The sequence below is a fragment of the Rhodanobacter sp. DHG33 genome (assembly GCF_014843005.1).
Lineage (GTDB): Bacteria > Pseudomonadota > Gammaproteobacteria > Xanthomonadales > Rhodanobacteraceae > Rhodanobacter_A.
In genome coordinates this window covers 111,916-169,166 of the sequence record NZ_JACYXM010000001.1, presented here as the reverse complement: position 1 = coordinate 169,166, position 57,251 = coordinate 111,916, and the positions used below count along the sequence as shown (strand labels likewise).

Here is a 57,251-nt window from a genome sequence, read left to right as displayed (position 1 = left end):
GGCGTGTCCGGGCATCGCCGTCGATCTCGCCACGCACGATGCCGTGGCGTTCTGAAGACTGCGGCAGGAGGCCTGCTCGTTTAGACTGGCAGGCCTGAATCAGTCGAGGTCCCGCCATGTCGTCCCGCCAGATCATCGCCACCACCCACGCGCCCGCCGCGATCGGGCCGTACTCGCAAGCCGTACGCGCCGGCAATACCGTGTACTTCTCGGGTCAGATCCCGCTCGATCCGGCCACCGGCAACCTGGTCGGCGGCGACATCACGGCGCAGGCCCGGCGCGTGTTCGACAACCTGACGGCGGTGGCGCAGGCAGCCGGCGGTTCGCTGGAGCAGGTCGTGCGTGTTGGCATCTACGTCACCGACCTGGCGAATTTCGCCGAGGTGAACGCTGTGATGGCGGAATACTTCCAGCAGCCGTATCCGGCACGCTCCACCATCGAAGTGTCGGCCTTGCCCAAGGGCGCGCAGGTGGAAGTGGACGCGATCATGGTGCTGGCCTGATACGACCCGGCCCGCGATGAGCGTCGCCGCTGCAACGGATGCGGGCGCGCAGTCCGTATCCAAGCTGCCGGGTGTCGGGCCGGCGCTCGAGGCCTTGCTGCACAAGCTGGGGTTGGAGCGTGTGCAGGATCTGTGGTTCCACCTGCCGCTGCGATACGAGGATCGCACCAGCGTCACTCCCATCGCCGCTCTTCGCACGGGCCAAAGCGCGCAGGTGGTGGGCACGGTCGAGGCGGTCGAGCGGGGGTTCCGCTATCGCCCGCAGCTGAAGGTCGCGATCAGCGACGATTCGCGGCAGACGCTGCAGTTGCGCTTCTTCCACTTTAATCGCGCGCAGGCCGAGCAGTTGGCCGTGGGTGCGCGCCTGCTGTGTTTCGGCGAAGTGCGCCATGCGGGGCAGGGCCTCGAGATGGTGCATCCGCAGTACCGCCGGCTGGCTGCAGGCGAGGACGTGGCGCTGGAGGACCGGTTGAGCCCGGTCTATCCGACCACCGAAGGATTGGGACAGAAGCGGCTGGCTGGCGTGGTCGCCAAGGCGCTGGCGCTGCTGCCGCCGGAGTCGGCCCTGGAATTGATTCCGCACGACCTGTGCGCGTCGCATGGCCTTGCGTCGTTGCGCGACGCGCTGCTCACCGTGCACCGTCCTCCGCCCGATGCGCGGCTGGATCTGCTGTTGCACGGCAGGCATCCCGCGCAGCAGCGCCTGGCGTTCGAGGAGCTGCTCACCCAGCACCTGAGCCTGAAGCGTATGCGTGCCGCCGTGCAGCGGCGCAAGGCGCCGCGGCTGGCTGCGGCTGGCGTGTTGCGCGAGCGATTGCTCGCCTCGTTGCCGTTCGCGCTCACTGGCGCCCAGGGTCGCGTGGATGCGGAAGTGCGGCGCGACCTCGCACAGGCGAGTCCGATGCTGCGGCTGGTGCAGGGCGACGTGGGTTCGGGCAAGACCGTGGTCGCCGCCTTGGCGGCGCTGGCCGCCGTGGAGTCGGGGCGCCAGGTGGCGCTGATGGCGCCTACCGAGTTGTTGGCCGAGCAGCACCTGCGCAACTTCCGCCACTGGCTGACGCCCCTGGGCGTGGAAGTGGAATGGCTGGCCGGCAAGCAGCAGGGCAGGGCGCGCGAGGCGGCGATGCGCCGCGTGGCCGAAGGCGCACCGGTTACCGTAGGCACGCATGCCTTGATGCAGGAAGGCGTGGGCTTTGCCCGGCTGGGCCTGGTGATCGTGGACGAGCAGCACCGCTTCGGCGTACAGCAGCGCCTGGCGCTGCACGACAAGGGCGCCGACCACGGACGCGGCGAGGTGCCGCACCAGCTGGTGCTGACCGCCACGCCGATTCCGCGCACGCTGGCAATGAGCGCCTATGCCGATCTCGACGTCTCCGCCATCGACGAGCTGCCGCCTGGCCGCACGCCGGTGCAGACGGTGGCGGTATCCAACGCGCGCCGCGCCGAGGTTATCGAGCGCATCCGCGTGGCCTGTGCCGAAGGGCGGCAGGCGTACTGGGTCTGCACCTTGATCGAGGAGTCCGAGCAGTTGCGCGCGCAGGCCGCCGAGGTGGCGCATGCGGAGCTCTCCGCGGCACTGGCCGACTGCAAGGTGGGCTTGATCCACGGTCGCCTGAAATCCAAGGACAAACAGGCGGTGATGGATGCCTTCAAGGCCGGCGAACTCGCCGTGCTGGTCGCGACCACGGTGATCGAGGTGGGCGTGGACGTGCCCAATGCCAGCCTGATGGTGATCGAGAATTCGGAGCGGCTCGGCCTGGCCCAATTGCATCAGCTGCGCGGACGCGTGGGCCGCGGCGCGGTGGCCTCGAATTGCGTGTTGCTGTACCAGCCGCCCCTGGGGCAGTTAGCACGCGAGCGCCTGGCGGTGATGCGCGAAACCAACGACGGCTTCCGCATTGCCGAGAAGGATCTGGAATTGCGCGGCCCGGGCGAAGTGCTGGGTACGCGGCAGACCGGCCAGCTCAGTTTCCGCATCGCCGATCTTTCGCGCGACGCGCACCTGCTGCCTGCCGTGCAGCAGGTGGGCGAGCGACTGCTGGCGGAACATCCGCGCGCGGCGGAGCTGCTCATCGCGCGTTGGATCGGCGGCGCGGCACGCTACGCGCGAGCGTGATTTTTGCGATCATTCCTGACCGCGAAATCGCCTGCAGCGATTTCTGGCGTCGCGCCGGCGATGGCCCGAAGGCTGGCCGCCAAGAATGGTGGTCGCTGGATCAGACGGGTGCCCATGTTTGATCCCTGGCTGTACTTTTCAATTCTTGTGATGATCCGTCCATGAGCAAACCGCAACTTCTGATCGATACCGACCCTGGCGTGGACGATGCGCTGGCCATCCTGATGGCGCATGCCCATGCCGACATCGCCGCGCTGAGCGTGGCCGCCGGCAACGTGGGCCTGGGCCATACCGTGCGCAATGCGCGCACCTTGCGCGACCTGCTGGGCGCCACGTTTCCGGTGTTTCCCGGATGCGCCACGCCCTTGGTGCGTGCGCCGGACGAGGACGCCGCCTTAGTGCATGGCACGGATGGCCTCGGCGACGTGGGTTTCCCCGAGCCCGAGGCGGCGGCCGAGAGCGAGGCTGCGGCCCTGGCGTTGCTGCGGCTCACGCGCGAGCGACCCGGCGAGTTGACCCTGGTGGCGCTGGCGCCGCTGACCAACCTCGCGCTGGCGCTCAAGCTCGATCCCGCGCTGCCGCAGCGCGTTAAGCGGCTGGTGGTGATGGGCGGTGCGGTGACCGGTCACGGCAACACCGGCAACGTACCCGCCGAGTTCAACGTGGGTTTCGACCCCGAAGCCGCGCATGTGGTGTTCGAGGCCTTCCCGGCGTTCGACCTGGTCGATTGGGAGGCCACGTTGCGCCACGGCTTCGACGATGCCGAGTTCGATGGCTGGATCGCCGCCGGCGACCAGCGCGCGAAGTTCTTCGAGCAGGTGTTCCGCACCGCGCGCGAATACAACGCCACGCATGACCGCAACGGTGTGGTCGCCGCCGACGCGCTGGCGATGGCGGTGGCGATCGATCCGGCCATCGTCGTGCGCAGCGAGTTGCGGGCGGTGGCCGTCGAGCTGGACGGCCGCCTCACCCGTGGCGCCACGGTGGTGGACTGGGCGAAACGACTGGGCCGGCCGGCGCAGGCGCGCATCGTGCTGGAGGTGGACCAGGCGCGATTTGCGGCGATGGTGCGCAAGGCGCTGGGCGCGGCTTGACGCAACGCCGCACGGCTGGCTACACTTATCCTCTTATCACGCTGCAACAGAGCCCGTCATGAAGCCCGATATCCATCCGAATTACCGCGCGGTGGTGTTCCAGGATCTGTCGTCCGACTTCGCGTTCCTGACGCGTTCGACGATTGCCGCCAAGGACACCGTCAAGTGGGAAGATGGCAACGAGTACCCGCTGATCAAGGTGGATATCTCCAGCCATTCGCACCCGTTCTACACCGGCAAGCAGAAGACGCTGGACGTCGGCGGTCGCGTCGACAAGTTCCGCAAGCGCTACGCGCAGAAGTAAGCGCGTTTCGCCGCCGCATGGCGGCGGACTGAACATCCGCGCACGGGGCAGGCAGCAGCCTGCCCCGTGCGTTTTTGCGGCCGTCATCCTCATGACACATCGCCGATGCGATGCAAAGCGCGCCGGCGATTTTTTGCGGCCGCCGTACGACCATCCGCGAACGCATGGCTATGGGCCGTTGTGCGATAATGTGTGGATTGCATCGAGACATTCCCCGGTCGCGGTGCCCTGTTCCCCTCGCCCCGATGCCGCTACGCGACCCGTTGGCGACGACCCACGCTAAGGAGGTTCCCTGTGTCCGATCCCAAGACTGTCAAGCTGGTGGATGAGTCGACCCAGCGCAGCAGCACCATGCCGTTGGTTTCCGGCACTCTCGGCCCCGCCTGCATCGACATCAGCACGCTGTACAAGGACACCGGCCACTTCACCTACGACGTGGGCTACGGCTCGACCGCCAGCACCAAGAGCGCGATCACCTACATCGATGGCGACCAGGGCGTGCTGCTGTATCGCGGCTACCCGATCGAGCAGCTGGCCGAGAAGTCCAGCTTCCTCGAGGTGGCCTACCTGCTGCTCAATGGCGAGCTGCCGAAGCAGGAGGAGTTCGCTTCCTTCGAGAACGACATCACGCATCACACGATGATGCCCGAGTCGCACAAGCGCTTCTTCGAGGGCTTCCATCACGATGCGCATCCGATGGCCATGCTGGCCGCGTCGGTCGCCTCGCTGTCCGCCTTCTACCACGATGACCTGGACGTCGATAACGCGGAAGACCGCAAGCTGGCCGCGATCCGCCTGATCGCCAAGATGCCGACGATCGCCGCTGCCTGCCACCGCTACTCGATCGACCGGTCGTTCCGCTACCCGCGCAACAACCTGGAATACGTCGACCGCTTCCTGCACATGATGTTCGAGGTGCCGAGCGAGCCGCTGCAGCTGAGCCCGGTGGCCGCCAAGGCGCTGGACCTGCTGTTCATCCTGCATGCCGACCACGAGCAGAACGCCTCGACCTCGACCGTGCGCCTGGTCGGCTCCACCGGCGCCAACCCGTACGCTTCCGTCGCCGCGGGCATCACCGCGCTGTGGGGCCCCGCGCATGGCGGCGCCAACGAGGCGGTGCTGAAGATGCTGGAAGAGATCGGCACGCCGGACAAGGTGGAAACCGCGGTCAAGCGCGCCAAGGACAAGAACGACAACTTCCGCCTGATGGGCTTCGGCCACCGCGTGTACAAGAACTTCGACCCGCGCGCGAAGATCATCCGCGAGATGTGCCACAAGGTGCTCGCCGAGCTGGGCGTCAACGATCCGCTGCTGGACGTGGCGATGAAGCTGGAAGAAGCGGCGCTGAAGGACGACTACTTCGTCGAGCGCAAGCTGTATCCGAACGTGGATTTCTATTCCGGCATCATCTACAAGGCCCTGGGCATCCCCACCGAAATGTTCACCGTGATGTTCGCCATCGCGCGCACCGCCGGCTGGATCTCGCATTGGATCGAACAGCACGAAACCCCCGGTTCGCGCATCGGTCGTCCGCGCCAGATCTACACCGGCCACGACGTACGCGACTACGTGGCCTCCGCCAAGCGCTGATCCGCGCCTGGCAAGTCCATACGAAACGCCCCGGCATGCCGGGGCGTTTTTTTGTGCGGGTGATCGTGGGCACTCATGAAAAGTGCGGTCATGGGCGGCCGTCCGTCTGGTTCTCGCGACCAGGGCCGGGCGTGTGCCTAGGTGCGGCGGGTTGCGTTCGCCAGCATGCGTTCCAGCTCGTCCGTATCGTCGTTCTCGGCCAGCAGTTCCTCCACGGCGGCCAGCGCGGCGCGGCGCATCGGTTTCTCGTCGATGCGGTCCAGCGGCGCCTGGCGCAGGGCGTCGTGCGGCAGCACGATGAGGTCGAACGGCAGCGTGTCGGCGGCGAACAGCAGTACCGGGAACTCGCCCTGTTCGTCGCGGCTGAGGCGCAGGCGGCGGGTCTGCGTTTCGAACGGCACGCCGTGCTCGTGCAGGTGGCGGTGCACGGCATCGGGATCGTCGCTGAATACGTGCAGGCAGACCGCCGAATGCGCATCGGCAGTGCCGTCGAGCACGGAGCCGACCAGGCGCGGCTCGAAGCGAGCGAGGAAGCGCATTGCTTCCACCGCGGCCTCGCGCCGGTCCTGCAGCAGCCGGGGCTGGCTGTCGGCGTGAAAAAGGCGCTGGTGTTCGCGCAGCGCCTGCTCGATTTCCTGGTTGCGCGGCAGTGCCTGCGTATCGAGGATGCCCAGGCGTTCGGCGGCCTTGAGCTTGGCGCGATGGAAGTCGCGGATGCCGTGTTCGCTCATCAGGCGGGCGGCTTCCTGGGCCACGCGCAGCCGATTGCGTTGCTGGCGGTCGCTTGCATGAATGCGGTGATGTTCGCCACGTGCCATGAGGGGTTCCTCCGCCGCTTGCGCTACTAGACTAGCGCAAGCGGCAGGATCGGGGAAACCGCGGCGCGGATCAGAAGATGTTGTAGGGGTTCTGCTGGTCCTGCTGCTGCTGAGTGGCCTGGCTGCGCAGCCGGTCGACGTCTTCGACCTTGAAGAACTCGTTCATGGCGTTCGGGTCGTCCGACGTGGTGGGCAGGCCGCTGTCGCGATTGATCGGCACGGTGGCGATGCCGGGCGGCATGGGCAACGAGTTCTCCGGCTGCCCCTTCAGGGCGTCGCCCATGTAGTCCATCCAGATCGGCAGCGCCGCCTTGGCGCCGAATTCGTCGTGTCCCAGTGGCCCGTAGTTGTCGAAGCCCACCCACACCGCGGTGGAGACGTCGCCGTTGAAGCCGATGAACCAGGCGTCGCGGAAATCGTTGCTGGTGCCGGTCTTGCCGGCGAGGTCCGGGCGATTCATGGTCTTGGCGGCGAAACCGGTGCCGCGCAGGATCACGTCCTTCATCAGCGAAGTGATCAGGAAGTCGGTGCGCGGGCCGAGCACATGCGGTGCCAGTACAGGTGCGTGTGCGCCGTTGCCGGCGTCGGCGGGCAGCGTTTCCACGCCGGAATCGTCGCTGCTGGCGGCGCTTGCGGGAGCCGCAACGCTGGCATTGCTGGCGAGCTGGTTGGCCGGGTGCTTGCCCATGTCCGCTGGCGGCGGTCCCGGCGGGGTGTTCTGCAGCAGGCGCTCCTGGCATTCGCGGCAGGCGCGCGCGGGGTTGGCGATGTAGATCGGCTTGCCGTTGCGGTCGTCGATCTCGCTGACGAAGTACGGCGTCACCAGATAGCCGCCGTTGGCGAATACCGCGTAGCCGCGCGCCATGTTGAGCGGCGACGCCGAGGCGGTGCCCAGCGCCATCGAGAGATTGGCCGGCAGCGCATCCAGCGGGAAGCCGAAGCGCGTGATGAACTCGCGCGCATAGCGGATGCCGATGGCGTTGAGCAGGCGGATGGAGACGAGGTTCTTCGACTGCACCAGCGCCTCGCGCAGGCGCATGGGGCCGGCGAACTTGTCGTCGTCGTTGCTCGGCGTCCACAGGCCGCCGGGGCGCGAGGGGTCGGGCAGCGCCAGCGGCGCGTCGTTGATGATCGAGGCGGGCGTGAAACCGTGGTCGAAGGCCGCCGAATAGAGATAGGGCTTGAAGCTCGAGCCTGGCTGGCGCGCTGCCATCACCGCACGGTTGAACTTGCTGCGGTTGAAATTGAAGCCGCCCACCAGCGCCTCGACGGCGCCGTCCTCCGGCCGGATCGCGGCCAGCGCGCCCTGCACGGCGGGAATCTGCGCCAGCTGCCAGGCGCCCTTGTCGTCCTGCGACACGCGCACGATGTCGCCACGCTTGAGCACATCGTCCACCCGCGTCGGCGCGGGCCCGGTGCGGCTGTCGTTGATGTGCGGCCGCGCCCATGCCACGGCGGGGAGATCGAGATTCACGTTCTGGCCAGAGGCGAGGAAAATCGTGGCGGCGCTGTTGGAGCTGGCAACGACCAGGCCGGGCACGAGGCCCGAGACATCGCCGTAGCCGGTCAGTGCGTGCACGTAATCCTGCTCGCCGGCATCGGCGGCCAGCTCCTGGTGCGCTTCGGGGCCGCGCCAGCCGTGGCGACGGTCGTAGTCGATCAGGCCCTTGCGTACGGCCTCCGTCGCCTCCTTCTGGTTCGCGCTCTGGATGGTGGTCTTCACCACATAGCCTTCGGTGAGCGCGTCGTTGCCGAGGCGATCGAGGGCCTGGCGGCGGACCATTTCGGCGAGGTAGGGGGCGTCCACCTGGATGGGGGTGTCGTGCGGCGCGGCATCGTTCGTTTCGGCAACCGCTGCCTTGTACTGGTCGTCCGTGATGTAGCGATGGCGCAGCATTTCGCCCAGCACCCAATTGCGGCGCGCCAGCAGGCGCGCCTGGCTGTTCAGCGGGTTAACCACCGAGGGCGATTGGAAGGTGGAGGCGATCGCGGCGCACTGCGCGATGCTGAGCTGATCCAGCGTCTTGCCGTAGTAGTAAGAAGCAGCCGCGGCCACGCCATAGGAGCGGTGGCCGAGGAACATCTTGTTGAGGTACAGCTCCAGGATCTGGTCCTTGCTCAGCTCCTGCTCGATGCGCAGCGCGGTGAACATCTCGATCAGCTTGCGCGAATAGAGCTTCTGCGGGCTGAGGAAGAAGTTGCGCGCCACCTGCTGGGTGATGGTCGAGCCGCCCTGCACCTTGTCGCCGCCGGCTAGGATCACGTGCCATCCGGCGCGCATCACGCCGCGCCAGTCGACCCCGGGGTGATGGTAGAAATCGGCATCCTCGGCTGACAGCACGGCGTGCTTGAGGTTGTCAGGCACGTCGGCAATCGCCACCGGGATGCGCCGCGTTTCGCCGAAAGTGGCGATCAGCTTGCCGTCGGCGCTTTCCACCCGCAGCGGCACCTGCATGTGGTAGTCCTTCAACTGGGCCACCTGGGGCAGCCGCGGCGCCACCAGCCAGTACGCGACACCGACCGCGAGCACCGCCAGCAGGAGGCCCGAGAACGCCAGGATCAGTGCCCAGCGCAGGAGACGCTTGAGAATACGCATGTGTGGCGGATGACCCGTGTCGAGACCCGGCAGAGTATAGAGGTTGTGTCGCCGGGCGCCTCGGAACGGCACATATTCGGTAGCGGGCCTCTTCGGGCACCGCATGGCGCGTCGCCGCCAGGACGGGGGGCCCTGCCGGACGATCGGAACGATGTTGATACAAGTGCGGGCCCCATCACGGGAAACACTTGAAAAAACCTCGGCAGGCCATTGCAGGGGCGTTAAATTTTCGATCTAATGCCAGCGCACATCGGCCGGAAAACACGGCCGCTGGTGCCCAGGGCAAAGGGGGAACACCGTGGGGCTCTTCACACCCAAGAAGCCGGCGCTGATTGGCGTCGACATCAGCTCGACCGCAGTTAAGTTGCTGGAGCTCAGCCAGTCGGGTGGGCGTTACCGCGTCGAGCATTACGCAGTGGAACCGCTGCCGCCCAACGCCGTGGTCGAAAAGAACATTGTCGAAGTCGAGGCGGTGGGAGAAGCCATCCGCCGCGCGCTGGCGCGTTCCGGCTCCAGGCTCAAGCATGCGTCCGCTGCGGTCGCTGGTTCGGCGGTGATCACCCGCATCATCCCGATGCCAAGCGAACTGGGCGAGGAGGATCTGGAAAGCCAGATCCAGACCGAGGCCAACCAGTACATCCCTTATCCGATCGATGAGGTGAGCCTCGACTTCGAGGTGCTGGGCCCGGTGCGTGACAACCCCGAGATGAACAACATCCTGCTCGCTGCCTCGCGCACCGAGAACGTGGACATGCGCGTCGCCGCGCTGGAGCTGGGCGGACTCACCGCCAAGGTGGTGGACGTGGAGGCGTTCGCGATGGAGAACGCCTTCGCGCTGCTCACCGACCAGCTCAACGTCGGCCGCGACGCGCTGGTGGCGGTGGTGGACGTGGGTGCGACCATGACCACGCTGTCGGTGCTGCGCAACCAGCGCACGATCTACTCGCGCGAACAGGTATTCGGCGGCAAGCAGCTCACGGACGAAATCATGCGTCGCTACGGGCTTTCCTACGAGGAAGCCGGTCGCGCCAAACGCAAGGGCGGCCTGCCGGAGTCGTACCAGAGCGAGGCGCTGGAGCCGTTCAAGGAGTCGCTGGTGCAGCAGGTCAGCCGCCTGCTGCAGTTCTTCTTCGCCGGCAGTGAATACAGCAAAGTGGATCAGGTAGTGCTGGCCGGTGGCTGCGCCACCATCGACGGCATTGCCGGGATGTTGGAGGAGCACATCGGCGTGCCCTGCGTGCTGGCCAATCCCCTGGCGCGCATGTCGATGTCGCCCAAAGTGCAAGGGCAGACACTGTCCCAGGATGCGCCGGCGCTGATGATTGCGGTCGGCCTCGCGCTGAGGAGCTTCGACTGATGGCTCACGTCAATCTTCTCCCCTGGCGTGTGGAGCGGCGCAAGCTGCGCGAACGCGAGTTCTTCGGCCAGCTCGGTGCCGCCTTCGTGGCAGGGCTGGCCTTTGTGTTGCTGTGGGCGTTCTGGATGGGAGCGCGCATCGACAACCAAAACGATCGGAATGCCCTGCTGCAAGGCGAAATCAAGCAGCTCGATGTGAAGATCGACAAGATCAAGGAGCTGGACAAGGTGCGCGACCAGCTGCTGGCGCGCAAGCAGATCATCGAGCAGTTGCAGGCTGATCGTTCGCAGATGGTGCATCTGTTCGACGAACTGGTGAAGACGATCCCCTCCAGTGTGCGGCTCACGGCGATGAAGCAGGCCGGCGACACCATGTCGCTGGATGGCGTGGCGCAATCCAACGCCAGCGTGGCCGAGTACATGCGCAATATCGAGGCCTCGCAATGGATGGGCCACGTCGACCTGCGTAGCACCATCAACAGCCACGATGCCTCGCGCATGCCCTACAAGTTCAGCCTGAGCGTGAAGCTGGGCAAGCCCAAGACGGACGATAACGGAGCGCCGGCCGGCGCCAGTACGGTGGCGGCTCCGGCGCATGCCGGCAGTGCTGCGCCCGCGGCTCTGCCGTCCGCGCCCGTCATGACGAAGCCGGCCGCCCCGGCAAAGCCTGAGTCCGCCCCGGTCGCTGCCGCAAAGGGAGGGGCCAAGGCATGAAATTCCTGGACGAACTGCGTGGCCTCGACCGCAACAATATTGGCGGCTGGCCCAAGTCGATAAAGGTTTTCTTCACCGCGCTGCTGTTCCTGGTGGTGGTGCTGGTGGGCTGGTACTTCTATGTCAGCAGCCAGCAGGACGAGCTCGCTTCGCTGGCAAGCAAGGAAGGGCAGCTCCGGCAGGAATTCGCCACCAAGCAGGCCAAGGCCGTGAATCTGGACGCGCTGCAGCAGCAGCTCGACGAGATGAAGGACATGTTACGCCAGCTGCTCCGCCAGCTTCCCAGCAAGACGGAGATGCCCGAATTGCTGGCCGATATCTCGCAGACCGGGCTGTCGGCCGGCCTCCAGGTGGATTCCTTCGTGCCCCAGCCCGAGGTGCCGAAGGACTTCTACGCAGAGAAGCCGATCCAGCTGCGGATGGTGGGCACCTATCACCAGTTCGGCACGTTCATCAGTGGCGTGGCTTCGCTGCCGCGAGTGGTGATCCTGACCATGAACGACGTGGCGCTCACGCCTCAACATGGCAGCAAGGATGGCACTTCGGCCGATGGCCAACTGGTGCTGCAAGGCACGGTGAAGACCTATCGCTATCTGGACGAAGACGAGACCGCTGCCGCTGCAGCGAAGAAGAATTCGGCCAAGAAGGCAGGGGGGCACAAGTGATGAAGCTGTCCACTGCCATGAAGCCGACGACACTGTCGCGCATTGCCTTGCTGCTGATCGCCGTGCTGCTGGGAGGCTGCACGGGCAGCAACTCGGACCTGCGCGAATGGATCGCCCAACAGAAGGGCATGAAGGGTGCGCCGATTCCGCCGCTGCCCGTCATCAAGACCTTCGAGACCTTCACTTACGCCGACCAGGATCTGCGCGATCCGTTCGGGCCCAGCGCCGCTGAGGTCGACGCGGCCACCAGCGGACCGCGGCCGGATCAGAACCGGCCCAAAGAGCCGCTTGAAGCGTTCGCGCTGGACAGCCTGAAGATGGTCGGCACCATCGGTACCGGTCCGGGTACCGAGGCGCTCATCAAGGACCCCGGTGGCGTGATCCACCCGGTGCACCGTGGCGAATACATGGGCCAGAACTACGGCCGCATCACCGCCATCAGCGACGACCATATCGATCTGACCGAATTGGTATCCAACGGCAACGGCGGCTGGATGGAACGTCCGGCCAGTATCGCGCTCGGCGAGAAATAGGGGACACAGGGGCTGATGCAATGAGCAACCACATTCAATCCGTCCGGGGCCGGGTCATGCGCCATACCATTCGTTGTCTCCTGTCGCTGCTGCTGTTCGCAGGCGCGTGCTTCAGCCAGGTAGCACTGGCCGCGAGCAGCAACACGCTGAAAGACATCAGCTACACGACGCTACCTAACGGAAGCGTGCAGCTGCATCTGAACTTCACGGGTGCCGTGCCGCAGCCGCGCATCTTCACCACCGGCAATCCGGCGCGCATCGCGGTCGATTTCAGCGACGCGGACACCACGGCCCAGCGGCATACGGCCATAGGACAGGGGGCCGTCTCCGGCGTGTCGGCGGTATCCGCTGGCGGTCGCACTCGGGTGATCGTGGAGCTGATGCAGTCGGCGCCATACCAGTCCGCGGTAGAGGGCAACAGTCTGGTTCTCACCGTGGACAACGGCACCGCACAGACGGCAGCAACGCCGGCACCGGTGCAGCACAGCGTCACCACCGCCGCCGTCATCGATCCTTCCAAGCGCTTGCCGACGACGGCTGAAGGTGCCATCAGCGTCAGCAATATCGACTTCCGCCGCGGTGCGGATGGCCAGGGCCGCGTGCTGATCAGCTTCAGCGGTCCGGGCGCCGATGCCCAGATGCATACGATCGGCGACAAGGTAGAAGTCAGCGTTCCCAATGCCAGCGTGCCGGCCAATCTCGCGCAGCGGCTCGATACGCTGGACTTCGCCACGCCGGTACAGTCCATCGACACCCGCAACGGCATCGGCGGTGGCGTACACATGACGATCGCCACCAAGGGCGTGGTGGATACCTCGGCGTGGCAGGAAGGGAACCAGTACGTAGTCGAGGTGGCGCCGAAGAAGAGCAGCAGTGCCGCTGTAAACGCCAGCCAGTTGGCGATGGACCAGCACCCGGCCTATACGGGTACGCGCGCAACCTTCAATTTCCAGGACATTCCGGTGCGTTCGGTGCTGCAGCTGATTGCCGACACCTCGCACCTCAACGTCGTGGCTGCCGACAGCGTCAACGGCAGCATCACTCTGCGGCTGGTGAACGTGCCATGGGATCAGGCGCTCGATGTGATTCTGCGCGCCAAGGGCCTGGACAAGCGCCGTGACGGCGATGTGATCTGGGTGGCGCCACAGGAGGAGCTGGCCAAATACGAGCAGGACTTGGCCATCGCGCGCATGAAGGCCGAGGACAACGCCCCGTTGATCACGAGCTATATCCCGATCAGCTATGGCAAGGCAGCCGATATTGCCAAGCTGCTAACCAGCGGCAGCCTGCAGGGAACGGGCGGGAGCGGTGGTACACAGGGTGGCGTCATATCGAGTGGCTTCCTGTCGCCGCGCGGGAGCGTTTCCTTCGACATACGCACCAATACGCTGCTGCTCAACGACACCGCCGAAAAGACCGAGCAGATCCGCAAGCTGGTCGCGACGCTGGACAAGCCTGTGCAGCAGGTGTTGATCGAGTCGCGCATCGTCATCGCCTCCGACACCTTCACCCGCTCGCTGGGCGTGCAGTGGGGCGCGTATGGCCAGCAGACCAACTCCACCTACAACCAGTACACCGGCCAGACGACCACGAATAACGTGCTGCAAATAGGTGGCGGCGTGGGTGGAACCACGCTCGGCTGGACCACTCCTGGCGGTACAGGTACCAGCAGCACCAGTGGCGCTTCCAGCAATCCCGGCCTCAACGTGAACCTGCCGTCATCGACTTCGACCACTCCTGCGGGCGCACTGGGCTTTGCCATTCTCGGCAAGAACTATGCGCTGGACCTGGAATTGTCGGCGGCACAGACCGAAGGCACGGGCGAGGTGATTTCCAGCCCACGCGTGATCACGTCGAACCAGCAAGAGGCGGACATCCGCCAAGGCCAGGAGATCGGTTACGTCACTTACCAAGGCGGTGTCGGTGGCACTGGGGGCGTCACCGGTTCGGTGCAGTTCAAGGATGCCGTGCTGGAGCTCAAGGTCACGCCCACGATCACGGCGGACAACCGGGTTTATCTGGCGATCAACGTGACCAAGGATTCGCTGGCGCAATTCCTCACCACGCCGAATGGCCAGGTGCCGGAGATCAACACCCAGTCGGTGAACACTTCCGTGCTGGTGGACAATGGCCAGACCGTGGTGCTGGGCGGCATCTACGAGGTCGACAAGAGCAATACGGTCACCAAGGTTCCCGGTCTCGGCGACATCCCCGTCCTCGGCAGCCTGTTCCGTAGCACGAGCCGCAACGACTCCAAGGCCGAACTGCTGATCTTCGTGACGCCGCGCATCCTCAACGATTCCTTGCAATAAGCATTCGCACAAGTGCGGTGCAAAAGAGGCGGCCATCGGCCGCCTCTTTCCTTTGGCGGGCCTGAACGGTGAGAAGCGCACGGTTAAACTTGTGCGCTCCGCCGCGGTCGATAGCGGCACCTCGTGTCGGAAACACCATGATGGACATGCCTGAAATCGCGCCAAACCGCCTGCAACAAGCCTTCGTGCAACTGCGCGACGAACTGCGGGACTGCATCATCGGTCAACCCAAACTGGTCGACTGCCTGTTGCTGGCGCTGCTCGCCGATGGCCATCTGCTGGTGGAAGGGGCGCCAGGCCTGGCCAAAACCACCGCGGTGAAGGCGCTGGCTGCGCGCATCGAGGCGGATTTCCATCGCGTGCAATTCACCCCGGACCTGCTGCCCGCGGACCTCACCGGCACCGACGTGTTTCGCCCGCAAAGCGGCAATTTCGAGTTCGAGCACGGGCCGCTGTTCCACAACATCGTGCTGGCCGACGAGATCAACCGCGCGCCGGCCAAGGTGCAGTCGGCGCTGCTCGAGGCGATGGCGGAGCACCAGATCACCGTGGGCCGCGCGACCCGGCCGTTGCCGGAGCTGTTCATGGTGATGGCCACGCAGAACCCGATCGAGCAGGAAGGCACGTTCGCCCTGCCCGAGGCGCAGCTCGACCGCTTCCTGCTGCACGTCACCATCGGCTATCCCGATGCCAGTGCTGAACTGGCGATCCTGCGGCTTGCCCGCGAGCAGGCCAGCCGACGCATGCATCCCTCGCCTGCGCCGAAGTCGCTGCTCGGCCAGGACGACGTGTTTGCCGCACGCGAGGCCGCGATGGCGGTGCACATGGCACCGGCGCTGGAGGAATACCTCGCCCAGCTCGTGCTGGCCACGCGCGATGCGGGTCGCTACGGAGCGGAACTGAAGCGCTGGATCGCCTGGGGCGCCAGCCCGCGCGCCACCATCGCGCTGGATCGTTGTTCCCGCGCGCAGGCCTGGCTGGCCGGGCGCGACTATGTGCTGCCCGAAGACATCCACGCCATCGTGCATGAGGTATTGCGCCATCGCGTCCTGCTCAGCTACGAGGCCGAAGCCGAGGGCGTGCGCAGCGACCAGGTGATTGGCCGCCTGCTGGATCTCGTGCCGCTGCCGTGAGTGCCATGCTGCCGAACCGGGTCGATGGCGACGGCCGTACACAGGTATCGCTGGCCGAACTGATCGCGCTGGGTACGCGCGTCGGCCGCGCGAAGCTGGCGGCGACGGAAAGCCGTGCCGCACGCGGCGGGTCGCAATCCAGCCGGCTGTTCGGCCGCGGCATGGATTACGCCGAGTCGCGCGTCTACCAGGCCGGCGACGACGTGCGCCGGCTCGACTGGCGGCTGACCGCGCGCAGCGGAAAGCTGCACACCAAACTGTTCCAGGAAGAACGCGAAGGCCAGTTGCTGATCCTGCTGGACACGAACGCCAGCCTGCGTTTCGGCACGCGTGTGCGCTTCAAGTCCGTGCAGGTCGCGCGCGTCGCCGCCATTGCCGCTTGGCTGGCCATGCGCGCGGGCGAGCGCGTGGGCATGATGGCCTTTGGTGGCAATGACCGCCTGCTGCGCCCACAGGGTGGTGCACACGGCGCGCTGTCGGCTTGCGGTGCATTGGCGGAATGGGATGCGCTGCCCGCGACGGATCGCAGTGAGCCTCTGTCCACGGTCTTGCTGCGCGCCCGCCGGCTTCAGCATGGCGCCAGTCGCGTGCTGCTGCTCAGCGACGGCTTCAGTACGGATGGCGAAGCGCGACGTCATCTGCTTGAACTGAAGGCGCGCGCCGATATCGGCGTGCTGGTGGTGGCCGACGCACTGGAGCGCGAGCCGCCGCCGCCTGGCCGCTATCCGCTGGAGCACGATGGCGAGCGTCGCGACGTAGTGTTGCTGGGCGAACGCCAGCGGCGCGAGTTCCAGCAGATGCTGGGCAGCGGCCCGGCGCGATTGGAAGCACTGGCGCGTGGCGTGGGAGTGCGTTGCCGCGTGATCGACACGCGCGACGATCCGCTCCCCGCCGTGAGCGAATTGCTGGGCGTGACGGGAGGACGCCGATGATGCCGCCATCGACGCCGCCGGGCGGCCCGGAATTGCGCGACATCCATCTGCCGCCGGCACCTTCGTGGTGGCCGCTGGCACCCGGCTGGTGGATGCTGGGTGCTTTGGTATTGGTCGCGTTGATCGTGGCGGCGTGGTTCTGGCAGCGTCGCTATCGCTTGCAACGCGAGCGTCGACGCCTGTTGGGCGAGCTGGAAAAGTTGGCGGAGCGCCATGTGCGCGATGGCGACGATGTCGCGTTCGCGGCCTCCCTTCATCAACTGCTGCGTCGCGTGGCGCGTCGTTACGACGACGCGGCGACGACGCAGCGCGGCGAGAGCTGGCGCAGGACGTTGGCACGCGTGCCGATAGCGCCGCGGATTCTGGATCGCCTGCTGGCATTGGAGCAGGTGATCTACCGGCCGCAAGCCGAATTCGATGCACACGCCACCCTGGCTGCGGCGCGTGACTGGCTGCGTGTCGCGGCCAATGCACGCGCGTGGAAGCCGCCTGTCGCGGAGCCGGGCCATGTTTGAGTTCGCGTGGCCCTGGTTGTTCCTGCTGCTGCCGCTGCCCTTGCTACTGCGCCGCGTGCTGGCACCGACGACGCCAGGACAGGCACTGCGTTTGCCTCAGCCGGGTTTGCGGCTTGCGGCGACGGGTGGCCATGCTGCGCGCAGCTTCTCGCCGTGGCTGCTGGCGCTGGCGTGGTTGTGCCTGGTGGCCGCGTCCGCGCGGCCGCAATGGGTGGGGCCGCCGCAGGCGCAGCAACGCAGCGGTCGCGGGCTGTTGCTGGCGGTGGACCTGTCCGGCAGCATGAACACGCCGGACATGGAGCTGGCCGGCCAACCGGTGAGCCGCTTCGGTGCGGTGAAGGCCATCGCCGGCAACTTCATCGACCGCCGCCGTGGCGACGAGATGGGGCTGGTCCTGTTCGGCAGCCAGGCGTTCCTGGTGACGCCGCTTACCTACGATCTCGACGCGGTGCGTGCGCAATTGCAAGGTGCGGCGGTAGGTCTGGCCGGCACCGAAACCGCCATCGGCGATGCCATCGCCATTGCGGTGAAGCGCCTGTCCGCACTCCCCGAACAGGCGCGCGTACTGGTGTTGCTCACCGATGGCGTCAACAACTCCGGCAGCATCACGCCGCTGGAGGCCGCACGCGCCGCGAAGGCGGCCGGCGTGCGCATCTATACCGTGGGCATTGGCGCCGACCGCATGGAAGTGCCGGGATTCTTCGGCAGTCAGGTCGTCAATCCTTCCGCCGATCTCGACACCGTCATGTTGACCAAGATCGCGGACGACACCGGCGGTCGCTTTTTCCGCGCCACCGACAGCGCCCAGCTTGCCGACGCATACCGCGCCATCGACGCGCTGGAGCCCATGCCGCAGCGCGGCCCCACCTTGCGGCCGCGCAAGGAATGGTTTGTCTGGCCATTGGCGGCGGCGCTGCTGCTCTGGCTTCTGGTCGCATTGCCGGGCTGGCGCATGCGCGAGGTGGCGGCATGAGCGCGGCATTGGCCCAGTTCCACTTTCTGCGGCCTGTGTGGTTGTTTGCGCTGCTCGTGCTGCCGTGGCTGTTGTGGCAGGCCTCGCGCCGCTCGCGCGGCCTGCAGGCATTGTCGCGCCTGGTCGATGCGGCATTGCTGCCACAGCTCCTGCATGGGCGGGCTGCAAGGCAGCGCCTGCCGCTGGGATTGCTCACGCTGGCGTGGCTGCTGGCGGTGCTGGCGCTGGCCGGGCCGACCTGGAGCCGCGTCGAGCAGCCGCTGTATGCGCGCCGTGCCGCGCAGGTGGTGGCGATCTCGCTGTCGCAGCGCATGCTGTCGCGGGACGTGGCGCCCAGCCGCATCGATCGTGCACGCTACAAGGCGCACGACTTGCTGGCGGCGAACCAGGACGGTCTCAATGCGCTGATCGGTTACGCCGGCGAGGCCTTCGTGGTGGCGCCGCTCACCTCCGATACGCACAGCCTGTCCACCCTGCTCGACGCCATGGCACCCGACACCATGCCGGTGGACGGCAACGACGCGGCAGCCGCGATCGATCGCGGCGTCGCCTTGATCCACGACGCCAAGGTAGGCGGCGGTTCGCTGGTGTTGATTGCGGACAGCGTGGACGCATCGGCGCAGACGGCCGCGCGCAAGGCGCTGGCCGAAGGCGTGCATGTTTCCGTGCTCGGCGTGGGTACGACGCAGGGCGCGCCAGTACCGCTGCCGGGTGGTGGTTTCCTGCACGATGCGCAAGGCAGCCTGCAACTCGCCGCGCGCGACGATGCGGCGCTGGCGGCGGTGGCCGCAGCGGGCGGTGGCCGCCATGTGCCGATGAGCGCCGGCGATAGCGACATCGCCGCACTCAAGGACGAATTGCGCGCGGGCTCCACGCAGTCCGTGCAGGGGCAACTTGGCGACGAATGGCAGGATCGCGGTCCATGGCTGCTCCTGCTCCTGCTTCCGCTCGCCGCGTTGTCTTTCCGGCGCGGCTGGTTGGTGCTGTTGCCGCTGGTGCTGCTGCCGATGTTGCCGGGGACTGCACACGCGACGAGTTGGAGCGACCTTTGGCGGAACAGGAACCAGCAGGCCGCGGCGGCGCTCAAGCAAGGTGATGCGAAGCAGGCGATGCAGTTGGCGAACGACCCTGCGCTGCGTGGTACGGCGGCGTATCGCGCGGGCGACTATGCCGGTGCGGCGCAGACATGGCAGGGCGTGCCGGGCAGCAACGCCGCGTACAACCGCGGCAACGCGCTGGCGCGCGAAGGCAAGTACGAGGACGCGATCCATGCCTATGACGAGGCGTTGAAGCGCGATCCCGGCAACATCGACGCAAAGGCGAACAAGCAGGCCGTCGAAGACTGGTTGCGCAAGCAGCAGAAGCCCCAGCAGGATCAGCAGAAGAATCAGTCTTCCTCGCAGCAGCCACAGAAGCAGAATGGCTCGTCTTCGCCGCAGGGGCAGGGCGGCAGCAGCGGGCAGGGCGGTGACAAGCAGGACAAGAGCGGGCAAGGCAAGGACGATCAGGGCAAAGGCGATCAAGGCCAGCAGAGCCAACAGAGCCAACAGAGCCAACAGAGCCAGGGCGACAAGGACAAGAGCGATCAGGGCCAGAACGGCCAGGGCAAAAAGGACGAGCAGTCCAACCCGTCGCAGAAGCAGAACGATGGCTCCAAGCAACAAGGCCAGCAGGATTCATCGAACGACGCGGGACAGTCGTCACAGAACCAGGCGCCGCAAAACAAGGCACAGCAGAACGATCAATCCTCATCCGGCAACTCGGGCGCGCAACAGGGCAATCAGCCGCAGCCGACGCCCGAGCAACAGGCTGCGCAAGAGGCGCAGGCCGAGCAGGCGCAACAGGCGTTGAAGCAGCAGCTCGACAAGCAGCTGGGCGCGCCCGGCCAGCCTGCGACCGATCGGCCGCCGGTACACCAGCTCGGTGCGGAAAGCGCCGACGATGCCCAGTCCAAGCTGCCTGCGGACGTGCGCCAGGCCTTGCAGCGCGTGCCCGACGACCCGGGCGCGCTGCTGCGCCGCAAGTTCGAACTGGAATACCAGCGTCGCCATGGCGACGCACCCGACGAGGATGGGCCGTGATGCTCCGACGACAAGCATTATTTTCGCAGTCGAGCTTGGCCGCGAAGACCCGGCGGATGGCGATGCTTGGCCGTGCTTTCCAATGTCTCTGCCTGCTGCTGTTGTTCCTCGTCGTGCCGATCGCGGTGCACGCCACCGACGTGCAGGCCACGCTGGACCGAAGCACCATCCAGATGGGCGAGACGGTGACGCTGAACCTCCACGTCAATGGCGACATCAGCAACGTTGCCATGCCCGACCTGAGCCCTCTCGAACAGGATTTCGACATTCTCGGCAATTCGCAGAGCAGCAGCATCAACATCGTCAACGGCCAGCGCAGCGCCGAGCTGGTGATCGGCGTGGTGCTGCGGCCGAAGCATGCGGGCACGCTCGCGATTCCGTCGCTGGCCGTGGCGGGGTCGCAGATCACGCCACTGCAACTGCAGGTCGCTCCGGCGAACCCGGCGACCGCCGCGGCCACGAACAAGAGTGTGTTCATGGAGGCCGAGGTCGAGCCTAAGCAGGCATGGGTGGGCCAGCAGCTCAGCTACGTGGTGCGGCTCTATGTCAGCGGCAATGTTACGAACGGTACGCTGGATTCGCCGCAGGTGGGCGGTGTGCAGCTCCGCCAAATGGGTGGCGACCTGCGCTACGACAAAGTGCGGGGCGGCCGGGAATACCGCGTGTTCGAACGGCGCTACGCGCTGGTGCCGCAGCATGCGGGAGCGCTCACGATCCCCGCGCTGGGCTTCCATGGCGTGGCGCTGGACCCCAACGATCCGAACAGTTTCTTCGGCGCTGGCTCCCAGGTCAGCGCTGGCGCGCCGGCGCAGACGGTGCAGGTACAGGCTGTCCCTGCCAACTGGGGCCAATCGGCATGGCTGCCGGCGCGTGCGCTCAGTCTTTCGCTTACGGGCTGGCCCGATGCGGGTACATCGGTGCACGTGGGCCAGCCGATCAACCTCCGCATGGCACTCAGCGCCACCGGCTTGTCGGGCGATGCGCTGCCACAGCTCAGCCTGCCCGCGATACGCGGCGCAACGGTGTACCCCGACCAGCCAAAGACGGCCACCGCGGAAGACGACGCGTGGCTGCAGGGCAGCAGCGAGCGCAGCTTCGCCGTGGTACCGGAACAGGCGGGCACATTGACCATGCCGGCGACCACGCTGCGCTGGTTCGACGTCACGTCTGGCGAGGTGCGCACTGCCGAGATTCCGGCGCAAAGCATCACCGTGCTTCCAGCGGCGGGTACGGCAGCGGCCTCATCCGCCGCTACACCGGCTTCGGCGCCCGCCACGGCACCGGTCGCGACGGCTTCTGCCAACGCGGCTTGGCGGAATATGCCGTGGCGCTGGATCGCGCTGGCCAGCCTGCTTCTGTGGCTGCTCACCGTCTTGGCGTGGTGGCTGTGGCGGCGGCGTCCGCCACGCCGTTCCGCCGTCGGTGTGACAGTCAATAACGGCGCGGTTGCTGGCTCTGCGGGCCAACGGAAGCAGGCATTCCTCGCCGTTGCCCGGAGCGGCGATGCGCCGGCGCAGCTGCGCGACCTGCTGGCGTGGGCACAGGCGGAACGCCCGGCGATCCGGAACGCCGGAGAGTTGCAGGCCGCGCTGACGGATGCCGCGCAGCGGCGGGCCATCGCCGCGCTACAGCGGCAGTGCTATGGCGATGGCGGATCGACGGCGAACCTGGATCTGGCCGAAACCTTCAAGCGCGGTTTCGCATGGAGCGCGGCGGACGGTGCAGGCGACGATGGCTTGCCGCCGCTTTATCCCTTCAAGCTGCATTGAGCGCGTGCTGGAACACTGCACGCATGGGCTCGCTGTAGCAGCACAGGACGATGTCGAGGGAAGGATCGTCCGCCAGCGCTTCGCGCAATGTGGCTATGGCCACCGCAGCGGCCAGTGCTGCCGGGTAGCCGTACGCGCCGCAGCTGATCGCGGGAAACGCAATACGGCGAGCATCGTGTTCATACGCGAGGCGCAGGGCATTGCGGTAACAGTTCGCCAGCAATGCGGCTTCATCGCGATTTCCGCCATGCCAGACTGGTCCTACAGTGTGGATCACCCAGCGCGTGGGCAGCGCGAAACCCGGCGTGATGCGTGCTTTGCCGGTGGGGCAGCGTACGCCGAGCGAAACCTGCGGCAGCGCACGGCAGGCGGCGAGCAGGGCCGGCCCGGCGGCGCGGTGGATGGCCCCGTCGACACCGCCGCCGCCCAGCAGCGTCTCGTTCGCCGCGTTGACGATGGCATCCGTCGCGAGCGTGGTGATATCGGCGATGACGACAGTAAGGGGCATGTGGAGACCGCAAACGGGTCTATGCTTGGCTTGGTGATAGTGAGGTTGCGACGATCATGGCGAAAACGGAAGAGCTTTCCTTCGGCTACCTGCTGAACGACGTGACCTTGCTGTTTCGCAAGCACTTCGACCGGCGCGCGGTGAAGTTCGGCCTCACGCGCGCGCAGTGGCGCGCCACCAAGATGCTGCACCACCGCGCGGGCATGCGCCAGAACGAACTGGCCGAGGCGCTGGAAATGGAGCCGATCGCGGTGGGCCGGGTGATCGACCGCCTGCAGGCGGCGGGCTTCGTGGAACGCCGCCCCGACCCGCGCGACCGTCGCGCATGGCGCCTGTACACCACGCCGCAGGCGAGCGAGGTCGTCGACGACATGGAGCAGCTCGCGCGCGAGTTGCGCCGCGAATCCACCGATGGCATCGACTACGACGAGCTGAAGCATGCGCTGGACGTGATCGAGCGGATCAAGATGAACCTGCAGGCCCTGGATGCGATCGAAGCGCCGGCGGCGCACAAGGAATAGGGCGCCCGCGCATAACCCCATTCGCCGCACCTGCCAAGTGCCGGGCGTTGCCCGCAATTTGATGCCTTGTTGGCGCAGAATGTGCTGTGGTACTCGACGCATTGGCATCTCCGTGCGCTCGTTTCCCCTTTTGATTCCGGTCGTGTACCGGCGCTGCGATGACGTAGCCCGTCAATCGGCAGGAATGTCCATTCGTTATTGGAGTTCCCATGCCGCAGCGCATGTCCTGGAAAAAGCTCGTCGCGTTGCTGTTGGCGGTGGTGCTGGCCGTGTTGGTCGCGCACGTGTGGTCGGGGCGCGGCAAGGCCGATGCGGGCAAGCCGGCCGCCACCCAGGCGGTGCCGGTGAAGGCGGCGGTGGCGCAGCGTGGCGACCTCGACCTCTCGTTGCAGGTGATCGGCAGCGTCGAGGCGTATTCCACCGTGACCGTGCAGTCGCGCGTCAGCGGACAGCTTGAGTCGGTGGCGTTCACGCCGGGCGGACGAGTGAAGGCCGGCGAGGTGATCGAGCAGATCGATCCCAGCCTGCTGCAGGCGCAACTGGATCAGGCGCGCGGCAATCTCGCCAAGGACCAGGCCCAGCTGGCGAACGCCGAGCAGGTGCTGCGCCGCTACACGCCGATGCTGGCTAAGGGCTACGTCTCGCAGACCGACTACGACGGCTACAAGGCGAACGTGGGCGTCTACGGGGCCTCGGTCAAGGCGGATCAGGCGGCGGTGGAGATGGCGCAGACCCAGCTCGGCTATGCGCGCATCCTGGCACCGGTGGACAGCATCGCCGGCGCGCCGCTGACCTATCCCGGCGCACAGGTGAGCGCGAACAGCACCAACCTGGTGGTGCTCAACCAGGTGCGGCCGATCTACCTCACCTTTTCCGTGCCCGAAACCGCACTGGCCGGCGTGAAGGCGGCCTACGCGCGCGGCAAGGTGGCGGTGAACGCCTCGATCCCCGGGGCGAAGGGGCCGCCGCTCGCGGCCTCCCTGGATTTCATCAACAACGCGGTGGACCCCGCCACCGGCACGATCCAGCTGAAGGCGGTGTACCCGAACACCGACGACCGGCTGACGCCGGGCCAGTTCGTGCAGGTGCGGCTGCCCACCACGCGTCTCGCCGACGTCGTGACGGTGCCGGTGGAGGCGCTGCAGAACTCGCCCAACGGCAGCTTCGTGTTCGTCATCGGCACGGACGGCCGCGTGCAACAGCGCATGGTGACGTCGGGGCAGACCAGCGGCGACCGGCTGGTGATCGAGAAAGGCCTGGACGCCGGCGAGCGCGTGGTCACCGACGGCCAGATGCTGTTGACCAACGGCACGCTCGTGCACGTCGCCGACGGCAGCAAGAGCTGAGCGGCCGCGATGAACCTTCCCGCACTATGCATCCGCCGCCCGGTGATGACGGCCTTGCTGATGATCGCGCTGATCGTGTTCGGCGTGGCCGCATACCCGAACCTGCCGGTGAACGAGCTGCCGAACGTGGACTTCCCCACGATCTCGGTGAGCGCGAGCCTGCCCGGCGCCTCGCCGGAGACCATGGCCACCGCGGTGGCCACTCCGCTGGAGAACCAGTTCTCCACCATCGCCGGCATCAGCCAGATGACCTCGACCAGCGCGCTGGGCTCGACCTCGATCACGCTGAGCTTCGACCTCAGCCGCAACATCGACGGCGCCGCGCAGGACGTGCAGGCGGCGATTTCGGCGGCCCAGCGCCAGCTGCCGACCAACATGCCCACGCCGCCCACCTTCCGCAAGGTGAATCCCGCGGACAAGGCGATCCTCTACCTCACGCTCAGCTCCGACACGCTGCCGCTGTCCACCGTGGACGAGTACGGCGAGACCCAGCTGGCGCAGGAGCTGTCGATGATCAGCGGCGTGGCGCAGGTGAGCGTGTTCGGCTCGCAGAAATACGCCGTGCGCATCAGCGTCGATCCCAGCAAGCTGGCCGCCAACGGCATCGGCATCGACACCGTGCAGGCGGCGATCTCCAACGCCAACGTCAACCTGGCCACCGGCTCGCTCAACGGCGGCCGGCAGCTGTTGCAAGTGACCTCGGATGGCCAGTTGCAGAGGGCCGCGCCCTATAACAACGTGATCGTGGCGTACCGCAACGGCGCGCCGGTGCGCCTGTCGCAGCTCGGCCATGCCGAGGACAGCGTGCAGAACGACCAGGTGGCGAGCTGGTTCAACGGCAGGCGTGCGGTGGTGCTGGCGATCGACCGCCAGCCGGGCTCCAACACCGTCGCCACGATCGACCGCATCCGTGCGGTGCTGCCGCAGTTCGAAGCCACGCTGCCGCCGGGGATCAAGCTGGAGACGCTGTACGACCGCTCCGACTCGATCCGCGACTCGGTGGACGACGTGCAGTTCACCCTGCTGCTGGCCGGCGTGCTGGTGGTGCTGGTGATCTACCTGTTCCTGGGCAATGCCTCGGCCACGCTGATTCCCGCGCTGGCGCTGCCGGTGTCGGTGATCGGCACCTTCGGCGTGATGTACGCGCTGGGCTACAGCCTCGACAATCTTTCGCTGCTGGCGCTCACCCTGGTGGTGGGCTTCGTGGTGGACGATGCGATCGTGATGCTGGAGAACATCGTGCGCCACGTCGAGGCCGGCATGGACCCGTACGAGGCGTCGATGGTCGGCGCCAGCGAGATCGGCTTCACCATTTTCTCGATGACGCTGTCGCTGGTGGCGGTGTTCCTGCCGGTGATGTTCATGGGCGGCATCGTGGGGCGGCTGTTCCACGAATTCGCGGTGACGCTGAGCGTGGCGATCCTGATCTCCGGCTTCGTTTCGATCACCCTGACGCCGATGCTGTGCAGCCGCTTCGTGAAGCATGCCGAGCACGAGGAAAAGTCGCGCGTGGCGCTGGCCTTCGACCGCGGCTTCAACCATGTGCGCGACGGCTACAACCGCTCGCTGGCGTGGGCGGTGGCGCGGCCCCGTTTCGTGCTGGCCGTGTTCTTCGCCAGCCTCGTCGCCACCGTCATTCTGTTCGCGGTGGTGGACAAGGACTTCATTCCTGCCGGCGACACCGGTCAGCTGAACGCCAACACCGAAGGTCCCGACGATATCTCCATCACCGGCATGGCGATCCGCCAGCAGAAGCTGGCGGAGATCGTGGGCCAGGACCCGAACATCGCCGCGTACATGTCGTCGGTGGGTTCGGGCGGTTCGCGCACCACCACCAACAACGGCTCGATCTTCATGCGGCTCAAGCCCGCGAACGAGCGTCAGCTCGATCCCGACCAGATCATCCAGGAGCTGCGCGCGAAATTCGCCAAGGTGCCGGGCATCCGCGCCTACGTCCAGAACCCGCCGGCGATCCAGGTGGGCGGCCGCGCCTCCAAGGCGGAATACCAGTACACCCTGCAGTCCACCGATCTCGACGCGCTGTATGCGGAATCGGGCAAGGTGCTCGATGCCTTCGCCAAGCTGTCGGGTTTCCAGGACGTCACCAGCGACCTCGACCTCAACGGACCGGCCATCGATGTGCGCGTGGACCGCGACAAGCTGGCGCCGCTGGGGCTCACCATGTACCAGGTGCAGACCGCGCTGGGCACCGCGTTCGGCGAAGGCCAGATCTCCACGATCTACGGCACCGCCACGCAGTACTGGGTGATCCTGCAGGTGCCGTACAAGCTGCAGAACGATCCGGACGTGCTGTCGCAGCTCTACGTCACCTCGAATACCGGCAGCCTGGTGCCGCTCAGTGCCGTGGCCACCTTCACGCGCAGGGCGCAGCCGCTCACCGTGAACCACCAGGGCGAGCTGCCGGCGGTGACGATCTCGTTCAACCTCGCGCCGGGCGTGAGCCTCAGCCAGGCGGTGAACGAGATCGACGGAGCGATGCGCCAGCTCGACCTGCCCGCCTCGATCACCGGCAGCGTGCAGGGCACTGCGCAGGCGTTCCAGGATTCCATGCAGGGCATGGGCCTGCTGCTCGCGCTGGCGCTGTTTGTGATCTACCTGGTGCTGGGCATTCTGTACGAGAGCTTCATCCATCCGCTGACGATCCTCTCGGGCCTGCCCGCGGCGGGCGTGGGCGCGCTGCTCACGCTGATGCTGTTTCACGCGCCGCTGGATCTGTTCTCCTTCGTGGGCATCGTGATGCTGATCGGCATCGTGAAGAAGAACGCGATCATGCTGATCGACTTCGCGCTAGAGCGGCAGCGCGTGGAGGGCATGTCGCCGGCCGAGGCCATCGTGGAAGCCTGCCACGTGCGCTTCCGCCCGATCATGATGACCACGATGGCCGCGTTCGCGGGTACGCTGCCGATCGCGCTGGGCATGGGCGCGGGCGCCTCCTCGCGCCGTCCGCTGGGTCTCGCCGTGGTGGGCGGCCTGGTGGTGTCGCAGGTGCTCACCCTGTATCTGACGCCGGTGATCTACCTCTACATGGACAGGCTGCAGCAGCGCTTCGGGCGCAAGCGGAAGACGACGGAGCCTCTGCAGGCTTCATGACGAACAAGGCGGCCCGGAGGCCGCCTTGTTCGCTGCACATCTGCCGCCGTCTTCAGTCTTCGGCGCCGTCGCCCTTGAAGGCGCCTGGTGCGGAGCCGAAGTCGCCATCCGCCTCGGCCGCCATGTACGACCACGCCGCGTAGGCGGCCACGTTCTGCGCCAGCTCCTTGGGGTCGACCTTGTCCAGTGTGTCGTTGCTGGTGTGGTGCCAGTCGAAGTAGTAGGTGGCGTCCTGGTCGAGGGTGAGTGCGGCCATGCCCTTGGCGTGCATCGCCGAAAGATCCGAACCGCCGCCGCCGGCGCGCTGCGCGTCGTAGGCCACGCCCAGCGGCTTGAGCACGCCGGCGATCTGTTCGATGGCATGGCGCGCCTGCGGCTTCACGCTGGCGCTCATGCGGTACACCTTGCCGGCGCCGAGGTCGGAGTCGGTGCCGAGCATGAAGTTCGTCGCCTCCTTCGCGTGCTTTTCCGCGTAGGCGTTCGCGCCCCACAGGCCCATTTCCTCGTTGGCGAAGGCGATCACGCGGATGGTGCGATCGGGGCGCTGCGGCAGGTCGCGGATCAGCTTGGCGGCAGCCATCGAGATGGCGATGCCGGTGCCGTCGTCGATCGCGCCGGTGCCCGGATCCCACGAGTCCAGATGGCCGCCGATGGCGACGACCTGGTCCGGGTATTTCGCGCCGGTGATTTCGCCGATCACGTTGGCGCCGGTGTACTGGCCCACGATGCCGCAATCGAGGTCGAGCCTCACCGTCACCGGCTTGCCGTAGGCCAGTTCGCGTTCGAGTTGGTCGGCGTCGGGGTTGGAAAGCGCCGCGGCGGGTACGCCCTCCCCGGGATGGCCGAAGCCGGTGAGGCCGGTGTGAGCGATGCGCTCGTGCGCATCGGTGCCTGCCGAGCGCAGGATGAAGCCGACGGCCCCCTTGCCGGCTGCGATGGCCGGCCCGTTTTCGCGTATCGAGCTGCCCATGCCGTAATCGTGGCCGTCGCGGCTGCGCTGCATGCGGAAGCCGATATAGACGATCTTGCCCTTGATCGTGGCCGGGTCGGCGGACTTGAGAGCGGCGAGGCTGTCGAAAGCGATTACCGGCGCGGTGAGTCCACCCTTGGGCGTGCCCGGCGAATAGCCCAGCGCGGTGAGCACCAGGTGTTGCGGGAACGGCGCCACGATGGAGCCGCTCTCGCTGCGTCGCTCCCATAGCGGGTAAGTTGCGGGCTCGGTGTAGACCTTGTCGAAACCCAGCGCCTTGAACTTTGCCACCGCCCAGTCGCGGGCACGCTGGTCGCTGGAGCTGCCGGCCATGCGCGGACCGACCTCGGTGGTCAGCGATTGCAGCACGGCATACGCGGTGCCGTCGTCGAGCGCCTTGTCGCGCAGCTGTTCGGCCGTCTTGACGGCTGGGCTCGGTATGCTGGTATCGGCGGCGAAGGCCGTGCCGGCGGCCAGCATCAGGGCGGCCGCGAGCGGGACGAGGACGAGACGGCGCATGCGTGTTTTCCTTTCTCGTGAATGAAGACGCCGCGTGCAAGCCGTGGGCTCGCACGCGGCGCGGAGAATGCAACGAAGGAGCTTACTGCTTGTTCTTCAGCAGGTCGCGGATCTCGGTGAGCAGGACCACGTCGGCCGGCGGCGCGGCGGGCGCTTCTTCCTTCTTCTGCTGCATGCGGTTCATCAGCTTGATCACCATGAAGATCGCGAAGGCGACGATGATGAAGGTGATGATGGTGTTGATGAAGGTGCCGTAGTTGATCGCGACCTCGGCGATCTTGTGCTTGGGGTCGCTGTCGTCGCCTGGTTTGAGCACCCACTTCATGGCCGAGAAATCGATGCCGCCGGTGAGCATGCCGATCGGTGGCATGATGACGTCGCTGACCAGCGAGCTGACGATCTTGCCGAACGCACCGCCGATCACGATACCGACAGCCATGTCCATCACATTGCCGCGCATGGCGAATGCCTTGAATTCCTGCAGCATGCTCATTGGTGTACTCCCCGAGAGTGAAAGGCCGGATGGCCGGGGAAACTCTAGCGCAGCAGGTACGATTCCGGCATGAAAACCCGGCGGAACATTTTGCGGCGGGTCAGGCGATGCGGCCTTCCAGGGTGGCCCAGCCGTTCAGTTCGGCGTGGAAGCGGTCGCCGCGTTCCAGCGCGGCCACCCCCGCGGGCGTGCCGGTGAACACCAGGTCGCCGGGTTTGAGCTCGAACAGCGTGGAAAGCGCGGCAAGCAGGTGCGGCACGTCGTGGATCATCTCGCCCAGCCGCGCGTGTTGGCGCAGGCTGCCGTTGACCGTGAGGCGCAGCTCGGTGTCGGGGCCGGGCAGGTGGCCGTGCAGCGGGCGCAGCGCCGATACCGGCGCGGAATGGTCGAAGCCCTTGGCCACGTCCCAGGGATGGCCCTTGGCCTTGGCCTGGGCCTGCAGGTCGCGGCGGGTCAGGTCCAACCCCACGCCCACGCCCCAGACCAGCGCGGCGGCACGCTCCACGGTCACGTCGCGGCCGCCGGCGCCCAGGGCCAGCACCATTTCAACTTCGTGGTGCAGCTCGTTCGTGATGGAGGGGTAGGGTACGTCCCTGCCGTCGGCCACCACCGCGTCGGCTGGCTTGCAGAAGAACATCGGTCGCCCGGGTTCCACCGTTGCGCCCATCTCCTTCGCATGGTCGGCATAGTTGCGGCCGATGCAGAACACGCGGCGGATGGGGAAGCGCAGCTCGCTATCCAGAATCGGCAGGCTGGGCACGGCGGGCGGGGTGATGGCGTAATTCATGCCCGCGAGTGTAGCCCTCGGACGGCTCAAGGGGCATGGGCAAACGAAGCCGGGTATCGAGGCGTACGTGGGCGACGTGGCTGAGCTTGTAGCGCCAATTGTGCTGGCGGGATGACATCTGTCATTGCCGGCAGCTGATAATAGCCCGTGGCCTCGCTGGTCCGGGAGCCGCTACGGTGTGCACATCACGGAGTCATGGGGATGACGGTGAGTCAGGCCGATTTGTTGAAAGAGCTTCGCATCGAGAAGCACCAGCGCGACGACCACAGCCAAGGTCCTGCGCGCTGGCCGTGGATCGTGCTCGCGTTGGTACTGCTGGTGGCCCTGATCGGCGCCGGCGTATGGTGGGTAACGAGCCATCGCGCCATCGCGGTGCAGACCGCCAGCGCGGTATCGCCGGCCAGCGACCCGGGCGCCGGCGCGGTGCTGCAGGCCACCGGCTACGTCACCGCACGCCGGCAGGCCACGGTATCGGCACAGATCACCGGCACGCTCACCGCGGTGCTGATCGAGGAAGGCGATCATGTGAAGAAGGACCAGGTACTGGCCCGACTCGATGACAGCGCCTACAGGGCTGCACTGGATGCGGCGCGGACGCAGGCGGCCGCCACGCATGCGCTGGTCGCGCAGTACCAGGCACAACTGGCGCAGAACCTGCGCGATGCCTCGCGCGACGCGACACTGGCCGAACAGGGCCTGGTCTCGAAACAGGATGCGGAACAGGCCCGCACGCTGGCCGCGAGCACGCGCGCCCAGCTCGCCTCGCAGCAGAAGAGCGCGGCATCGGCCGATGCGCAGGTCGTCGAGGCGCAGGTCAACTTCGACTACTGCGTGGTGCGCGCGCCGTTCGACGGCGTCATCACCACCAAGGACGCTCAGGTGGGCGAAATCGTTTCGCCGTTCTCCGCCGGCGGCGGCTTTACTCGCACCGGCATCGGCACGATCGTCGACATGGATTCGCTGGAAGTGGACGTGGACGTCAACGAGGCCTATATCGGCCGCGTGAAGCCGGACATGCCTGCCGAGGCGGTGCTCGATGCGTACCCGGATTGGAAGATTCCAGCTCATGTGATCGCCATCGTGCCCGCCGCCGACCGCGGCAAGGCCACGGTGAAGGTGCGCGTGGCGCTGGAGCACAAGGATGCGCGCATCGTGCCCGACATGGGCGTGCGGGTGTCTTTCCTCGAACAGAAGGCGCCGGCAAGCGTGGGGCAAACACCCAAGGGCGTGCTGGTGCCGGCAAAGGCGGTCGTGCAGCGCGACGGGCGCAGCGTGGTGTTCGTGGTCGCCGACGGCAAGGCGCAGCTGCGCGCGGTGCAGCCGGCGGCGCAGAGCTACGGCGACATGAAACTGATACCCGATGCGCTGCAGGCGGGCGATGCGGTGGTGCTGTCGCCGCCGGCCGAGCTGCGCGACGGTACGGACGTCCAGACGGAAAAGTCCTCTCCCTGATTGCCGTGCCGGCGCGAGCAGGCACGTATCTGTATTCATTCATTCGGCCAACATCCACGGAGCCATGCCATGGACACACTGATCCAGATCCGCGACCTCTCCAAGGTCTACGCGCGAGGCAAGCAGAAGGTCGAGGTACTGCACCACATCAACCTCGACATTGCCGAGGGCGATTTCCTCGCGTTGATGGGGCCGTCCGGCTCGGGCAAGACCACCCTGCTCAACCTGATCGGGGGCCTCGATTCGCCCTCCGCCGGCAGCATCAGCGTGGGCGGTTCGCGCATCGACCAGCTGAGCGGCGGCGCGCTGGCGAAGTGGCGTGCGTCCAACGTCGGCTTCGTGTTCCAGTTCTACAACCTGATGCCGATGCTGAGCGCACAGAAGAACGTGGAGCTGCCCTTGCTGCTGACCAAGCTCTCGGGCGCGCAGCGTAAGAAGAACGCGGCCATCGCGCTGCAGCTGGTGGGGCTGGCCGAGCGCGCCTCGCACAAGCCCAGCGAGCTGTCCGGTGGCCAGCAGCAGCGCGTGGCGATCGCCCGCGCGATCGTCTCCGACCCCTCCCTGCTAGTCTGCGACGAACCCACCGGCGACCTCGACCGCCAGTCCGCCGAGGACGTGCTCGGCCTACTGCGCACGCTCAACCGCGAGCACGGCAAGACCATCGTGATGGTCACCCACGATCCCAAGGCCGCCGAGTACGCCAACCACACCCTGCATCTGGACAAGGGCACCCTCGTCGAACAAGTGACGGCTTGAGGACGATGCCATGAAATATTTCCATCTCATCTGGGCCGCGCTGTTCCGGCGCAAGACACGCACCACCCTCACCCTGGTGTCGATTGCCGCGGCGTTCCTGCTGTTCGGCATGCTGGATGCCGTGCGCACCTCGTTCGACCAGGCCGGCAAGAGCGCCAATGGCGCGCAGCGCCTGCAGACCGGGTCCAAGCTGTCCTTCATCGACACCTTGCCCCAGGGGCTTGGCCAGAAGATCGCCGTCGTGCCGGGAGTGAAGTCCGTGGCCTATGCCAACTGGTTCGGCGGCGCCTACCAGGATCCGCACAACCAGGTGTTCACGTTCGCGGTCAGCGACAACTACATCGACCAGTATCCGGAAGTGGCCGTGAGTGCCGACGCGCGCAAGGCCTTCCTCGATACGCGGATCGGCATTCTGGTCGGCGAGAAGCTGATGGAGAAATACCATTGGAAGATCGGCGATCAGATTCCGCTGCAATCGAATATCTTTCCGCAGCAGAACGGCAGCAAGAACTGGACTTTCAACATCGTCGGCGTGCTTCACCCCACGGATTCGAGCGTGGCCTTCTACGGCCAGATCATCCTGATGCACTGGAAGTACTTCGACGATGCCGTCATGAAGGGCTACAACAACGGCCAGGTCGGCTGGTACGTGACGCGCGTCAACGACGTCAATCAAGCCGATCAGGTCGCCAAGGCCATCGACGCCTTGTCGGCCAACTCCGACCATGAAACCCGCACGCAGACCGAAGCGGCCGCTACCGCATCGTGGATGAAGCAGTTGGCCGATATCGGGCTGATCGTGGGCTCGATCATGGGTGCCGTGTTCTTCACGCTGCTGCTGCTGACCGGCAACACCATGATGCAGGCCGTGCGCGAGCGCACATCGGAACTGGCCGTGCTGAAAACGCTGGGCTTTTCCGATCGCGGCGTGCTGGGCATGGTGCTGGCCGAATCCGTACTGATGGTGCTGCTCGGCGGCGTCATCGGCATCGGTCTGGCGGCGGTGTTGATTCCCGGCGTCAGCGCCAACAGCGGCGGCATGCTCAACCTGCCTACGGTGGGTGCGGCCAGTTGGTCGCTGGGTATCGCTCTGATGCTGGTGATCGGTTTGGTCGTAGGTGCGATTCCCGCATGGCGCGCGATGCGCCTGAATATTGTCGACGCACTGGCCGGTCGGTAAGGAGCCTCAGACATGAAGTTCTTATTCAATCTTCTCGTGTTGGTGATCCTGGTCGTAACCCTGTTCGTATGGGTGCAGTTGCCGTGGATTGCCGTACTGGTACTGGTCGCGCTGTTTGCGGCATGGATGGGACTCACGCGTCGCGGCCGACAGGCTGCGTCCGTGACGGGCGTCGGTGTCAGTACCCTTAAACAGCGCCTGGGATCGTCGTCGGTGGTCGTGATCGGCATTGCCGGCGTGGTCGGTGTGCTGGTGGCCCTGCTGGCGATGGGCGAAGGCTACGCGGAAACCTTGCAGAAGACCGGCAGCGCCGACACGGCCATCGTGCTGCGCGGCGGCTCGGCGGCCGAGGTGAGTTCCGTGCTGAGCAACGACAGCATCGTGGTGATCGAACAAGCCCCCGGCGTCGCGCGGGACAAGCAGAACAAGCCCATCGTGTCGGGGGAGATCGTGGTAGCGGCGAATCTGCCGGTGAAAGGCGGTGGGCCGGACGACGATGGCAGCGTGCAGGTGCGTGGCGTTGGCGAACAGGCATGGGCACTACGTCCCAATGCCAAGATTGTCGCCGGTCGTAGCTTCCGGCCTGGCATGCGCGAACTGGTGGTCGGCCAAGGTGCGCAGCGGCAATTCGCCGGCCTGCAGCCTGGTCACGAGGTGAAGCTGGGCACGCAGACCTGGGATGTCGTGGGCGTGTTCGCTTCCGGCGATGCGTACGACTCGGAAATCTGGGGCGACGCGAACGTCATCGCGGACACCTACCGCCGCGGCAGCAGTCGCACGTCGGTTTTCGCCAAGCTCACCGACGCCAAGGCCCTCGACACCTTCAAGGCTTCCTTGGCGAGCGATCCCCGGTTGCAGGTGGACGTCGACACCACGCTCAACTATTTCAGCAAGCAGTCCGAAGGCATGAGCAAGGTGATGCGCATCATGGGCATCACGGTAGGCTCGATCATGGCGATCGGCGCCATCTTCGGCGCGCTCAACACCATGTTCGCCGCCGTCGCCACGCGTGCACGCGAAATCGCCACGCTGCGCGCCATCGGCTTCAGGGGCGTGCCCGTGGTGGTGGCGGTGATGCTGGAAACGATGATGCTGGCGTTGCTGGGCGGCTTGCTGGGCGGCCTGCTGGCGTGGCTGATCTTCAATGGATGGACGGCGTCCACGCTGGCGGCCGGTACGACCGGGCAACTCGCGTTTACCTTCAAGGTGACGCCCGGCCTGTTGTGGGAAGGCTTGAAGTGGGCTCTGGCGATCGGCTTCGTTGGCGGTCTGTTCCCGGCACTGCGTGCAGCGCGGCTGCCGGTGACCACGGCGCTGCGCGAGCTCTGATTCAGCGGCGCATGCGGGAGCGTGGAGACGCGCTCCTGCATGCGCTTCAGGGCATCACCGGTGGCACATAACTGAGCGTCAACCCCAGCAGCCACAACAAGCCCAGCACTAACGGTACATGCACGAGCAATTGCATGAAGGTGTAACCCACCACGTCGCGCGCCTTGAGGCCCAGCACGCCGAGCAGGGGCAGCATCCAGAACGGGTTGATCAGGTTGGGTAGCGCCTCGGCGGCGTTGTACACCTGCACGGCCCAGCCCAGGTGCACGTGCAGGTCGTTCGCCGCCTGCATCACGTATGGCGCCTCCACCAGCCACTTGCCGCCACCGGATGGCACGAAGAAGCCGAGGATGGCGGAGTACGCGCCCATCACCGCAGGGAAGCTGCCGGTGCTCGCCACATGCACAAACAGCTGCGAGAGCCGATGTGCCAGCGTCACACCGCCGGCGCCTTGCGTATGCGTGAGCAGCGCGGCAATGCCGCCGTACAGGGGGAACTGAATCAGCACACCGGCAGTGCTCGGCACCGCACGCGCCACTGCGTCGAGGAAACTGCGTGGGCGCCAGTGCAGCAGCAGACCCACGGTGAGAAACAGGAAGTTGTAAGTGTTGAGATTGGCAATGGCGCTCACCACCGACTTGGTGGCGAACTCGTGGGCCAGCCAACCCAGTCCCAACAACCCGATCAACACCGCCAGCAACGGGCTGTATTCCAACCATTCGCCGGGACGTTCGCGCGGCGGTAACGCGGGTACGACGGCGGTTTCGGCGATGCCGAAGTCCTGCGCGGTACGCGCGTTCCGATCCGAAGGCGCGGTGAACCAGCACACCAACAGCGAAGCCACGATCAGGCAGGCGGTGAGCGCGAAGGATTGCCACAGGAAGATCGTGCTGGAGAAGGGCAGTACGCCGGTGATCGCCAGCAGGCCGGGCGGCATGCTGGCCGGGTTCGCCTGCAACTGCGCTGCCGATGAGGACAAGCCCATCGCCCACACCGCGCCGAGGCCGAGATATGCCGCCGCGCCGGCCGCGCGGTAATCCATGCGCAGCGCTTCGCGCCGCGCCAGCGCGCGCACCAGCAGCCCGCCGAACACCAGCGAAAAACCCCACGACAGCAGCGACGCCAGCATGCTCACCAGCGCCACGTAGCAGATCGCGCCGCGCCCGCTCTTCGGCACGCGTGCCAGCAGATCGATGAAACGCGCCACGACTGGCGCGGTAGCCACTACGTAGCCGCCGATCACCACGAAAGCCATCTGCATGGTGAAGGGAATCAGGCTCCAGAAGCCGTCACCGAACGCATTGACCGCAGCCACGGGTGTCGAGCCGAAAGCCAGCGCGGCGATCGCCACGATTACCACGCCCAATGCCGCGAACACCCAGGCATCCGGAAACCAGCGCTCCGACCACGCGGCACTGCGCAGCGCCAGGCGCGCCATCGGGCCTTCGTTCGTCGCATTCATGCCGTGTCCCCTTGCGTTGTCGCAGGCATGGTGGCGCGCGGTGCGGGCATCGGGCAAGCCGACAATGGTCGATCAGCTCCTTCGCGGGTGCGCCATCGTGATCGCAGCCACGCCCAGCAGGATGATCGCCATGCCGACGAGGCTGGACGGCCCGATGCGCTCGCCCGCGAGCAGCACGCCGAGCAGCACCGCTACGGGCGGATTCACGTAGGCGTAGCTGGTGGCGAGTGCCGGACGCGCATGCTTGAGTGCGTAGAGGAAGGCGCTGAAACCGATCAGCGAACCGAACACCACCAGATAGGCCATCGCCATGCCCGCGCGCAGCGTGACATGCGCAGGGAAGTGCTCGCCGCTGCCGAAACCCATGACGAACTGCGCCGCGCTGCCGCACAGCATCTGCGCGGCCGTGTTCATCGGACCGGCGGGCATGTCCTGCTGCTTGCTCCACACCGAACCGAACGCCCATGCCGCAGCACCCAGCAGCAGCGCCAGTGCAGCGATGTGCGAGCCGGAGAGCGCGCGGCCGAGATTGAGCACGATCACGCCCGCGAAACCGACCACAAGCCCCAGGGTCTCGCGCCGATTCGGCCGGTGCCCGTACCAGATGCCGAACAGGGTGGCGAACAGCGGCATGCTTGCCAGCGCAACAGCGGTGATGCCCGAGCTTACGTATTGCTCGGAGAAACTCATCATGCCGTTGCTGATGCCGAGCAGCAGCACGCCCGTGAATGCCGCGTTGCGCCACTGCAGCCCCGTCGGCAGCGGTACGCCGCGCAGATAGAGGAAGCCGAACATCAGCACCCCGGCTATCAGCAGTCGTACACCGACCAGCAGGAAGGGCGGCCAGCTTTCCAGGGCGAAGCGGATGCCGAGGTAGGTCGAGCCCCAGATCACGTACAGCACCAGCAGGCTCAACGGCAGCAGCAGGCGGGAATGATCGGCCGCGGCGTTAGCCGTGCCGAGGGTGGCGGCATCGTTCATGGCGGGGCTTGGCAGGACTTGGCGCCGCAAGAGCGCGACGTCCTCGCGCATCATGGACGAAGCGCGAGCCGAACGATAGCGATGGTGGAGCAGGACGGTTGGAAGGCTCAGTGTCGGCGCGACATCGCGCACCGGGCCTTGCGCATCAGTGCGCGACGGGTCCTTGGCGGATCACCACGAACTCGCCCTCCAGCACGTCGGGTGCCGGCTTGTTCGGTCGCGCCATGTTGGACAGCGGTACGCGCGCCCGTTTCCACTGGCGCCATGCCAGCCACAATCCGCCGCCGATCAGCAGGACGCCGGCCAAGGCCAGGCCGAACACCAGCAGCACGCCCAGCACCGCGATGCCGATCAGCAACGACAGCGCACGCACCAACGGATGGCGGGAACGACGGGGAGGCGGCAGGCGAAAGTGCATGTGTTAAAAATCCGTGTGCTAAAATCAATGACTTACGCGTGCAACCATGAGGCCATACGGCCCGCAGGACAAGTGCCGATGGACACTGTTTCCCCTCCCTCCCTGCTGTGTCGGGTGGACGAGATTCCCGACGGCGGCGCCACTGCCATCGAAGACGTGGCTGGTGCCGACGGCGAGAGCGTGATCGTCGCGCGTCAGGGCGAGGAGGTTCGCGCATGGCTCAACATCTGCCCGCATGCCGGTCGTCGGCTGGACTACGCGCCGGGGATGTTCCTGCTCAAGGATGACCTGCTGATCTGTGCCGTGCACGGCGCCTGTTTCAACCGCAGCAATGGCGAGTGCGTGGCTGGTCCATGCCGCGGGGAGCATCTGCGCGCGGTGACGGTCGAGGTCAGGGACGGCGAGGTATGGGTGGCCTCTGTCGTGTAGAAGCGCAACCTGCACGCGACTGCCTTGGCGCTCGACCGAAGTTGCAGGCAGTCACGAGGCTACGGGCGCAGTTCCTACTGCGTGATCATCTGCAGGTTGTCGTTGAGCATGTCGCCGTCGCGATCGCTGGTCAGCGTGTAGAGCGAGTAGCGGCGGTTCAAGCTGGCGCCGCCATCGCGGATCAGCGGTTGCCACAGGATGCCGGCACGGTTGACGGTGGAGCCCGGCAACATCAGGTCGAACGGAATCGAGATGTAGATACCCTTGTCGAAGCTGCCTTCGCCGTATTGCGCGCCGTCGACGTTGGTGAAGGTGGCATAGGCGCCCATGCGCACGCCATTGCGGAATTCCTTCGACACGTCGAAGGTGACGCCGTGGTCGCCAGCCAAGTAACGCCCCAGGCTTACCGCGAAGGTGACATGGTTCACCGGGGTTTCGTAATAGCCCGTCACATGGCCCGTGGCCACATGGTAGCCACGGAACGAAAAATCCTGGTCGAAGCCGCGCTGCTTCACCCAGGCGGCATCCACGCCGATCGCCCAGCGTTCGCCGAAGGGGCGATAAAGCATCTCGCCACCCACGCCGCCGAACATGCTCTCCAGCATGCCGGCGTAGGCCATGCCATACAGATCCTGACCTAGGCGTTCGGCATCGGTGACCTGGAACACCGGCATCGTGATGCGCGAATCGGTCAGGTACTGGCGGATGTCGGTACGCACGCGCGGCAGATCGCTGGGGGCGTCGTAGGTGAACTTGTCGTAGTTGTTGATCAGGTTGGCGCTGAGCACGCCGCTCCACCAGAAGTTGGGCGTGAAGTGGAAGTTGGCTTCGTAGTTCGCCGCGATCTGGTACAGGATGAAGGCGTTGGGTCCACCCATCGACTGGCCGTAAGAGATGGACGCGCCGCCGTCGAACTGCTTCATCGGGGGCTGGTAGAGCACCTGCTCCTGTTGGGGCAGCGGCGGATCCTGCTCCACGTTCAACCGGAAGTCGTCCAGTGCGATGCGATGGTTCAGCAGATCGTCGAAGCGCTTGCGGTCCACGCTGGTGTCGACGATGGGCAGGTTTTCGCGGGTGGACTCCACCGTGTACCAGGTGATGTCTGGCCCGAGCTGGTTGTCCAGCACGCGGGCGGTGCGTCCGACACCTTTGGCAGGATAGAAGTACTTCACTTGCTCAGCGGTGATCACCAGTTCGCTGCCGCGCTTGGTGATTTTCGTGACCTGCAGGCCGGCGTTGTCGCGCAATTGTTGGTCAACCTTGGCCCAGTCAACCTGATCGGCAGGAGCGTGCGTGGCCGCTGGTTGCGGTTGCGGCGGCGGGGGATCGAGCACCTTGATCGGAGGCGCATGCTCGGCAAGGTTGGTGTGCAAGGTCAGGCTGAACATGGCGGTGTTGCCTCGTTCCCACGCCGCGCTGAGGTCCACGTTGTGATTCAAGCGATACACGGCGCCGATATTCACAGGTGAGCTTTGCGGCTGGTTGTTGTCCTTTGGCTCGTGCTTGTAGTTGTTGCCCTCGTACTCTACTTTGATGACCAGTGGCTGCCATGGCGTCTGGTAACTGACGCCACCGAAGAACGCTGCGCGTCCGCGAAAGTAGTCGCTGCCGTTGAATTCGCCGCCACTTCCGACGCTGGCGGCGGGGCGGGTGCTGAATTTGCTGCTGATGAAATCGAGCGGGTTAGAGATGTCGCCGCGTGCCCCCATGTAGCCCCAAGCCAGACCCAAGCTTGCGTCAATTGGTCCGAAACGCTTGCTGCCCACCACGTATTCGCTGGAGAACAGGCCGGTGCCCCCCACGTCACGGATGCCCGCCGCCACCGTTGGGATGTAGCGGCTTTCATCCCACAACCGCACCTTCACATCGATGGACTTGTCCTTGTAGGACTGGGTGCCGCTGAGCGCTGCCGGGCCGTACGGTCGATTGCTGATGTCGGAGTAACGGATGATGCCCTCAAGCCAGGGTAGGGGCTGCAGGGTGAAGTTGTAGCGTGTATAGGGATAGGCGTGACTGGCGTTGAAACCTACCTCGCCGGCATCGGCCATGCGTGCCGTCGGTGTCTGCCATAGGCCCGCTCCACCCCAGTCGCTCTGGGTGGGGGCATTCGGCGGATCGGTGTCGTCGGCCATGACAGCTGGCGCCGCGAGCAGCAAACCAGCCAGCAGGCAGGCACGCGGGCAGGTGCGCGGCAGGCTGTGCGGGAGCCGGAACGGCTGCTTCATGGCATCGTCTCTGGGCCGGGCAGGATCTGCGTGGCGAGGAAATCAGCCATGTCACTGTTCAGTGTGATGTCGATGGTGCTGACTGCGCGTGCCGACAGCGGCACGTAGATCAGCGCGCCGGGCGCCAGCGACAACGGGGTGGAGCGGTTCCAGAGGGCCACGCCCTGGCGGAGCACATGTCCGTCGGGTTGGATCACGTAAATCCAGTCATGGTCCGCGCCGTAAGCCGATGGGCATTGGGCCAGATAACCCGATGCATCCTGCAGTGGCTGCAAGGGCAGCGAGCAGGGTGACCGCACGGCGCCGACGACGCGGATGGTCTTAGGGCGTAACGGATAGAACAGCCGGTCGCCCGGGAGTAGCGGGAGGTTCGCGGTGATATTGACTTCCACGGCCCTCGGAGCCAGCAGAGCCGGTGCGCGTCCGGTCACCGGTAACGCGGCAGTGGCGGTGTGCAATTGGCCGACGGTATCCGACAATGCGGTGTCACCGTGCTGCATGGCGCGTAGATGCAATTGATCGAGGTCATACAGGATGCCGGCCTTGAGACGCTCCTGCGTCACCAGCAGGGAGGGGCGAAGCCAGGCTGCCCCCAACAGATAGGCTTGCTCTTGCACATGAGCTGCCAGTGCAGCGTCACTGAGTCGAGCGCCGTCCTTGAGCGTAAGTGTGCCCGGATGGTCGACGGCGCCTTTCACCTGAACCTGCAGCTCCGCATGTGACAGCAGCGGGGCACCGGCCATGTACAACGCAAGCACTATCGCAAAGGAACGCTTCATGACGACTGCCCCCGATAGGGGTGCAACTGCAGCAAGGTGATCGGCAGCCCCGGGGCTATCTGCTGCACGCTCTTCCACACGAAGCCATCGGCGGGATCCACCCAATAATGGTTGGTGGCGTGCCAGCCGGCGGCCGGAGCATCAAGCTCTTCGTCGATGCGCAGCACGCCATGTACCTGGCCCAGAATCTCGAGTTGCGCGCTACCCGCTGGAATGAAGCGGGCTTTCACCGGGACGCCATAACGATAGCCAGGGGACCAGTCCACGGTATACGTGTATTCCGTCGGCACACTCAGGTGCTGCAAGCCGCGGGTGAACGGGTTGTTGGCAGGTTGCCGTAGGCCATCCAGGTTTTGCAACAATCCAGCGGTTCCGGTCAATTGGCCATGTTCCAGGAAAACCACCACGTGGTTGTTGCCGTACCAGTCTTCACGCACGCCGTCGACGTTGCCAAGGATTAGCACCGCCTGTCCGTCGCGCGTGCTGGCCGCCAACTGGTAATAAGGCAGAGCGGCCACTGTCGCTGCGGTCGGAGCATGGTTCTGATGTTGGCTGACCAACAATTTCACCGCGTCAGTCGCGGCGGAGGAAACGGGTGTGCATCCCGTCTGCGCTGTGGCTGCAATCGCCACCAACAACCATATCGCTGTACCGTGGCGTTGCGATATGGCTTGTTCCGAAGGACAGCCTGGTCGCGTGGGAGCAGCGGCGCTCTGTCGTGGAGAGGGTATCAAACCACGAACCTTCAGTTGCCGCTGGCGTGTTCGAAATTATACTGCGATGCTGAGACCGTGCCGAGTGCGGTCGCCAGTGGCAACACCTGGCTGAAGAAGCGGTTCCAGCGAGTGACGCCGGCAGCACCGACGAAGACCACGTCGCCCGGCTTCACGTCGAAATGGTCAGCCAAGGCAAAAGCGGCGGGCGAGCTGGCATCGAGTTGATATACGGTAGCGGGAGTAGTCTCGATGTTCTTGGCCCCACGGATCACGTAGACAGCCTTACCCTTGGCGAAATTTTGGTCGAGGCCTCCTGCCCGACCCAGCGCCTGTGTCAATGTGAGGTCGGATGTCTTGAAGGGGATGGCCATTGGGTGCATGACCTCGCCTAGGACATAGGCTTCTTGGCGGTCGTTGTAAGACAGATAGAGACGGTCGCCATCCTTGAGGTAGATGTTCTCGGCCAGGCCACTGCCGGGGTCGAGCCGGTTCAGGTCAAGGTGATAGGCACGACCATCACGTGTCAGGATCAGGTCGGAGAGGTTAGCCTCCTTGGGGTCGGCCATTGCTGCGCCGACAGCTTGGCCCAGAGTCAAAGGTACAGCGTTGATCGGCAGTGGGTCAGTTTTGATAAAGGCACCGTTGAGCGTTACACGTTGGCTGCCATAGCCAACTACATTGACGTCCACCTGGGGGTTTTCGACATAGGTAGCCAGCTTGTCGCTGATCGCTTTGCGTAACTCCTCAATGGTCATGCCAGCCACCTTGAGCTGGCCCACATACGGATAGAACAAGGTGCCATCGGGGCGTACTAGGCGACCGTTCGCCTCTGTTGCCTGCTGTGGGCCAGCTGGTGCGGTTAGCTCCGGGTGGTCCCATACAGTGATGTATAGCGTGTCGCCGGCACCAATGCGGTAAGGCTCGGGCTTATAAGCCAGCAATGCGGCAGGTAAGGTGTGGGTTTCCTCGGTTACCTGATCCATGACTAGCAATTTAGGAGTGATAGGCACCAATTGCACATGGCCGTTGTCGATCTGGTTATCGCGAGTAAGCGAGTTTGTAGCCAGATGCTGACCGGGTGCCCAGATGCACCCTCCGAGCGAACTGGACAGGACGGCAACGGCGAGCAGGGGGAGAGTTTTCATGATGGATTGACTAGCCAGAGCTGGTTTCATACGGGCAACAAAAACCGTGCCGGACGCATCCAGCACGGTTTTGCACGATCATGCGTGGAACTCAGTGGGTACCCGTGGTGCCCGTCGTTCCGGTCGTGCCGGTGCTACCGTTGTTGCCGGTTTCATTGCCGTGGTTGCTGCTGCTCGTGGCACCAGCGATAACCGCGACGGCAACCACGCCCATGCCGATATAGATGGCGTCAAGCGTGCCTTGGGACACATCGCTGGCGCCCGCGGCCCCCGGCAATGCAGCGGCAGGCTGACTTTGTTGCGGAGTCGGCTGTTGAGGCTGAGCCTGAGTGCCGAAGGCCTGGCTAGATACGGCTGCGGCGATCAAGGCGATGGACAGGATTTTCATCGATTTCATGGTAGAGGAACTCCCTGCGTTTGGCCTTACGATTGTAACCACAAAAACCCGCAGCTGTGAACCCAGTGGTTGTTAAGTCTTTGACCGATGAGAGTTATCCGCATTTCTTGCCTCGCAGGACGGCAACTTTAAGGAGGGCCAAAGGACTTAGGGGCCAAAAGATTGCTTGTAAGACCAAACATTTCTAAGGACTTTATTAACGAACCTACAACATCGGTTTGCCAGCTCCCCGGCTTGTTGCGTACTCTACCCCTGGCGCCTGGGTTCCTGGATTGTCTGGAACCATAGCGTGTTCGAGGGGCGAACCAAAGCAGCCTAGCCACACCATTGGACGGGGCGCTCGGCAACTGAGAGACGATCGTGGGTCATGTGTCGCCATCGCAGCGCACAGGCGAGGAAACAGGAGAATCCAGTCACTGTGTTTGGAAGGATCTTGACGGTATGCGTGGGCAATATTTGCCGTAGCCCCACTGCTGAATACCTGTTCCGGCAACAAGTTGCGTCGTGGGGCATCCAGGTGGGTAGCGCCGGGCTGGCTGCCATGGTGAACTCGCCCGTAGAGGGCACGGCCGCTCAGTTGATGGACGAGCACGGTGTGGACAGTTCCGTGCATCGTGCACGACAGGTCACGCCAGCCCTGCTGCGCGAGGCCGATTTGGTTCTTGGCATGGAAAAGAGCCATTTGCTTGCTTTGGCGCGCCTGGCACCCGAAGCCAGCGGCAAGCTGTTTCTGTTCGACAAGTGGTGCGAGGCGCGGGATATCCCGGATCCGTATCGGCAACAGCGTCCAGCGTTCGAACACGTCTATGCAATGATCGATCGCGGTGTGCGCAGTTGGCTTCCTTATCTGCGATAGCTGTTTTCGTTTCATCGTGAAGCCGACCCATTCCAGTTTCCTCAATTTTATTTAAAGCGAACTACATGGCAGCTGAGCCGCACACCTCATCTCGAGACGATGAAATCGACCTCAATGCCTTGTTGGGCACGGTTCTCGACCACAAGTGGTTGATCGTCGCTGTTACTTCCTGCTTCTTAATGTTCAGCTTGGCCTATGCCCTCTTGTCCACGCCGGTCTACCAAGCCAGCGCGGTGGTGCAGGTTGAACAGAAAGTCCCCGACCTGCCAGGTCTCAGCGCGATTACCCAAACCCTGGGTGCTTCCAACTCCGAAGCCACCACCGAAATCGCACTGATCACCTCGCGAACGGTCATCGGTCAGGCGGTGGACAGCCTCCACATGCTGATCGAAGCCAGTCCGCGGCGGCTCCCGCTGTTCGGCAGCTTCATCGCGCGCCATTACACCCCGGACAAGCCGGGTGCCGTGGCTCCACCCATCCTCGGGCTAGCTCGCTATGACTGGGGTGGCGCTCGACTGGATATCTTTCGTCTCGATGTGCCCAATGCGCTGCTAGACAAGCGATTGACCCTGATCGCGGGCGAGCACGGCGCGTACACGCTGCAAGATGATGATGGCGACACTCTGCTCAATGGTCAGGTAGGGCAAGCTGCCAGTGGGCATGGCGTGACCATCGAAGTGAAGGCGCTGGCGGCCAACCCGGACGAACGTTTCGATGTGGTTCGTCATCGCGACCTGACTATCATCAACCAGTTGCAGCAGGATATCCAGGCATCCGAGCAAGGCAAAGATTCCGGCATCATCGGCCTGACCTACGACAACATCGATCCCGCTCTGGCAGTCAATCTGCTTGATCAGGTAAGCCACTTTTACGTAAAGCAGAATGTCGATCGCAATTCGGCCGAGGCAGCCAATAGCCTGAAATTCGTCAAGGAACGACTGCCCAGCGTGCGTCAGGAACTGGATCACGCCACAGATGCGCTGAACGCCTACCAGATCAAAGCACATTCGGTCGACATCACCATGCAGACCAAAGCGCTGCTCGATCAGGAGGTGGCGGCCGAGACCAGCATCCAGCAATTGCAGATACAACAGGCTGACATTGAGCGTCGGTTCACCTCTGCGCACCCTGCGTATAAGGCTATGCAGCAGCAGATTGACCTGTTGCAGGCGCAGAAAGACGCCCTGGACAAGCAGGTCGGAGAACTGCCGGATACTCAACAGCAGTTGCTGAAGTTGACCCGCGACGTGCAGGTGAGTGACCAGACATATACCGGCCTGCTCACTCAGGCACAGCAGCTGGATATTGCCCGTGCGGGCACCGTAGGCAACGTACGTATCGTCGATACGGCAGCGGTGGATATCACTCAGCCGGTGCAGCCGAAAAAGGCGATCGTGGTGCTTGGCGGCACGTTTCTGGGTGGCTTCCTGGCGATATGTTTCATCTTCCTGCGCCAAATGCTCAATCGCGGTGTAGAAGATCCAGCTGCCATCGAGCAAATCGGTCTGCCAGTCTATGCCTCGATTCCGATGAGTGAACAGGAGCAAGCATTTTGGACCGAGCTGGCGCGGCGTCAGGGGGGGCGTGGCCAACAGCACCTACTGGCGGTCAGTGCGCCGGCTGACCTAGCCACCGAGGCCTTGCGCAGCCTGCGTACCAGCCTGCACTTCGCCAGGATGGAAGCGAAAAACAATCTGCTTATGATTTCTGGCTCCAGTCCAAATGCCGGCAAGACCTTCGTTTCGTCAAACTTGGGTGCAGTAATCGCCCAGGCTGGCCAGCGCGTGTTGGTAATCGATGCAGACATGCGCAAGGGGGGCTTGCACAAGATGCTTGGCGGCAAACCCGAAGGTGGCTTGTCTGAACTGATTTCCGGCCAGATTGACCTGACCACTGCAATTCGTACGGTGCAAGGTGTCGAAGCCATGCATTTCATTGCGCGCGGCAAGGTGCCCCCCAACCCCTCCGAACTATTGATGCATGCCAATTTCACTGATCTTTTGCGGAAGCTGGCGCCGCTCTATGACCTGGTCATCATCGACACGCCACCCATTCTCGCCGTGACCGATGCTGCCGTGATCGGCCATCACGTTGGTACTAGCTTATTGGTGGTGCGTTTCGGCCTCAATCAGGCTCGCGAAATCGCCTTGGCGAAGCAGCGTTTCGAGCAAAACGGCGTGGAGATCAAGGGCGCCATCTTCAATGCCGTTGAGAAGCGCAGTGCAGGGTACTACTCGTATGGTTACTACGAATACAAGGCCGCCAAGTAGTGACTGCTCTAGGGGGCGTTGAAAACCGTCGACGTCATGTCCGCGTAAGCTGGCACCCATTGAAAGCAGCAGCTTGGATTCCCGCTTTCGCGGGAATGACGACTACTTCAACGTCACCCTAACGCAACGGAAGAGTTGCTGTTGAAGGGGCGCTTTGGAAGCAACATGCATTCACTGAACAATACAAAGATCGCCATCATTGGTCTGGGCTACGTGGGCCTGCCGCTGGCCGTCGAGTTCGGTAAGCATTTCGATACAGTGGGATTCGATATCAGCGTCGCGCGCATCGAGCAGCTGCGGGCCGGCATCGACCATACGCAGGAAACGTCCGCCGAGGAGCTCGCAGCATCGAGTCGGCTCGTGTATTCAGACGATTTGCAGGTATTGCGCGACTGCAATGTATTCGTCGTCTCTGTATCCACTCCAGTAGACGAACATAAACGCCCTAATTTCACCCCGCTGATCAAGGCAAGCCAGTCCATCGGAAAGGTGCTCAGGCGTGGTGGTGTCGTGATTTATGAATCTACCGTCTATCCCGGTGCCACCGAGGAAATCTGTGTGCCGGAACTGGAGCGTGTCTCCGGGTTGAGGTTCAACATCGATTTTACCGTGGGCTACAGCCCTGAACGGATCAATCCAGGCGACAAACAGCGCCGCCTTGTCAACATCCCGAAAATCACTTCCGGCTCTACTCTCGAGACGGCCGATTATGTGGACGCGCTGTATCGCACCATCATCACTGCCGGCACCCACAAGGCGACCAGCCTGAAAGTGGCCGAGGCGGCCAAGGTCATCGAGAACACCCAGCGCGATGCGAATATCGCTCTCATCAACGAGTTTGCATTGATCTTCCATCGCCTCGGCATCGATACCCAGGACGTGTTGGCGGCTGCTAGCACCAAGTGGAACTTCCTGCCGTTCCAGCCAGGCCTGGTCGGGGGACACTGCATCGGCGTGGATCCTTACTACCTGATACAGAAAGCTCAGGCCGTGGGCTACTATCCCGACATCCTGCTGGCTTGTCGCCGCATCAACGACGGCATGGGGCGGCACGTTGCCAGTGAAGTGGTGAAGCTGATGATCGGCAAAGGTCACGCCATCAAGAACAGTCATGTATTGGTGCTGGGCCTGACCTTCAAAGAAAACTGCCCGGATCTACGCAACACACGCGTTGTGGATCTGGTGAAGGAGTTTGAAAGCTTTGGTGCCCTGGTGGATATCTACGATCCATGGGCCGATGCTGCCGAGGCCAAGACTGAGTATGGTCTTGATTTGTTGGCGCACGCACCGAAACCGAATGCTTACGATGCTGTGGTGATCGCCGTAGCGCATGATGAATTCAAGGCTGGAGGCAATGCCGGTATACGCGCACTGGCCAGTGACCGCGCAGTGCTTTACGACGTCAAAGGTATCCTGTCCAAGGGCGAAGTTGACGGCCGCCTTTGAATTCACCTTGTCTTTGTCGCAGATGTGCAAAGGACTGAGCGATCCTAGCTTTAGGAGCCTCTGATTTTTGCCCCGCGGTCGAAGCTCCGACCTACTGATGGATCGTGCCCGATGACACCCAAGCAAATGAGCCTGTCAATGCAGCACGACACCGGGTTCGAACGGCATCGCAGGCCGACCTGGAGTGCAGGTTCCTGGCGGAAATGGGGTGTGTGGTGCCATGGGCAGAGCTGTGCGCGGTCATCGCGCGGTACTATCCGAAGGCACCTGAATCGGGGGCGAGTATGGAGCCCATCATGGGTTTGGCGTCTGATTCGATCGCCACAGTCTGGGGGCATGTAACGGATGGAGAAGGCGGCGCCCACCAACTTGGATAAGACGTTGGCGTTGCTGGCACAGATAAGCACCGACTACTTTCCATCAGCCTTGTCGAGCGCGCTCGGCCCGGAGACTCTGGTGATGCTCGACTTGATCGTCGAGCACAAATTGAATATCGAGGTGGTGACGATTGACACGGGTCGCTTGCCCAAAGAGACCTATAGTCTCATGCAGGCAGTGTTTTCGCGTTATGGACCGGTGCTACAGGTCTTGTACCCGGATGCTGCTGAGATCGGCGACTGGGTCCAACGTAACGGGGTCAACGGGTATTATCAGAACGTGGAACTTCGAAAGCAGTGCTGCAACATCCGAAAGGTGTCGCCGTTGAGGCGGTTCCTCGTCGGTAAAAAAGCGTTGCTGACTGGCTTGCGCAAGGAGCAGTCGCCTACGCGTGCGGCCATCGAAGTGCGCCAATGGGACAGCAACTATAATCTGTATAAGTTTAATCCGATGGCGGATTGGACTGCGCAGGAAGTGTGGGCGTACATACACTCCCGGTCCATTCCCTACAACAAACTGCTGGATGAGGGTTATAAGAGCGTCGGTTGCACACCCTGTTCTCGCGCGGTCAAGCCTGGTGAGGACGAACGTGCTGGTCGCTGGTGGTGGGAGCGCGGATCACTGAAAGAATGCGGCTTGCATTTTGACCCCAAGTCCGGGCGATTGATGCGAAACGATGACCATTGATCCGGTCCAGAGTGACGTTCGATGGCCTTCACAAGCAGTCCAACACAACGATTCCTGCCGTACCAAGCCATTTCCTGAAGGAGCTTTTGATGTACCAGCTTAAGAACAAGCGGATCCTGGTTACGGGGGCGTGCGGTACGGTCGGTTCCGCGCTGATCGCGGAGCTGCTCAAGCCGGAGTACGGCATCGGCCAATTGGTGGGGGTCGACAATAACGAGACCGGCATTTTTTCCATCGACCAACAATACCTGGCGGACTCGCGGGCGCGCTTTACCATTGGGGACGTGCGCGATGCCGCCCTCATGACACGCTTGGCACGCAACACGGACGTGATCTTTTCCGCGGCAGCTCTCAAGCACGTGATCGTTTGCGAGCGGTCGCCCATGGATGCGGTGCAGACCAACATTCTTGGTGTGCAGAACCTTATCCAGGCCGCGCGCGACGGTGGCGTTGAACGCATGGTGCAGATGAGCACCGACAAAGCCGTGAACCCGACCAGCGTCATGGGCACCTCCAAGCTTATGGGCGAGCGCCTGATCACGGCAGCCAACAGCCAGACGAGCGAAGGCGGCCCGGTGTTTGTCGCTACGCGTTTTGGCAATGTGTTGGGGTCGCAGGGGTCTGTCGTTCCGGTGTTCGCCAACCAGATCGCCCGCGGGGGGCCGGTGACGTTGACCGATCCGCGCATGACGCGTTTCGTCATGAACACGCGCGATGCGGTTCGGCTTGTCATCGAGTCGGCGTTGCTCGGACGGGGTGGCGAAGTCTTCATCACCAAGATGCCGGTCATCCGTATCAAGGACTTGGCGGAGGTAATGATCGAGGAGCTTGCTCCGCGCTTCGGCGAGGATCCCAAAGCCATCGAGATCACGGAAATCGGCAGCAAGCCGGGTGAAAAGTTGTACGAGGAATTGATGAGCGATGAAGAAACCCGCCGCGCTGTCGAGTTGGATCGCTATTTTGCGGTTCTGCCGGCCTACCGTGGCGTGTATCGGACAGTCTCATACGAATATCCCAATGTCGTGTCCGACAAGGTGACCAACCCGTATGTGTCGGCTGCGGAGCCTCTTATGCAGAGGCAAGATCTCGTCAATCTGTTGCGCGGCGACGGTTTGCTGGACATCCAGATGATGGCCGATGCACCGCAGCGATACTGGCCTGGAGACAAAGAAGAGAATGCGGCGAGTTAGAGATCACGTGGTGCCTCATGGTTGTGTCCGCGAAGCTCCACCGCCGGGACGCCACCCACGATGACCTTTGGCGGGACATCCCGGCGCACTAGAGCGCCGGCAGCGACGACGCAGGATTCACCCACAGTTACGCCTCCCAACACTGTTGCGCCGGCTCCGATCCACGCGCCATCACCAACGACAATCGGTAGCGAATAACCGGAACCGGCTGCTTTCTCGCCAAGCCCACCAAGCGAGTGCGTGCCTGTGATGAGGCTTACACGTGGTGCAATATCTACATCTTTGCCTATGTACACCGCAGCACCGCCGCCAGCTACAAGCACCTCGTGACCGATCCACGCTCCGGAACCGATCTCCAGTGCTCCCGTTAACCAGAACCTAGCGCTCGATACAATGCGTACATTGTCAGCCACGGTGGCGCCTGCCCAACGCAGCAATAACCGTTTTAGTGCAAAAAATCGCGTCGGCGGCAACAGCATAGTGAGTTGGTTATATACATAGAGACGGCCTGCGTGCATTGATGAATCACACCTTCTGGAAACGCGGAGAGCGGTTAGGCAGAGCATGGCAGTACCCGCAGCTGCATACGGGACTAATATCCATTCGACGCTCGGGTACGAATTCAGCAACATCATACTGAATTAAACGAGTATCCATACGATGGAGATGTCCAACAAAGACGTGCGGCAACCGCAGCCAAAAGTAACCTAGGCCCCGTGCGTGGAAGCGGCGGTACACCAACAATTGATCCGCGGCCGTTTGCAGTCGACGCCTGCTTGGGTACTTTGGAATGAGTTGGTACATGTCCGCCATGGAGTGGACATGTGAAGAGGTGCTGTTGAAAAGGGATCGATCATGAACTGGCTTGTCACTGGTGGTTGTGGCTTCATTGGCCGCGCCCTCATCGCCGATTTGCTGGCCGAAGGCGATCAGTCCATTCGCGTGCTGGACAATCTTTCCACCGGTACGCGCGAAGACCTTGCCGTGGTCGCTCCGTTCGTCGAGTTGGATAACACGGCCAACTTCCATGATTGGTCGCAACCCTTGGCGCTAAAGGTGGGCGACATCCTCGATCCGGCAGCGATCGCTGAGGCCATCATCGGAGCGGATGTCGTCATCCACCTTGCCGCGAACACCGGCGTACCGCAGTCGGTGGCCGATCCCGTCAAGGATTGCCATACTAACGTGTTGGGTGTCGTCAACATGCTGGAGGCCTGTCGTGCTGCTGGCGAACCGCCACGTTTCGTGATGGCATCGTCCGGTGCGCCATTGGGTGTACAGGCCCCGCCGCTGCACGAAGAAATGGCGCCGCACCCAGCCTCGCCCTACGGTGCATCCAAACTCGCCGGTGAGGGCTACTGTTCCGCGTATTACCACTGCTATGGCGTGGAAACCGTCACGCTGCGTTTCGGCAATGTCTATGGCGAAGGCTCCGGGCACAAAGGCTCCGTCGTCGCCAAATTCATCAAGGAAGCCATGTCCGGCCAGCGGCTTGAAATCTACGGTGATGGCAGCCAGACTCGGGATTTCATTTACATCGCCGATCTCATCCTCGCCATCCGCAGTGCGGCGCTGACCCCCGGCATCGGTGGCGAGACGTTTCAGATCGCCACAGCCGCGGAAACCACCGTGGCGGAGATGACGGAGCAGCTCATCAAGGCTATGCGCTCTGAAGGTATGCACGTACCGGACGTGTACCATGGTCCCATACGACAAGGTGACGTGGCCCGCAATTATTCGGACACCACCAAGGCGCGGCAACGACTGGCCTGGACGCCACAGGTATCGCTGCACGACGGGCTGCGGCGCACCGTGCGGTATTTTCTTGACACCTACTACCACTCTACAGCGAGCAAGGAATAAACATGCGTGTACTGATTCTGGGCGGCGACGGCTATCTAGGCTGGCCCACGGCCATGAACTTTGCGGCCGCCGGCCACGAAGTGTGCGTAGTGGACAATTATCTTCGTCGCCAAATCGCCGAAGCCACCGACAGTGAGGCGCTCATCGCCACGCCCAGCCTTTCGGAACGCGCGCGTGTCTTCCATGCCGTATCCGGTCACACCATCAAGGTCCACATCGCCGATCTCGCTGACCCGGGTGTAATGTTCGACATCGTGCGCGAATTCGGGCCGGAAACCATCATCCACTACGCCGAACAGCCGTCCGCGCCGTACTCCATGCGTGGTTTCAGGGAAGCGCGTGAAACCTTCAACAATAACCTCAACGTCACCTTCAACTGCATCCACGCAGTCAAGGACATCGTGCCCGATTGTCATATCGTCAAGTTGGGCACCATGGGCGAATACGGCACGCCCAACATCGACATCGAGGAAGGTTGGCTGGAAGTCGAACACAAGGGGCGTAAGGACACCTTCCTGTTTCCGCGTGCGGCCGGTTCGCTGTACCACACCACCAAGGTGATGGATACCGACCTGTTGTGGTTCTACGTGCGTACCTTCGGGTTGCGCGTGACCGACCTCATGCAGGGACCAGTCTATGGCTTGTCCACCGATGAAGCCGACCTCGATCCGCGGCTGTGCCCCAATTTCCATTACGACGACATCTTTGGCACTCTTGTCAACCGCTTCCTCGTGCAGGCCGTGGCGGGTATTCCGCTGACGGTGTATGGCGCTGGTGGCCAGATCCGCGGTTATTTGAACTTGCGGGACACCTTGCAATGTGTTGGCCTGGCAGCAAGCAACCCCGCCAAGAGGGGTGAGTTGCGCATTTTCAATCAACTGACGGAAACCTTCAGCGTCAATCAGGCGGCGGATCGTATCAAGAAGGTGGGCGATGAAATGGGGCTGAATGTCACCATCAAGTCCATCCCAAACCCTCGCAAGGAAAAGGAAAACCACTACTACAATCCGGCCCACTCAGGTTTGATGGAGCTGGGTCTGAAGCCACACTACATGACCGATGATGTCATCACCGCAATGTTGAAACGGGTCATGGAAAACAAGGATCGGATCGTGGCTGGCAGAATCATGCCGCGCGTGAAATGGAGTTAATGACTGCGTCTGCAGTGGGTTTGTGATGAACGAAGGCTAGCTCATGGGGGGGCATGCCCGTGTTTGCGTAATTAACGGACAGCATCCCAATAGCAACATGCGCGGTCGCACGGTGAATGTCGTCATGGCCGCGTATGGCGACTCCCGACCTTCGTGGGTACTTCACCTCGGCCTCCTGCATTGCCTTTGATATATATGCCCTATCTATCGGTCTGCCCCCCCCCGCGATGCTGCAGTGGACAAGCGGCGGTGACTCCGTGAGCCGCCGGTTACTCGCGGCCAATGCGATATGGTCTCTTGTCAACCACCTTGCACAGCGAGGGAGTCTTGCACTCGCTACGATCTTGCTAGCGAGATCGTTTGCAACCAGGGATTTTGCGACTTATTCCTATTTCCAGATGACGGTCAACATGCTGGCTACCTATGCGACCATGGGCTTGGCCGTTGCTGCTTCACGCTTCTTCGCTGCCTCACGCAACGACGATGGTACGGGAGCCTTCCCGCTCGGCACACTGCTGTGCGTCAATGTCGTAGTGGCTGTCGCTGCCTTCATGATCCTCAGCATTGCACCACTGGGCTGGCTTACTGCCGGACGTGATATCCCAATCCTTGCCATTAGCGTGGGTGTGGCGGTCTGTGTGCTTGATGCGGTGATTGGTGGCGCCATCGTGGGGCTTGAGGCTTTCCGGTCGTCGGCCATTGTCTCCATTGGGTCGGCTGTGTGTCTGCTGGCGCTTACTGGATGGGCCGCGGCCACTCGCAATCCCACCATTGGCATGTGGGCGATTGTTGCGGCATTCGGTTTGCATCTCGCCGGTACCACTGCGATTACCGTTCATCAGACTGGTTGGGAGCGCCTCAAGGCATCCATTCGCTGGGACAAGCAAAGCCTGCATGAACTGGGTTCCCTTGTCGGCGCAATGTTCGCAGTTTCGCTGATCAGCGGCTCGGCGACCTGGGTGGTGGGCCGGCTGATCATGGCAAGCGCGGGCGACAAACAATTCGCGGTTTTCACTATTGGCATGCAATGGCTCGCTCTGGGCTTGTTGCTACCAAACCAAATGACCAGAGTCACGTTCTCGCGCATGGTGCGTGAGACACACGAGGGTCTACGTCGGCTCCTGAAATGGGTCGGGACAATTAATGCTGCGATGTCGCTCAGTATTGCGGCATTGGGATTTTTGTTTGCGTCCAAGCTGATTCTGCTCTATGGCAGCCGGTATGCAGGAGATACGCTGGTTGTTGCCTGTTTCTTGGGGGTGGGCGTAATCAATTCCCCAGCGAACGCCTTGGGCAACGCTTTGGTTGGGCGCGGCCGACACATGTCATGGCTGATCATCACCGTTGTGTGGCTGCTCGTTCTTCTTGGAATACTGTTGCCTAGTTCGCACCGGAGTGTGGAGTGGGCGCTGGTTGCATACGCGTGTGCAGGTGCAGTCATGCTGATGATGACTATTTTTCGTGTTTTCCGGGAGGCATAGCGCACCGATGCATACGATGTTTACAGCCATCTCGTGCCGTTGTTGCCGCCCACACGGTTGTTTGCCGTGAGGCGTTCATTGCTGCGCTGGGCACGAGCACCGGTGGGCGACCGTGTACTTGCTGCTTCAAGTGCGCGTTTCTGGTTGGCCGGAGGTCTGGAGATCGGGCTCGGACTATGGATTGATCATGAAGTGCTTGTGGCTGGCGGTGATGCCGCCGTTCGTATTGGCGATGATGCCGATACTGCTCCCTGCGTGAGCCTAATTGCCGGCACCCAGATGCGAGGAGGAGGGTGCAAGGTAACTGTCAGACCGGGTTATTCCATACCTATCAGGAGTGTTGGAGCTTGGGCCGACGTCTGCGCCACCATCCAGGGAGGCGTAGAAGAAGTGAGAGAGTGTGCAATCAGGGCACTTCACATGGGCGGGAGCGGGGCAGCAAATGTTCACTAGACGGACAAAGAACCTCGTTGAGGCGTGCGTGGTGCTTCTGGTCCTGGCCGGCTACATTGCCTCGTCGGCGACTGGGTTGCTGAGTCTCTTTTTGCTATCGCTTTATGCGATGCTCGGGCGCGCGCAAGCAATCCAGGCATTGGCGTTGTCCTGGCTCCTCAGCGTGCTGAGCCCCGGCATTGCTGTTCAACCGAACGTTGCGGCGGTTGGCAGGTTTGCGGTCGAGGCCGGCGCTATGCTGTCTGTCGTGATGGCTGGCATGCGATCTTCTGGCGTACAGTCGTCGATGATTCGCGGTAGCGTATTTGCAACGCTGCTTTTAGGTGGTGGGATCATTGTCCATTCATTGTTCTTCAGCGAAATGCCAGCCGTTTCTTTATTAAAGGCGATTTCATGGACTGTAACTGTATGCACATTATTGGCTGCCTGGGAGGGGCTCCGCTACCAGGATCGGTTGCGCCTCGAGCGCCAGCTATTTGGTGGCTTGGTAGTGCTTATGTTGGTCAGTCTGCCTTTGCTTCCCACGACACTTGGATATCTGAAGAATGGAGCGGGTTTCCAAGGGATTTTGAATCAACCGCAAGCTTTCGGATTGACGGTTGGCTTGTTAGCGGCGTGGGCGGGTGGACGCATTCTGGCTGAACGAAAAGTTGTTACGTCGAATGTGGTAATTTTTTCCATTGCTGTAATTTCGGTCATTTTGTCCCAAGCTCGTACCGCTGGTCTTGCGTTGATATTGGCGCTGATAGTTTCGGTGGTCGTGGGGCCGTGGATTGCACGCCGACGCAGAGGGGACTTTGTTCCCGGCTTCCGCAACAGGCGCATCCAATTGGCGGTAGTGCTGGTTTTGATCGGAGCGATTGGTGCCGGTCCGCTCCTAGGGAAGGTAGTACACACCTATATTGTCAAGCGAGGTACAACCACCAATTTGGATGAGGTGTACGACAATTCGCGTGGCAAATTGATTATTCCGATGTTGGCGAATATTGCTGAGAGGCCCTTCCAGGGAATTGGGTTCGGCATTGATCCCGACTCGGATGACTTTGTGATTCAGCGCGACCCTCTATTTGGTCTTCCAATCGGTGCTCCAGTAGAGAATGGAAATATCTACATTGCGGCATGGGAGCAGTTAGGTATATTTGGATTGATAGCCGTGTTGGTTTGGATTTGGATGCTGTTACGCAGAGCGGTTCGACGCGGAGGCATGATCGCCATGATGGTGTGTATGACTGCACTCCTGGAAAACATGGGTGAAGCGACGCTGTTTTCGCCCAGTGGCATGGGCATGTTGGTTCTAATCCTCATTACATGGGCGACGTCGGTGCCACTCCCGCTCTTGGAAGAGACGTCGGGATGACGAACATCTGGTTCTGGCAGAACATGATTAGCCCGCACATGGCAGCTCTTGCTATCGCGCTGGCACGTATGGGCTGTCGGGTGACCTATGTTGCGGCGCAAGAAATGAGTGAAGATCGGGCGCGATTGGGCTGGCAAGTGCCGCAGCTACCGGGCGTCGACCTTCGGTTGGCTGATTCGGCCATCGCAATGGCGCGCCTGGCAAACGAAGCGCCAGGCGAAGCAATCCATCTCGTTCAGGGCATACGGGGAAATGGTCTTGTTGGTGTTGCACAAGCCGCGCTTGCGCGGCGGAGTTTACAATATTGGGTAATGATGGAGTCGCTGAATAACGCCGGATTGCTAGGCGGCGCTCGACAACTATTGTATCGCAGTGTGTTTTATCGCAATAGGCGGCGATTGGCGGGAGTTTTGGCAATTGGCCGAGGAACTTCCGATTGGGTGCGCGCACGCGGCGTACTTGTTGCCAAAATTTTCCCATTCGCTTATTTCTTGGAGCCCGCGAGTTCATGCTCGCAAACGGTTGCTCCAAAAACAGAGAGTACACAGTCTTTCACTGTGTTGTTTGCAGGGCAATTCATTGATCGAAAAC

The 57,251-nt window shown here is 63.6% G+C and carries 50 protein-coding genes and 1 pseudogene (2 of these 51 only partly in view); 36 read left to right on the top strand and 15 right to left on the bottom strand.

Annotated features, from left to right (window positions below; genetic code table 11):
• The 6 genes from IHE46_RS00760 to IHE46_RS00735 all read left to right on the top strand — a co-directional run.
• Positions 1-55, top strand: partial view of an isochorismatase family protein gene (locus IHE46_RS00760; RefSeq protein ID WP_192162574.1) — the 3' portion only. The gene continues 485 nt to the left of window position 1, outside the view; the window shows 55 of its 540 coding nt (coding positions 486-540); its start codon lies off the left edge, out of view; its stop codon occupies positions 53-55.
• 61 nt (positions 56-116) lie between these two features.
• A complete protein-coding gene (locus IHE46_RS00755) occupies positions 117-503 on the top strand; it encodes a RidA family protein (protein ID WP_192162573.1) in 387 nt (128 codons plus the stop codon).
• 16 nt (positions 504-519) lie between these two features.
• Entirely contained in the window at positions 520-2,619 is a 2,100-nt protein-coding gene (gene recG / locus IHE46_RS00750) for an ATP-dependent DNA helicase RecG (protein ID WP_192162572.1), read from the top strand.
• A 161-nt stretch (positions 2,620-2,780) separates the two neighbouring features.
• Positions 2,781-3,713 carry a nucleoside hydrolase gene (locus tag IHE46_RS00745; protein WP_192162571.1) on the top strand — a complete coding sequence of 311 codons (933 nt, stop codon included), beginning with the start codon at positions 2,781-2,783 and terminating at the stop codon, positions 3,711-3,713.
• A 58-nt stretch (positions 3,714-3,771) separates the two neighbouring features.
• Positions 3,772-4,017: a type B 50S ribosomal protein L31 gene (locus IHE46_RS00740; RefSeq protein ID WP_192162570.1), complete on the top strand. Its 246-nt coding sequence runs from the start codon at positions 3,772-3,774 to the stop codon at positions 4,015-4,017.
• Positions 4,018-4,311: 294 nt separating this feature from the next.
• Positions 4,312-5,607, top strand: a complete 1,296-nt coding sequence (locus IHE46_RS00735) for a citrate synthase (protein ID WP_192162563.1) — start codon at positions 4,312-4,314, stop codon at positions 5,605-5,607.
• 137 nt (positions 5,608-5,744) lie between these two features.
• Here the strand turns inward: IHE46_RS00735 and IHE46_RS00730 are convergent, their stop codons facing one another.
• Both IHE46_RS00730 and IHE46_RS00725 read right to left on the bottom strand, forming a co-directional pair.
• A complete protein-coding gene (locus IHE46_RS00730) occupies positions 5,745-6,425 on the bottom strand; it encodes a hypothetical protein (RefSeq protein ID WP_192162554.1) in 681 nt (226 codons plus the stop codon).
• A 70-nt stretch (positions 6,426-6,495) separates the two neighbouring features.
• Positions 6,496-9,021 carry a penicillin-binding protein 1A gene (locus tag IHE46_RS00725; protein ID WP_192162552.1) on the bottom strand — a complete coding sequence of 842 codons (2,526 nt, stop codon included), beginning with the start codon at positions 9,019-9,021 and terminating at the stop codon, positions 6,496-6,498.
• Positions 9,022-9,319: 298 nt separating this feature from the next.
• Between IHE46_RS00725 and IHE46_RS00720 the strand changes: the two genes are divergently transcribed.
• The 11 genes from IHE46_RS00720 to IHE46_RS00670 all read left to right on the top strand — a co-directional run bounded on the left by IHE46_RS00720 (position 9,320) and on the right by IHE46_RS00670 (position 22,004).
• Positions 9,320-10,378 (top strand): pilus assembly protein PilM, encoded by a 1,059-nt coding sequence (locus IHE46_RS00720; protein ID WP_192162550.1) that lies wholly within the window; start codon positions 9,320-9,322, stop codon positions 10,376-10,378.
• Positions 10,378-11,091 carry a PilN domain-containing protein gene (locus tag IHE46_RS00715; RefSeq protein WP_192162548.1) on the top strand — a complete coding sequence of 238 codons (714 nt, stop codon included), beginning with the start codon at positions 10,378-10,380 and terminating at the stop codon, positions 11,089-11,091. The genes IHE46_RS00720 and IHE46_RS00715 overlap by 1 nt, the downstream gene beginning before the upstream one ends.
• Positions 11,088-11,756: a type 4a pilus biogenesis protein PilO gene (pilO, locus tag IHE46_RS00710; protein ID WP_192162547.1), complete on the top strand. Its 669-nt coding sequence runs from the start codon at positions 11,088-11,090 to the stop codon at positions 11,754-11,756. The genes IHE46_RS00715 and pilO overlap by 4 nt, the downstream gene beginning before the upstream one ends.
• Complete coding sequence (locus tag IHE46_RS00705; RefSeq protein WP_192162545.1) at positions 11,756-12,289, top strand: pilus assembly protein PilP; 534 nt, start codon at positions 11,756-11,758, stop codon at positions 12,287-12,289. Before pilO ends, IHE46_RS00705 begins: the two co-directional genes overlap by 1 nt.
• Before the next feature lie 56 nt (positions 12,290-12,345).
• Complete coding sequence (gene pilQ, locus IHE46_RS00700; protein WP_192162543.1) at positions 12,346-14,601, top strand: type IV pilus secretin PilQ; 2,256 nt, start codon at positions 12,346-12,348, stop codon at positions 14,599-14,601.
• A gap of 140 nt (positions 14,602-14,741) precedes the next feature.
• The gene (locus IHE46_RS00695) at positions 14,742-15,734 is read left to right on the top strand and encodes an AAA family ATPase (protein ID WP_192163107.1); all 993 of its coding nucleotides are present in this window, start codon (positions 14,742-14,744) and stop codon (positions 15,732-15,734) included.
• Complete coding sequence (locus IHE46_RS00690; protein WP_192162541.1) at positions 15,731-16,666, top strand: DUF58 domain-containing protein; 936 nt, start codon at positions 15,731-15,733, stop codon at positions 16,664-16,666. Before IHE46_RS00695 ends, IHE46_RS00690 begins: the two co-directional genes overlap by 4 nt.
• On the top strand, positions 16,663-17,181 hold the full coding sequence (locus IHE46_RS00685) for a DUF4381 domain-containing protein (RefSeq protein ID WP_192162539.1): 519 nt from the start codon (positions 16,663-16,665) through the stop codon (positions 17,179-17,181). Before IHE46_RS00690 ends, IHE46_RS00685 begins: the two co-directional genes overlap by 4 nt.
• Positions 17,174-18,154, top strand: a complete 981-nt coding sequence (locus IHE46_RS00680; protein ID WP_192162537.1) for a VWA domain-containing protein — start codon at positions 17,174-17,176, stop codon at positions 18,152-18,154. The genes IHE46_RS00685 and IHE46_RS00680 overlap by 8 nt, the downstream gene beginning before the upstream one ends.
• On the top strand, positions 18,151-20,235 hold the full coding sequence (locus IHE46_RS00675; protein ID WP_192162535.1) for a tetratricopeptide repeat protein: 2,085 nt from the start codon (positions 18,151-18,153) through the stop codon (positions 20,233-20,235). Before IHE46_RS00680 ends, IHE46_RS00675 begins: the two co-directional genes overlap by 4 nt.
• Before the next feature lie 62 nt (positions 20,236-20,297).
• Entirely contained in the window at positions 20,298-22,004 is a 1,707-nt protein-coding gene (locus tag IHE46_RS00670; protein ID WP_343229968.1) for a BatD family protein, read from the top strand.
• On the opposite strand, the gene IHE46_RS00665 is transcribed toward IHE46_RS00670, so the two are convergent.
• Positions 21,991-22,512 (bottom strand): O-acetyl-ADP-ribose deacetylase, encoded by a 522-nt coding sequence (locus IHE46_RS00665; RefSeq protein ID WP_192162533.1) that lies wholly within the window; start codon positions 22,510-22,512, stop codon positions 21,991-21,993. The genes IHE46_RS00670 and IHE46_RS00665 overlap by 14 nt on opposite strands.
• Before the next feature lie 56 nt (positions 22,513-22,568).
• On the opposite strand from IHE46_RS00665, the gene IHE46_RS00660 reads away from it, so the two are divergent.
• The 3 genes from IHE46_RS00660 to IHE46_RS00650 all read left to right on the top strand — a co-directional run bounded on the left by IHE46_RS00660 (position 22,569) and on the right by IHE46_RS00650 (position 27,490).
• Positions 22,569-23,033, top strand: coding sequence for a MarR family transcriptional regulator (locus IHE46_RS00660; RefSeq protein WP_192162531.1), 465 nt, complete (start codon positions 22,569-22,571; stop codon positions 23,031-23,033).
• A 209-nt stretch (positions 23,034-23,242) separates the two neighbouring features.
• Entirely contained in the window at positions 23,243-24,379 is a 1,137-nt protein-coding gene (locus IHE46_RS00655) for an efflux RND transporter periplasmic adaptor subunit (RefSeq protein WP_225562700.1), read from the top strand.
• A 9-nt stretch (positions 24,380-24,388) separates the two neighbouring features.
• The gene (locus IHE46_RS00650) at positions 24,389-27,490 is read left to right on the top strand and encodes an efflux RND transporter permease subunit (RefSeq protein ID WP_192162529.1); all 3,102 of its coding nucleotides are present in this window, start codon (positions 24,389-24,391) and stop codon (positions 27,488-27,490) included.
• 52 nt (positions 27,491-27,542) lie between these two features.
• On the opposite strand, the gene IHE46_RS00645 is transcribed toward IHE46_RS00650, so the two are convergent.
• From IHE46_RS00645 to IHE46_RS00635, 3 genes are all read right to left on the bottom strand, one after another.
• Positions 27,543-28,979, bottom strand: coding sequence for a M20/M25/M40 family metallo-hydrolase (locus tag IHE46_RS00645; protein ID WP_192162527.1), 1,437 nt, complete (start codon positions 28,977-28,979; stop codon positions 27,543-27,545).
• Positions 28,980-29,061: 82 nt separating this feature from the next.
• Positions 29,062-29,472, bottom strand: a complete 411-nt coding sequence (mscL, locus tag IHE46_RS00640; RefSeq protein ID WP_225562699.1) for a large-conductance mechanosensitive channel protein MscL — start codon at positions 29,470-29,472, stop codon at positions 29,062-29,064.
• Positions 29,473-29,572: 100 nt separating this feature from the next.
• Complete coding sequence (locus IHE46_RS00635; RefSeq protein ID WP_192162525.1) at positions 29,573-30,259, bottom strand: fumarylacetoacetate hydrolase family protein; 687 nt, start codon at positions 30,257-30,259, stop codon at positions 29,573-29,575.
• 201 nt (positions 30,260-30,460) lie between these two features.
• On the opposite strand from IHE46_RS00635, the gene IHE46_RS00630 reads away from it, so the two are divergent.
• The 4 genes from IHE46_RS00630 to IHE46_RS00615 all read left to right on the top strand — a co-directional run bounded on the left by IHE46_RS00630 (position 30,461) and on the right by IHE46_RS00615 (position 34,976).
• Positions 30,461-31,711 (top strand): efflux RND transporter periplasmic adaptor subunit, encoded by a 1,251-nt coding sequence (locus IHE46_RS00630; protein ID WP_192162523.1) that lies wholly within the window; start codon positions 30,461-30,463, stop codon positions 31,709-31,711.
• Positions 31,712-31,780: 69 nt separating this feature from the next.
• Positions 31,781-32,467 (top strand): ABC transporter ATP-binding protein, encoded by a 687-nt coding sequence (locus IHE46_RS00625; RefSeq protein ID WP_192162521.1) that lies wholly within the window; start codon positions 31,781-31,783, stop codon positions 32,465-32,467.
• Between the two features lie 10 nt (positions 32,468-32,477).
• Positions 32,478-33,647 carry an FtsX-like permease family protein gene (locus tag IHE46_RS00620; protein ID WP_192162519.1) on the top strand — a complete coding sequence of 390 codons (1,170 nt, stop codon included), beginning with the start codon at positions 32,478-32,480 and terminating at the stop codon, positions 33,645-33,647.
• Positions 33,648-33,659: 12 nt separating this feature from the next.
• Entirely contained in the window at positions 33,660-34,976 is a 1,317-nt protein-coding gene (locus IHE46_RS00615; RefSeq protein ID WP_192162517.1) for an ABC transporter permease, read from the top strand.
• 46 nt (positions 34,977-35,022) lie between these two features.
• Here the strand turns inward: IHE46_RS00615 and IHE46_RS00610 are convergent, their stop codons facing one another.
• From IHE46_RS00610 to IHE46_RS00600, 3 genes are all read right to left on the bottom strand, one after another.
• A complete protein-coding gene (locus tag IHE46_RS00610) occupies positions 35,023-36,414 on the bottom strand; it encodes a TIGR00366 family protein (protein ID WP_192163103.1) in 1,392 nt (463 codons plus the stop codon).
• Between the two features lie 96 nt (positions 36,415-36,510).
• Entirely contained in the window at positions 36,511-37,419 is a 909-nt protein-coding gene (yedA, locus tag IHE46_RS00605) for a drug/metabolite exporter YedA (protein ID WP_192162515.1), read from the bottom strand.
• A 145-nt stretch (positions 37,420-37,564) separates the two neighbouring features.
• The gene (locus IHE46_RS00600) at positions 37,565-37,837 is read right to left on the bottom strand and encodes a hypothetical protein (RefSeq protein WP_192162513.1); all 273 of its coding nucleotides are present in this window, start codon (positions 37,835-37,837) and stop codon (positions 37,565-37,567) included.
• Positions 37,838-37,915: 78 nt separating this feature from the next.
• On the opposite strand from IHE46_RS00600, the gene IHE46_RS00595 reads away from it, so the two are divergent.
• Complete coding sequence (locus IHE46_RS00595; protein WP_192162511.1) at positions 37,916-38,266, top strand: Rieske (2Fe-2S) protein; 351 nt, start codon at positions 37,916-37,918, stop codon at positions 38,264-38,266.
• 74 nt (positions 38,267-38,340) lie between these two features.
• Here IHE46_RS00595 and IHE46_RS00590 read toward each other — a convergent pair whose 3' ends face one another.
• The 5 genes from IHE46_RS00590 to IHE46_RS00570 all read right to left on the bottom strand — a co-directional run bounded on the left by IHE46_RS00590 (position 38,341) and on the right by IHE46_RS00570 (position 43,528).
• On the bottom strand, positions 38,341-40,491 hold the full coding sequence (locus IHE46_RS00590) for a YjbH domain-containing protein (RefSeq protein WP_192162509.1): 2,151 nt from the start codon (positions 40,489-40,491) through the stop codon (positions 38,341-38,343).
• Positions 40,488-41,270 carry a capsule biosynthesis GfcC family protein gene (locus IHE46_RS00585; RefSeq protein ID WP_192162507.1) on the bottom strand — a complete coding sequence of 261 codons (783 nt, stop codon included), beginning with the start codon at positions 41,268-41,270 and terminating at the stop codon, positions 40,488-40,490. The genes IHE46_RS00590 and IHE46_RS00585 overlap by 4 nt, the downstream gene beginning before the upstream one ends.
• Complete coding sequence (locus IHE46_RS00580; RefSeq protein ID WP_343229977.1) at positions 41,267-41,902, bottom strand: YjbF family lipoprotein; 636 nt, start codon at positions 41,900-41,902, stop codon at positions 41,267-41,269. Before IHE46_RS00580 ends, IHE46_RS00585 begins: the two co-directional genes overlap by 4 nt.
• 113 nt (positions 41,903-42,015) lie before the next feature.
• Complete coding sequence (locus tag IHE46_RS00575) at positions 42,016-43,053, bottom strand: polysaccharide biosynthesis/export family protein (protein ID WP_225562740.1); 1,038 nt, start codon at positions 43,051-43,053, stop codon at positions 42,016-42,018.
• A gap of 169 nt (positions 43,054-43,222) precedes the next feature.
• Positions 43,223-43,528, bottom strand: a complete 306-nt coding sequence (locus IHE46_RS00570) for a hypothetical protein (RefSeq protein ID WP_192162496.1) — start codon at positions 43,526-43,528, stop codon at positions 43,223-43,225.
• Positions 43,529-43,895: 367 nt separating this feature from the next.
• Between IHE46_RS00570 and IHE46_RS00565 the strand changes: the two genes are divergently transcribed.
• The 6 genes and pseudogenes from IHE46_RS00565 (at position 43,896) to IHE46_RS00545 (ending at position 50,355) form a co-directional block, all read left to right on the top strand.
• Positions 43,896-44,384, top strand: coding sequence for a low molecular weight protein-tyrosine-phosphatase (locus IHE46_RS00565; RefSeq protein WP_225562697.1), 489 nt, complete (start codon positions 43,896-43,898; stop codon positions 44,382-44,384).
• A gap of 65 nt (positions 44,385-44,449) precedes the next feature.
• On the top strand, positions 44,450-46,654 hold the full coding sequence (locus IHE46_RS00560; RefSeq protein WP_192162494.1) for a polysaccharide biosynthesis tyrosine autokinase: 2,205 nt from the start codon (positions 44,450-44,452) through the stop codon (positions 46,652-46,654).
• 165 nt (positions 46,655-46,819) lie between these two features.
• Positions 46,820-48,100 carry a nucleotide sugar dehydrogenase gene (locus IHE46_RS00555; protein WP_192162492.1) on the top strand — a complete coding sequence of 427 codons (1,281 nt, stop codon included), beginning with the start codon at positions 46,820-46,822 and terminating at the stop codon, positions 48,098-48,100.
• Positions 48,101-48,226: 126 nt separating this feature from the next.
• Positions 48,227-48,366 (top strand): annotated as a pseudogene (locus IHE46_RS16910) (IS5/IS1182 family transposase); the annotation flags it as partial.
• Positions 48,367-48,469: 103 nt separating this feature from the next.
• A complete protein-coding gene (locus IHE46_RS00550; protein WP_225562696.1) occupies positions 48,470-49,165 on the top strand; it encodes a phosphoadenylyl-sulfate reductase in 696 nt (231 codons plus the stop codon).
• An 89-nt stretch (positions 49,166-49,254) separates the two neighbouring features.
• Positions 49,255-50,355: a polysaccharide biosynthesis protein gene (locus tag IHE46_RS00545; RefSeq protein WP_192162482.1), complete on the top strand. Its 1,101-nt coding sequence runs from the start codon at positions 49,255-49,257 to the stop codon at positions 50,353-50,355.
• Here the strand turns inward: IHE46_RS00545 and IHE46_RS00540 are convergent.
• Positions 50,352-50,834 carry an acyltransferase gene (locus IHE46_RS00540; protein WP_192162480.1) on the bottom strand — a complete coding sequence of 161 codons (483 nt, stop codon included), beginning with the start codon at positions 50,832-50,834 and terminating at the stop codon, positions 50,352-50,354. The two genes, IHE46_RS00545 and IHE46_RS00540, sit on opposite strands and share 4 nt — an antisense overlap.
• Positions 50,835-51,210: 376 nt before the next feature.
• Between IHE46_RS00540 and IHE46_RS00535 the strand changes: the two genes are divergently transcribed.
• The 5 genes from IHE46_RS00535 to IHE46_RS00515 all read left to right on the top strand — a co-directional run.
• Entirely contained in the window at positions 51,211-52,218 is a 1,008-nt protein-coding gene (locus IHE46_RS00535) for an NAD-dependent epimerase/dehydratase family protein (RefSeq protein ID WP_192162479.1), read from the top strand.
• Between the two features lie 2 nt (positions 52,219-52,220).
• Positions 52,221-53,369: an NAD-dependent epimerase/dehydratase family protein gene (locus IHE46_RS00530; RefSeq protein ID WP_192162478.1), complete on the top strand. Its 1,149-nt coding sequence runs from the start codon at positions 52,221-52,223 to the stop codon at positions 53,367-53,369.
• Positions 53,370-53,485: 116 nt separating this feature from the next.
• On the top strand, positions 53,486-54,850 hold the full coding sequence (locus IHE46_RS00525; RefSeq protein ID WP_343229967.1) for an oligosaccharide flippase family protein: 1,365 nt from the start codon (positions 53,486-53,488) through the stop codon (positions 54,848-54,850).
• Positions 54,851-55,331: 481 nt separating this feature from the next.
• A complete protein-coding gene (locus IHE46_RS00520; RefSeq protein WP_343229966.1) occupies positions 55,332-56,660 on the top strand; it encodes an O-antigen ligase family protein in 1,329 nt (442 codons plus the stop codon).
• A protein-coding gene (locus tag IHE46_RS00515) for a glycosyltransferase family 4 protein (RefSeq protein WP_192162475.1) crosses the window boundary here: on the top strand, positions 56,657-57,251 show its 5' portion. Its footprint extends 530 nt past the window's final position; the window shows 595 of its 1,125 coding nt (coding positions 1-595); its start codon is at positions 56,657-56,659; the stop codon falls past the right edge of the window. The genes IHE46_RS00520 and IHE46_RS00515 overlap by 4 nt, the downstream gene beginning before the upstream one ends.

Excerpts from the sequence above, each read along its gene's own strand:
- IHE46_RS00715 (WP_192162548.1), top strand. The coding sequence starts at position 10,378 with ATGGCTCACGTCAATCTTCTCCCCTGGCGTGTGGAGCGGCGCAAGCTG.
- IHE46_RS00570 (WP_192162496.1), bottom strand. The coding sequence starts at position 43,528 with ATGAAATCGATGAAAATCCTGTCCATCGCCTTGATCGCCGCAGCCGTA.
- IHE46_RS00525 (WP_343229967.1), top strand. The coding sequence starts at position 53,486 with ATGTCGTCATGGCCGCGTATGGCGACTCCCGACCTTCGTGGGTACTTC.
- IHE46_RS00730 (WP_192162554.1), bottom strand. The coding sequence starts at position 6,425 with ATGGCACGTGGCGAACATCACCGCATTCATGCAAGCGACCGCCAGCAA.
- IHE46_RS00685 (WP_192162539.1), top strand. The coding sequence starts at position 16,663 with ATGATGCCGCCATCGACGCCGCCGGGCGGCCCGGAATTGCGCGACATC.
- IHE46_RS00645 (WP_192162527.1), bottom strand. The coding sequence starts at position 28,979 with ATGCGCCGTCTCGTCCTCGTCCCGCTCGCGGCCGCCCTGATGCTGGCC.
- IHE46_RS00740 (WP_192162570.1), top strand. The coding sequence starts at position 3,772 with ATGAAGCCCGATATCCATCCGAATTACCGCGCGGTGGTGTTCCAGGAT.
- recG (WP_192162572.1), top strand. The coding sequence starts at position 520 with ATGAGCGTCGCCGCTGCAACGGATGCGGGCGCGCAGTCCGTATCCAAG.
- IHE46_RS00600 (WP_192162513.1), bottom strand. The coding sequence starts at position 37,837 with ATGCACTTTCGCCTGCCGCCTCCCCGTCGTTCCCGCCATCCGTTGGTG.
- IHE46_RS00565 (WP_225562697.1), top strand. The coding sequence starts at position 43,896 with ATGTGTCGCCATCGCAGCGCACAGGCGAGGAAACAGGAGAATCCAGTC.
- IHE46_RS00555 (WP_192162492.1), top strand. The coding sequence starts at position 46,820 with ATGCATTCACTGAACAATACAAAGATCGCCATCATTGGTCTGGGCTAC.
- IHE46_RS00660 (WP_192162531.1), top strand. The coding sequence starts at position 22,569 with ATGGCGAAAACGGAAGAGCTTTCCTTCGGCTACCTGCTGAACGACGTG.
- IHE46_RS00585 (WP_192162507.1), bottom strand. The coding sequence starts at position 41,270 with ATGAAGCGTTCCTTTGCGATAGTGCTTGCGTTGTACATGGCCGGTGCC.
- IHE46_RS00530 (WP_192162478.1), top strand. The coding sequence starts at position 52,221 with ATGCGTGTACTGATTCTGGGCGGCGACGGCTATCTAGGCTGGCCCACG.
- IHE46_RS00595 (WP_192162511.1), top strand. The coding sequence starts at position 37,916 with ATGGACACTGTTTCCCCTCCCTCCCTGCTGTGTCGGGTGGACGAGATT.
- IHE46_RS00590 (WP_192162509.1), bottom strand. The coding sequence starts at position 40,491 with ATGAAGCAGCCGTTCCGGCTCCCGCACAGCCTGCCGCGCACCTGCCCG.
- IHE46_RS00560 (WP_192162494.1), top strand. The coding sequence starts at position 44,450 with ATGGCAGCTGAGCCGCACACCTCATCTCGAGACGATGAAATCGACCTC.
- IHE46_RS00695 (WP_192163107.1), top strand. The coding sequence starts at position 14,742 with ATGGACATGCCTGAAATCGCGCCAAACCGCCTGCAACAAGCCTTCGTG.
- mscL (WP_225562699.1), bottom strand. The coding sequence starts at position 29,472 with ATGAGCATGCTGCAGGAATTCAAGGCATTCGCCATGCGCGGCAATGTG.
- IHE46_RS00615 (WP_192162517.1), top strand. The coding sequence starts at position 33,660 with ATGAAGTTCTTATTCAATCTTCTCGTGTTGGTGATCCTGGTCGTAACC.
- IHE46_RS00725 (WP_192162552.1), bottom strand. The coding sequence starts at position 9,021 with ATGCGTATTCTCAAGCGTCTCCTGCGCTGGGCACTGATCCTGGCGTTC.
- IHE46_RS00705 (WP_192162545.1), top strand. The coding sequence starts at position 11,756 with ATGAAGCTGTCCACTGCCATGAAGCCGACGACACTGTCGCGCATTGCC.
- IHE46_RS00545 (WP_192162482.1), top strand. The coding sequence starts at position 49,255 with ATGTACCAGCTTAAGAACAAGCGGATCCTGGTTACGGGGGCGTGCGGT.
- IHE46_RS00755 (WP_192162573.1), top strand. The coding sequence starts at position 117 with ATGTCGTCCCGCCAGATCATCGCCACCACCCACGCGCCCGCCGCGATC.
- IHE46_RS00665 (WP_192162533.1), bottom strand. The coding sequence starts at position 22,512 with ATGCCCCTTACTGTCGTCATCGCCGATATCACCACGCTCGCGACGGAT.
- IHE46_RS00610 (WP_192163103.1), bottom strand. The coding sequence starts at position 36,414 with ATGGCGCGCCTGGCGCTGCGCAGTGCCGCGTGGTCGGAGCGCTGGTTT.
- IHE46_RS00670 (WP_343229968.1), top strand. The coding sequence starts at position 20,298 with ATGCTTGGCCGTGCTTTCCAATGTCTCTGCCTGCTGCTGTTGTTCCTC.
- IHE46_RS00540 (WP_192162480.1), bottom strand. The coding sequence starts at position 50,834 with ATGCTGTTGCCGCCGACGCGATTTTTTGCACTAAAACGGTTATTGCTG.
- pilQ (WP_192162543.1), top strand. The coding sequence starts at position 12,346 with ATGCGCCATACCATTCGTTGTCTCCTGTCGCTGCTGCTGTTCGCAGGC.
- IHE46_RS00630 (WP_192162523.1), top strand. The coding sequence starts at position 30,461 with ATGACGGTGAGTCAGGCCGATTTGTTGAAAGAGCTTCGCATCGAGAAG.
- IHE46_RS00680 (WP_192162537.1), top strand. The coding sequence starts at position 17,174 with ATGTTTGAGTTCGCGTGGCCCTGGTTGTTCCTGCTGCTGCCGCTGCCC.
- IHE46_RS00535 (WP_192162479.1), top strand. The coding sequence starts at position 51,211 with ATGAACTGGCTTGTCACTGGTGGTTGTGGCTTCATTGGCCGCGCCCTC.
- IHE46_RS00675 (WP_192162535.1), top strand. The coding sequence starts at position 18,151 with ATGAGCGCGGCATTGGCCCAGTTCCACTTTCTGCGGCCTGTGTGGTTG.
- pilO (WP_192162547.1), top strand. The coding sequence starts at position 11,088 with ATGAAATTCCTGGACGAACTGCGTGGCCTCGACCGCAACAATATTGGC.
- IHE46_RS00650 (WP_192162529.1), top strand. The coding sequence starts at position 24,389 with ATGAACCTTCCCGCACTATGCATCCGCCGCCCGGTGATGACGGCCTTG.
- yedA (WP_192162515.1), bottom strand. The coding sequence starts at position 37,419 with ATGAACGATGCCGCCACCCTCGGCACGGCTAACGCCGCGGCCGATCAT.
- IHE46_RS00655 (WP_225562700.1), top strand. The coding sequence starts at position 23,243 with ATGCCGCAGCGCATGTCCTGGAAAAAGCTCGTCGCGTTGCTGTTGGCG.
- IHE46_RS00745 (WP_192162571.1), top strand. The coding sequence starts at position 2,781 with ATGAGCAAACCGCAACTTCTGATCGATACCGACCCTGGCGTGGACGAT.
- IHE46_RS00635 (WP_192162525.1), bottom strand. The coding sequence starts at position 30,259 with ATGAATTACGCCATCACCCCGCCCGCCGTGCCCAGCCTGCCGATTCTG.
- IHE46_RS00620 (WP_192162519.1), top strand. The coding sequence starts at position 32,478 with ATGAAATATTTCCATCTCATCTGGGCCGCGCTGTTCCGGCGCAAGACA.
- IHE46_RS00625 (WP_192162521.1), top strand. The coding sequence starts at position 31,781 with ATGGACACACTGATCCAGATCCGCGACCTCTCCAAGGTCTACGCGCGA.